61 protein-coding genes, 2 pseudogenes, 1 riboswitch and 2 other annotated features (2 of these 66 running past the window's edge) are annotated in these 57448 nt (G+C 36.3%); of the genes and pseudogenes, 40 read left to right on the top strand and 23 right to left on the bottom strand.

Annotated elements, in window-relative coordinates:
* The 9 genes from ACQKNZ_RS15600 to ACQKNZ_RS15640 all read left to right on the top strand — a co-directional run.
* On the top strand, positions 1 to 800 hold the 3' portion of the coding sequence (locus tag ACQKNZ_RS15600; RefSeq protein WP_427660597.1) for a hypothetical protein. 238 nt of this gene lie to the left of the window's left edge; 800 of the gene's 1038 nt are visible here — the last part of the coding sequence; the start codon falls outside the window, past its left edge; the stop codon is at positions 798 to 800.
* Between the two features lie 188 nt (positions 801 to 988).
* On the top strand, positions 989 to 1465 hold the full coding sequence (locus ACQKNZ_RS15605; protein WP_154312119.1) for a DUF2243 domain-containing protein: 477 nt from the start codon (positions 989 to 991) through the stop codon (positions 1463 to 1465).
* 12 nt (positions 1466 to 1477) lie between these two features.
* Entirely contained in the window at positions 1478 to 2290 is an 813-nt protein-coding gene (locus tag ACQKNZ_RS15610) for a cytochrome c oxidase assembly protein (protein WP_225216105.1), read from the top strand.
* The gene (locus tag ACQKNZ_RS15615) at positions 2287 to 2442 is read left to right on the top strand and encodes a hypothetical protein (RefSeq protein WP_186318199.1); all 156 of its coding nucleotides are present in this window, start codon (positions 2287 to 2289) and stop codon (positions 2440 to 2442) included. The genes ACQKNZ_RS15610 and ACQKNZ_RS15615 overlap by 4 nt, the downstream gene beginning before the upstream one ends.
* 19 nt (positions 2443 to 2461) lie before the next feature.
* Entirely contained in the window at positions 2462 to 2905 is a 444-nt protein-coding gene (locus ACQKNZ_RS15620; RefSeq protein WP_154312121.1) for a DUF2512 family protein, read from the top strand.
* 64 nt (positions 2906 to 2969) lie between these two features.
* Positions 2970 to 3176, top strand: a complete 207-nt coding sequence (locus tag ACQKNZ_RS15625; protein ID WP_191963809.1) for a hypothetical protein — start codon at positions 2970 to 2972, stop codon at positions 3174 to 3176.
* A 104-nt stretch (positions 3177 to 3280) separates the two neighbouring features.
* A complete protein-coding gene (locus ACQKNZ_RS15630; RefSeq protein WP_154312123.1) occupies positions 3281 to 4717 on the top strand; it encodes a hypothetical protein in 1437 nt (478 codons plus the stop codon).
* A gap of 199 nt (positions 4718 to 4916) precedes the next feature.
* Positions 4917 to 5822: a DMT family transporter gene (locus ACQKNZ_RS15635; RefSeq protein ID WP_144539256.1), complete on the top strand. Its 906-nt coding sequence runs from the start codon at positions 4917 to 4919 to the stop codon at positions 5820 to 5822.
* Between the two features lie 6 nt (positions 5823 to 5828).
* Entirely contained in the window at positions 5829 to 6716 is an 888-nt protein-coding gene (locus tag ACQKNZ_RS15640) for a DMT family transporter (RefSeq protein ID WP_427660601.1), read from the top strand.
* Positions 6717 to 7090: 374 nt separating this feature from the next.
* Here the strand turns inward: ACQKNZ_RS15640 and ACQKNZ_RS15645 are convergent, their stop codons facing one another.
* Positions 7091 to 8707: an MFS transporter gene (locus tag ACQKNZ_RS15645; protein WP_427660602.1), complete on the bottom strand. Its 1617-nt coding sequence runs from the start codon at positions 8705 to 8707 to the stop codon at positions 7091 to 7093.
* A gap of 168 nt (positions 8708 to 8875) precedes the next feature.
* Between ACQKNZ_RS15645 and ACQKNZ_RS15650 the strand changes: the two genes are divergently transcribed.
* The 4 genes from ACQKNZ_RS15650 to ACQKNZ_RS15665 all read left to right on the top strand — a co-directional run bounded on the left by ACQKNZ_RS15650 (position 8876) and on the right by ACQKNZ_RS15665 (position 10947).
* Positions 8876 to 9397 (top strand): tubby C-terminal domain-like protein, encoded by a 522-nt coding sequence (locus tag ACQKNZ_RS15650; RefSeq protein WP_144539262.1) that lies wholly within the window; start codon positions 8876 to 8878, stop codon positions 9395 to 9397.
* A gap of 166 nt (positions 9398 to 9563) precedes the next feature.
* The gene (locus ACQKNZ_RS15655) at positions 9564 to 10007 is read left to right on the top strand and encodes a MarR family winged helix-turn-helix transcriptional regulator (RefSeq protein WP_154312127.1); all 444 of its coding nucleotides are present in this window, start codon (positions 9564 to 9566) and stop codon (positions 10005 to 10007) included.
* 5 nt (positions 10008 to 10012) lie between these two features.
* A complete protein-coding gene (locus ACQKNZ_RS15660; protein ID WP_144539266.1) occupies positions 10013 to 10489 on the top strand; it encodes a glutathione peroxidase in 477 nt (158 codons plus the stop codon).
* Between the two features lie 98 nt (positions 10490 to 10587).
* Positions 10588 to 10947, top strand: coding sequence for a hypothetical protein (locus ACQKNZ_RS15665; RefSeq protein ID WP_154312128.1), 360 nt, complete (start codon positions 10588 to 10590; stop codon positions 10945 to 10947).
* Between the two features lie 55 nt (positions 10948 to 11002).
* Here the strand turns inward: ACQKNZ_RS15665 and ACQKNZ_RS15670 are convergent, their stop codons facing one another.
* Entirely contained in the window at positions 11003 to 11401 is a 399-nt protein-coding gene (locus ACQKNZ_RS15670; RefSeq protein WP_144539270.1) for a VOC family protein, read from the bottom strand.
* Positions 11402 to 11739: 338 nt separating this feature from the next.
* On the opposite strand from ACQKNZ_RS15670, the gene ACQKNZ_RS15675 reads away from it, so the two are divergent.
* The gene (locus ACQKNZ_RS15675) at positions 11740 to 13173 is read left to right on the top strand and encodes an MATE family efflux transporter (protein WP_427660779.1); all 1434 of its coding nucleotides are present in this window, start codon (positions 11740 to 11742) and stop codon (positions 13171 to 13173) included.
* A gap of 134 nt (positions 13174 to 13307) precedes the next feature.
* Positions 13308 to 14981 (top strand): diguanylate cyclase domain-containing protein, encoded by a 1674-nt coding sequence (locus ACQKNZ_RS15680; protein ID WP_427660606.1) that lies wholly within the window; start codon positions 13308 to 13310, stop codon positions 14979 to 14981.
* A 50-nt stretch (positions 14982 to 15031) separates the two neighbouring features.
* On the opposite strand, the gene ACQKNZ_RS15685 is transcribed toward ACQKNZ_RS15680, so the two are convergent.
* The 5 genes and pseudogenes from ACQKNZ_RS15685 to ACQKNZ_RS15705 form a co-directional block, all read right to left on the bottom strand.
* Positions 15032 to 16210 (bottom strand): aminotransferase class I/II-fold pyridoxal phosphate-dependent enzyme, encoded by a 1179-nt coding sequence (locus ACQKNZ_RS15685; RefSeq protein WP_144539274.1) that lies wholly within the window; start codon positions 16208 to 16210, stop codon positions 15032 to 15034.
* A 394-nt stretch (positions 16211 to 16604) separates the two neighbouring features.
* Positions 16605 to 17312 (bottom strand): ABC transporter ATP-binding protein, encoded by a 708-nt coding sequence (locus ACQKNZ_RS15690; protein ID WP_144539275.1) that lies wholly within the window; start codon positions 17310 to 17312, stop codon positions 16605 to 16607.
* Positions 17313 to 17316: 4 nt separating this feature from the next.
* Positions 17317 to 18387, bottom strand: coding sequence for an ABC transporter permease (locus ACQKNZ_RS15695; RefSeq protein ID WP_144539277.1), 1071 nt, complete (start codon positions 18385 to 18387; stop codon positions 17317 to 17319).
* 23 nt (positions 18388 to 18410) lie between these two features.
* Positions 18411 to 19199 carry a methyl-accepting chemotaxis protein gene (locus ACQKNZ_RS15700; protein ID WP_427660781.1) on the bottom strand — a complete coding sequence of 263 codons (789 nt, stop codon included), beginning with the start codon at positions 19197 to 19199 and terminating at the stop codon, positions 18411 to 18413.
* Positions 19176 to 19709: pseudogene (locus ACQKNZ_RS15705) on the bottom strand (protoglobin domain-containing protein); the annotation flags it as partial. The gene ACQKNZ_RS15700 and the pseudogene ACQKNZ_RS15705, both read right to left, overlap by 24 nt.
* Before the next feature lie 318 nt (positions 19710 to 20027).
* Here ACQKNZ_RS15705 and ACQKNZ_RS15710 point away from each other — a divergent pair.
* Positions 20028 to 20936, top strand: a complete 909-nt coding sequence (locus tag ACQKNZ_RS15710; RefSeq protein WP_427660609.1) for a MerR family transcriptional regulator — start codon at positions 20028 to 20030, stop codon at positions 20934 to 20936.
* 84 nt (positions 20937 to 21020) lie between these two features.
* Here the strand turns inward: ACQKNZ_RS15710 and ACQKNZ_RS15715 are convergent, their stop codons facing one another.
* From ACQKNZ_RS15715 to ACQKNZ_RS15750, 8 genes are all read right to left on the bottom strand, one after another.
* Positions 21021 to 22736, bottom strand: a complete 1716-nt coding sequence (locus ACQKNZ_RS15715; RefSeq protein WP_427660611.1) for a GMC family oxidoreductase — start codon at positions 22734 to 22736, stop codon at positions 21021 to 21023.
* A gap of 19 nt (positions 22737 to 22755) precedes the next feature.
* On the bottom strand, positions 22756 to 23526 hold the full coding sequence (locus ACQKNZ_RS15720; protein ID WP_427660613.1) for a gluconate 2-dehydrogenase subunit 3 family protein: 771 nt from the start codon (positions 23524 to 23526) through the stop codon (positions 22756 to 22758).
* Between the two features lie 90 nt (positions 23527 to 23616).
* On the bottom strand, positions 23617 to 23874 hold the full coding sequence (locus tag ACQKNZ_RS15725; RefSeq protein WP_144539283.1) for a hypothetical protein: 258 nt from the start codon (positions 23872 to 23874) through the stop codon (positions 23617 to 23619).
* 351 nt (positions 23875 to 24225) lie between these two features.
* On the bottom strand, positions 24226 to 26091 hold the full coding sequence (locus ACQKNZ_RS15730; RefSeq protein WP_427660616.1) for a CotH kinase family protein: 1866 nt from the start codon (positions 26089 to 26091) through the stop codon (positions 24226 to 24228).
* A gap of 15 nt (positions 26092 to 26106) precedes the next feature.
* A complete protein-coding gene (locus ACQKNZ_RS15735) occupies positions 26107 to 26796 on the bottom strand; it encodes a DUF4956 domain-containing protein (RefSeq protein WP_144539287.1) in 690 nt (229 codons plus the stop codon).
* Positions 26797 to 26825: 29 nt separating this feature from the next.
* Positions 26826 to 27503, bottom strand: a complete 678-nt coding sequence (locus tag ACQKNZ_RS15740; RefSeq protein ID WP_340863879.1) for a polyphosphate polymerase domain-containing protein — start codon at positions 27501 to 27503, stop codon at positions 26826 to 26828.
* A 134-nt stretch (positions 27504 to 27637) separates the two neighbouring features.
* Complete coding sequence (locus ACQKNZ_RS15745; RefSeq protein WP_427660618.1) at positions 27638 to 28825, bottom strand: sensor histidine kinase; 1188 nt, start codon at positions 28823 to 28825, stop codon at positions 27638 to 27640.
* Positions 28826 to 28859: 34 nt separating this feature from the next.
* Positions 28860 to 29543, bottom strand: coding sequence for a response regulator transcription factor (locus ACQKNZ_RS15750; protein ID WP_191697539.1), 684 nt, complete (start codon positions 29541 to 29543; stop codon positions 28860 to 28862).
* Positions 29544 to 29691: 148 nt separating this feature from the next.
* Here ACQKNZ_RS15750 and fabI point away from each other — a divergent pair, with 148 nt between their 5' ends.
* The 6 genes from fabI (at position 29692) to ACQKNZ_RS15780 (ending at position 37931) form a co-directional block, all read left to right on the top strand.
* The gene (gene fabI / locus ACQKNZ_RS15755) at positions 29692 to 30471 is read left to right on the top strand and encodes an enoyl-ACP reductase FabI (protein WP_144539295.1); all 780 of its coding nucleotides are present in this window, start codon (positions 29692 to 29694) and stop codon (positions 30469 to 30471) included.
* Positions 30472 to 30804: 333 nt separating this feature from the next.
* The gene (locus tag ACQKNZ_RS15760) at positions 30805 to 32838 is read left to right on the top strand and encodes a catalase (protein WP_225216102.1); all 2034 of its coding nucleotides are present in this window, start codon (positions 30805 to 30807) and stop codon (positions 32836 to 32838) included.
* A 213-nt stretch (positions 32839 to 33051) separates the two neighbouring features.
* A complete protein-coding gene (locus ACQKNZ_RS15765; protein WP_144539299.1) occupies positions 33052 to 34392 on the top strand; it encodes a CoA-disulfide reductase in 1341 nt (446 codons plus the stop codon).
* A gap of 20 nt (positions 34393 to 34412) precedes the next feature.
* On the top strand, positions 34413 to 34958 hold the full coding sequence (locus ACQKNZ_RS15770; protein WP_427660621.1) for an N-acetyltransferase family protein: 546 nt from the start codon (positions 34413 to 34415) through the stop codon (positions 34956 to 34958).
* A gap of 57 nt (positions 34959 to 35015) precedes the next feature.
* Positions 35016 to 35237: a binding site (T-box leader), on the top strand.
* Between the two features lie 37 nt (positions 35238 to 35274).
* Positions 35275 to 35503: a binding site (T-box leader), on the top strand.
* A gap of 53 nt (positions 35504 to 35556) precedes the next feature.
* The gene (gene thrS / locus ACQKNZ_RS15775) at positions 35557 to 36750 is read left to right on the top strand and encodes a threonine--tRNA ligase (RefSeq protein ID WP_427660623.1); all 1194 of its coding nucleotides are present in this window, start codon (positions 35557 to 35559) and stop codon (positions 36748 to 36750) included.
* Between the two features lie 434 nt (positions 36751 to 37184).
* Positions 37185 to 37931 carry a GNAT family N-acetyltransferase gene (locus ACQKNZ_RS15780; protein WP_427660625.1) on the top strand — a complete coding sequence of 249 codons (747 nt, stop codon included), beginning with the start codon at positions 37185 to 37187 and terminating at the stop codon, positions 37929 to 37931.
* A 23-nt stretch (positions 37932 to 37954) separates the two neighbouring features.
* On the opposite strand, the gene ACQKNZ_RS15785 is transcribed toward ACQKNZ_RS15780, so the two are convergent.
* Positions 37955 to 38803, bottom strand: a complete 849-nt coding sequence (locus tag ACQKNZ_RS15785) for a DegV family protein (protein WP_427660627.1) — start codon at positions 38801 to 38803, stop codon at positions 37955 to 37957.
* 146 nt (positions 38804 to 38949) lie between these two features.
* Here ACQKNZ_RS15785 and ACQKNZ_RS15790 point away from each other — a divergent pair, with 146 nt between their 5' ends.
* Genes ACQKNZ_RS15790 through ACQKNZ_RS15800 form a run of 3 tightly spaced genes read left to right on the top strand, consistent with a single transcriptional unit; the run spans position 38950 to position 40671 of the window.
* Complete coding sequence (locus tag ACQKNZ_RS15790) at positions 38950 to 39747, top strand: nucleotidyltransferase domain-containing protein (protein WP_427660629.1); 798 nt, start codon at positions 38950 to 38952, stop codon at positions 39745 to 39747.
* 2 nt (positions 39748 to 39749) lie between these two features.
* Positions 39750 to 40256 (top strand): GNAT family N-acetyltransferase, encoded by a 507-nt coding sequence (locus ACQKNZ_RS15795; protein WP_340863874.1) that lies wholly within the window; start codon positions 39750 to 39752, stop codon positions 40254 to 40256.
* A 13-nt stretch (positions 40257 to 40269) separates the two neighbouring features.
* Entirely contained in the window at positions 40270 to 40671 is a 402-nt protein-coding gene (locus ACQKNZ_RS15800; RefSeq protein ID WP_427660631.1) for a spore germination protein GerW family protein, read from the top strand.
* Between the two features lie 21 nt (positions 40672 to 40692).
* Here ACQKNZ_RS15800 and ACQKNZ_RS15805 read toward each other — a convergent pair whose 3' ends face one another.
* A complete protein-coding gene (locus ACQKNZ_RS15805) occupies positions 40693 to 41166 on the bottom strand; it encodes a VanZ family protein (RefSeq protein ID WP_191697534.1) in 474 nt (157 codons plus the stop codon).
* Between the two features lie 135 nt (positions 41167 to 41301).
* Positions 41302 to 41492: riboswitch (cobalamin riboswitch) on the top strand.
* Positions 41493 to 41663: 171 nt separating this feature from the next.
* Here ACQKNZ_RS15805 and ACQKNZ_RS15810 point away from each other — a divergent pair.
* From ACQKNZ_RS15810 to ACQKNZ_RS15820, 3 genes are all read left to right on the top strand, one after another.
* A complete protein-coding gene (locus tag ACQKNZ_RS15810; protein ID WP_427660633.1) occupies positions 41664 to 42203 on the top strand; it encodes a hypothetical protein in 540 nt (179 codons plus the stop codon).
* 3 nt (positions 42204 to 42206) lie between these two features.
* Positions 42207 to 43145, top strand: coding sequence for an ABC transporter substrate-binding protein (locus tag ACQKNZ_RS15815; RefSeq protein ID WP_427660635.1), 939 nt, complete (start codon positions 42207 to 42209; stop codon positions 43143 to 43145).
* Between the two features lie 122 nt (positions 43146 to 43267).
* Positions 43268 to 43513, top strand: coding sequence for an HAAS signaling domain-containing protein (locus tag ACQKNZ_RS15820; RefSeq protein ID WP_186318202.1), 246 nt, complete (start codon positions 43268 to 43270; stop codon positions 43511 to 43513).
* A gap of 78 nt (positions 43514 to 43591) precedes the next feature.
* Here the strand turns inward: ACQKNZ_RS15820 and ACQKNZ_RS15825 are convergent.
* Both ACQKNZ_RS15825 and tatA read right to left on the bottom strand, forming a co-directional pair.
* Positions 43592 to 43966, bottom strand: a pseudogene (locus ACQKNZ_RS15825) (GyrI-like domain-containing protein).
* 70 nt (positions 43967 to 44036) lie between these two features.
* A complete protein-coding gene (gene tatA, locus ACQKNZ_RS15830; RefSeq protein WP_093536286.1) occupies positions 44037 to 44243 on the bottom strand; it encodes a twin-arginine translocase TatA/TatE family subunit in 207 nt (68 codons plus the stop codon).
* 470 nt (positions 44244 to 44713) lie between these two features.
* On the opposite strand from tatA, the gene ACQKNZ_RS15835 reads away from it, so the two are divergent.
* From ACQKNZ_RS15835 to ACQKNZ_RS15850, 4 genes are all read left to right on the top strand, one after another.
* The gene (locus ACQKNZ_RS15835; protein ID WP_144539321.1) at positions 44714 to 44971 is read left to right on the top strand and encodes a hypothetical protein; all 258 of its coding nucleotides are present in this window, start codon (positions 44714 to 44716) and stop codon (positions 44969 to 44971) included.
* A 79-nt stretch (positions 44972 to 45050) separates the two neighbouring features.
* Entirely contained in the window at positions 45051 to 45830 is a 780-nt protein-coding gene (locus tag ACQKNZ_RS15840; protein ID WP_154312144.1) for a gluconate 2-dehydrogenase subunit 3 family protein, read from the top strand.
* Between the two features lie 28 nt (positions 45831 to 45858).
* Positions 45859 to 47574: a GMC family oxidoreductase gene (locus tag ACQKNZ_RS15845; protein ID WP_154312145.1), complete on the top strand. Its 1716-nt coding sequence runs from the start codon at positions 45859 to 45861 to the stop codon at positions 47572 to 47574.
* Between the two features lie 213 nt (positions 47575 to 47787).
* A complete protein-coding gene (locus ACQKNZ_RS15850) occupies positions 47788 to 47925 on the top strand; it encodes a hypothetical protein (protein ID WP_427660638.1) in 138 nt (45 codons plus the stop codon).
* 200 nt (positions 47926 to 48125) lie between these two features.
* Here ACQKNZ_RS15850 and ACQKNZ_RS15855 read toward each other — a convergent pair whose 3' ends face one another.
* Entirely contained in the window at positions 48126 to 48515 is a 390-nt protein-coding gene (locus ACQKNZ_RS15855) for an NUDIX hydrolase (RefSeq protein ID WP_144539327.1), read from the bottom strand.
* A gap of 152 nt (positions 48516 to 48667) precedes the next feature.
* Here ACQKNZ_RS15855 and ACQKNZ_RS15860 point away from each other — a divergent pair, with 152 nt between their 5' ends.
* The 8 genes from ACQKNZ_RS15860 to ACQKNZ_RS15895 all read left to right on the top strand — a co-directional run bounded on the left by ACQKNZ_RS15860 (position 48668) and on the right by ACQKNZ_RS15895 (position 52912).
* The gene (locus ACQKNZ_RS15860; RefSeq protein WP_144539329.1) at positions 48668 to 48892 is read left to right on the top strand and encodes a helix-turn-helix transcriptional regulator; all 225 of its coding nucleotides are present in this window, start codon (positions 48668 to 48670) and stop codon (positions 48890 to 48892) included.
* Positions 48876 to 49283, top strand: a complete 408-nt coding sequence (locus tag ACQKNZ_RS15865) for a hypothetical protein (protein WP_144539331.1) — start codon at positions 48876 to 48878, stop codon at positions 49281 to 49283. Before ACQKNZ_RS15860 ends, ACQKNZ_RS15865 begins: the two co-directional genes overlap by 17 nt.
* Positions 49284 to 49387: 104 nt before the next feature.
* On the top strand, positions 49388 to 49864 hold the full coding sequence (locus tag ACQKNZ_RS15870) for a low molecular weight protein-tyrosine-phosphatase (RefSeq protein WP_427660641.1): 477 nt from the start codon (positions 49388 to 49390) through the stop codon (positions 49862 to 49864).
* Between the two features lie 12 nt (positions 49865 to 49876).
* Complete coding sequence (locus ACQKNZ_RS15875) at positions 49877 to 50311, top strand: GNAT family N-acetyltransferase (protein WP_427660642.1); 435 nt, start codon at positions 49877 to 49879, stop codon at positions 50309 to 50311.
* Between the two features lie 12 nt (positions 50312 to 50323).
* Positions 50324 to 50758, top strand: coding sequence for an HIT family protein (locus ACQKNZ_RS15880; protein ID WP_144539337.1), 435 nt, complete (start codon positions 50324 to 50326; stop codon positions 50756 to 50758).
* 252 nt (positions 50759 to 51010) lie between these two features.
* Positions 51011 to 51442: a DUF1801 domain-containing protein gene (locus ACQKNZ_RS15885; RefSeq protein WP_427660645.1), complete on the top strand. Its 432-nt coding sequence runs from the start codon at positions 51011 to 51013 to the stop codon at positions 51440 to 51442.
* A gap of 107 nt (positions 51443 to 51549) precedes the next feature.
* On the top strand, positions 51550 to 52266 hold the full coding sequence (locus tag ACQKNZ_RS15890; RefSeq protein WP_427660647.1) for a YebC/PmpR family DNA-binding transcriptional regulator: 717 nt from the start codon (positions 51550 to 51552) through the stop codon (positions 52264 to 52266).
* A gap of 205 nt (positions 52267 to 52471) precedes the next feature.
* Positions 52472 to 52912, top strand: coding sequence for a hypothetical protein (locus ACQKNZ_RS15895; RefSeq protein ID WP_186318203.1), 441 nt, complete (start codon positions 52472 to 52474; stop codon positions 52910 to 52912).
* A 207-nt stretch (positions 52913 to 53119) separates the two neighbouring features.
* On the opposite strand, the gene ACQKNZ_RS15900 is transcribed toward ACQKNZ_RS15895, so the two are convergent.
* The 3 genes from ACQKNZ_RS15900 to ACQKNZ_RS15910 all read right to left on the bottom strand — a co-directional run.
* Positions 53120 to 53542, bottom strand: a complete 423-nt coding sequence (locus tag ACQKNZ_RS15900; RefSeq protein WP_154312147.1) for a DUF4395 domain-containing protein — start codon at positions 53540 to 53542, stop codon at positions 53120 to 53122.
* A 156-nt stretch (positions 53543 to 53698) separates the two neighbouring features.
* Positions 53699 to 55354, bottom strand: a complete 1656-nt coding sequence (gene abc-f, locus ACQKNZ_RS15905) for a ribosomal protection-like ABC-F family protein (protein ID WP_427660649.1) — start codon at positions 55352 to 55354, stop codon at positions 53699 to 53701.
* Positions 55355 to 55650: 296 nt separating this feature from the next.
* Positions 55651 to 57448 carry the 3' portion of a TRAP transporter permease gene (locus ACQKNZ_RS15910; protein WP_154312149.1) on the bottom strand. It continues 173 nt past the right edge of the window, so 1798 of the gene's 1971 nt are visible here — the last part of the coding sequence; its start codon lies beyond the right edge, outside the window; its stop codon occupies positions 55651 to 55653.

The following is a 57448-nucleotide window of genomic DNA, read 5'->3' on the forward strand; positions in this document are numbered from 1 at the left end:
CATTGGACTTTTTTGCACCACTAGTAAAGGAAGGGACAATTGGATTAGTGGCTAGACCGGGGATGGGACAGCTAGTAATACTAGCAGAGCTAATGCATCGTTTTAAGGAAAGTAATCACACTTCTGTGTTTTTATTGCCGCAAAAAGAGCATAGTGAGCTAGAAGGGACAAAAGAGCTAGCAGATTATATAACTACTTCTGTTGAAGATGCATATGAAAAACTTTCAGAGATAACTGGAGATATTATCTTTATCACAGATAGAAGCTATATTATCTCAGGAGAACTATTGGATTTACAGGAAAAAATTATTTCAGAGAATATAGATGGAATTACAACCATTTTAGTGGATTTATCAGGAGAAGTAGTAGATGAAGAGATGCCTTTTGGACCTTTGGAAACATTGTGGCAGCTAGATGCAGACCTTGCAACTCGTCATATGTATCCTGCTCTACACCCTATCTATTCGACCTCATCCTTAATGGAGGGGACAGATGTTGACCAACGTCATTTTGGTTTAAGACAGCGTGCACAAAAGCTACTGAGACGCTATAGAGAATTACGTTCTATTGTCGCTGTGCATGGAATTCAAAAGCTTCCAGAAGGTGAACTAGCAACATACGAACGCGGAGAAAGGTTAGAGGCATATTTTACTCAGCCATTCTATGTTGCCGAAAAATTCACGGGTCCAGGAAAAGCTGTTTCAATAGAACAAACTCTAAATGATGTCGAAGTGATTTTAGAAGGAAAACAAGATCAAGTAAGTGTGGAAGAGTTAAAGTTTGTTGGTAGTCTAAGTTAAATAAAAGCGGCAAAGATGTGAATGAAATAGTCATTCACATCTTTTTTTTGTGACAAAAAGGATGTGGCTTAATGATCAAAACACTTGAAGGGAAACTGATTGAGCCTTGACAAGCAGTCTGTTTAAGAACTACTTTTCAGGGAAAAACTTAAACTAAATTAGACTTTTCAAACTAAAAGGAGGACGCTATGACGACGCTAAAAAGTAATGCGCTTAATAAGGAAAATCAAAGGCATTTTTCTACCAAGAATATGTGGACGGGAATACTATTTGGATTAGGGGTAGTTGCCTTTATAGACGAAGTAATTTTCCATCAACTTTTACATTGGCATCACTTTTATGATAAATCTACCACAGACATTGGACTTGTCTCAGATGGCATATTTCACGCTTTTAGTTTCTTTGCTACCGTGGGCTCAGCTTTTCTTATGGCAGATCTTCATCGCCGCCAAGCATTTTGGCCAAAAAGATGGCTAGGAGGGATATTCTTGGGGGCAGGTGTTTTTCAACTGTATGATGGTACCATTCAACACAAGCTCATGGGCTTACATCAAATTCGATATAACGTGGATATTTTACCTTACGACTTAGTGTGGAATATAACGGCAGTTTTAATGATTGTAGTAGGTATAGTTCTGTTAAAGCAAACGAGTAAAAAAAAGTAGAGGTGAATAGTATTGCATGATCATCCTCATCAAACTAGTTTAGATTTTGCACAAATAATACTTGGGGCTCCTTTTGTACTTCTCCTGCTTTTATATTTAGTCGCTGTATATAAATCCAATAAAAGTAAAAAACGATGGCCGATACGTCGAACATTGTTATTGATCACGGGAATTATTCTTGCTCTTCTATCAGTAGCAGGGCCACTTGCAGAGCGGGCGCATACGGACTTTGAAGTGCATATGATAGGACATTTGTTTTTAGGGATGCTATCCCCGTTATTGATAGCATTATCAGCACCAATGACACTGTTCCTAAGAACCCTACCTGTAAAGGCTTCAAGAAAAATAACTTGCTTACTGCGAACGAAATTTGTTCACTTTTTTCAAAATCCTATTGTTACCTCTATATTAAATATTGGTGGGCTTTGGTTATTATACACTACACGTTTATTTGAACTGATGCATGAAAATATATTGTTCCATATCGTCATTCATATACACATTTTCCTAGCTGGATATCTTTTTACAATTTCTATCCTTTATATTGACCCAACACCGCATAGAAAAAGCTATATTTACCGTTCTGTAGTCTTTATATTTGCTCTAGCTGGTCATGCAATCCTGTCCAAATTTATATATGCAAATCCTCCGGTTGGTATTTCCAAAGTAGAAGCGGAAATAGGAGGCATGATTATGTATTACGGTGGGGACGCTATTGAGATAGGATTAATTATCATTCTTTATTACCATTGGTTTAATCAAACTCGTCCTAAAGTTGAGATAATTAATCCTACACCTATAAATGGAAAAGAGGAGCTAATATGAAGGGGAATAACGCAAAATATACGGTTGTTGGAACTGATATTGAAGAAGTAAAGAGGAAAAACGCCAATTCTGGTTTATCCTACAATGAGTTAAATGAATTGATAGCAAAACAAGCGAAGGATCCTAAAACATATAGTCAAAAATCTACTTAAGTGAAAGGCTGTGGAATAGTTGTATTTCAAAACGTTTCTCATTAAGTTAATTATGACGACTGCTATCATTTGGATCGTACTTGGCGGGTATTATGGGGCTAATCTATTGGGTGTCTTCATTATAAGCATCGTTTTGACGGTTTTAGGTTTTATAGGAGATATATTCTTAATGCCTAGGCTAGGTAATATATTAGCGACAATAGGTGACTTTATACTTGCACTTGGGTTAGTTTGGTTAATGGGCATTTACTTATTCGACCCTTCTGTGCCAGTTGGCAGAGCTGCCTTTATAATTTCTCTTCTATTGATGGTCGGTGAGATGTATTTACATCAATACATTAAGCTGCATATTTGGGAGCCTAGAATAATGAATCCAAGAGACAAAGCAGGATATTACCAACGAACAGATACACAATTGGAATTTGCAAGAGCGTTTAGTAAAGAGGATTTTCAGAAAAAGTAAAAGAAAAACGTATATTTCATCCCTACTTGCCCATTCTAAAAAGGTAAGAGGGGAGGTAAAGAAAATGGCAAACAACAACCGTAATAACAATAATCGTAATAACAACAATAACAATCAAAACAACGAATTCGGTGATGAATTCAACTTCGAAAATTTAAATAATAATAACAATAATAACAACAACGACAGAAACAACCGTAACAACAATCGTAATAACAATAATAACAACAATAACAACAACAATAATAACGAAAATAACAATAACTTTTAATTAAGTTAACAAAAGCAACTTTACCCTTTTTGGTAAAGTTGCTTTTTGGTTTAAATAAAGCAGTTGGTGGTATCTTAAGGTTAGGTATTGGAGGAGGATTAAGGATGAATAACATAAAGGAATTAGAGATAAACAAATCGTATGTTACCTATATGTTTCCTTTCTCCTTTCATGAGAAACAGAGACAGAAATTGATGGAAACTTTAGAAAGACATCACTTTAGATTTTTTGAGCTTAATAATAAGGAACTCCAAACAGGCTACTATGGAGAAGGAGTAAAGATTCGTCATGAACGTCTCAGTCAATTTTTCTTGCCTTATATTGAAGATAAACTGTTTCCAAAAACAACAAAGAATAGAGGGTTTTTGAGATATTCCAAAGAAATTAACGAGAAATTTGTTTGGAAGCTAAGAGGACAAAAAAGTAATTTTGCTATTAATAGTGTAGATATTACTCTTTGTCCATTTGGTATTGGAGTTATTACAATCCGTACTTTAGGGGAAGATCAAGAAACTCTTTCAGACTTTTTGCATTTCCTTTCTCATTTTAGGGTTTTGGAGCCTAAGCTGGAGGAGGAAAAGGGAGTTAAAATATCTAACGATTCTTATGTTTTTGAAACAACTAATCAATTAGTATTGGATTATTTATGTCCATCTGTTAAGCCATTTATCATAAGAAACGAGCATTTAGAAGGGTATTACGGAAGTCTTCCATTTTTTGAAGATGCAAGAATGATGTCCTCCATCTTTTTAGTTGTTAAAAAGGACGAAGAAATTTTACAGGAGCATTTATATCGTGTGGCTCAGGTTGATGGAAGAGTAGAGGGTGAGCCATATATTTCAAGTACTAACTCCGATTATATAGAACGTTTTGTAAAAGAGCGTCTATATGATCGTTATGCGCCTAATACATATACTATTACTTCTGAGAACGTACAGGCGACAGTAACAAATAACGAAGAACAAACTTATAGAAAAGATATGGAAGAATTTATGGGGACTATGTATTACAATTTATTGCTGCATTATTACTATAAAATTATGCTATTAAAGCTATCGTTCGAGCATAGTGAGGTCAGCTGGTCTAAGGACAAAGATTATGTAAAGGAGCTTATTGAGCTTATTTCAAAATTCTATTCAAGATATTACTTTGGACAGGTTTCAGCCAGGCAGGAGGGGAAGGAACTTACCCATTTACTCAGAGAAACCTTTAACTTGAATCATCTTTTTATAGAAGTTAAGAAGACGCTAGATGATTTATACCGTGCTCAGGAAAATCAAACAAACAATCGTCATAATATGTTATTGTTCATGCTAACTATCTATACAACTATTTCCGGAATTTATGGTATGAACTTAGTAATAGAGGACTGGAAGGGATTCACGGATTGGTCTAAAGTACCTGGATATTCGTTCTTTGAATGGATTTCTCTTGTTACTGCATTAAGTGGAATTGGTTTAGCTATTGCTTTACTTGTGAGCACTGGTGGGAAAGGCATGTTAAATAAATATAGAAAATGGAAAAGAGACAGGCTAGGATAATCCCCAGATAAGGGGATTATTTTTTTGCTTATTTATATGAAACAATTATATATATCCCGTAATAATAGGCCTGTACTAAAGTTTGCAGAAAATAAGCTGAATAGGCACTTATTTAAATGAATGTTTTTCTTTTATTGATAAAGTAATAAATTGTAGGATAATAAAGGATATAAGAAAAGAAAATAAATGGGGTAAGATTGTGAATCAAGAAAAAACATCTAAGTCGATTGTGTTACCGTTAATTGTTTCGATTGTAGCTATTTCGTTTGCTGCAATTTTTGTTAAATGGTCAAGCGCACCTGCAACTATTTTAAGTATGTACCGAATGATTCTGGCGAGCTTATTGCTGTTGCCTGTTGTCTGGTTAAAGAGAAATGAATTTAAGAAAATTTCTAAAAGAGAATGGTATTTGTTGTTTTTCTCTGGAATGTTTCTTGCATTGCATTTTGCCCTTTGGTTCGGTTCTTTGAAGCTAACTACTGTGGCTAGCTCTACTATTATCCTAGCGCTACAACCAATTATCGCCCTAATCGGTGGAATGATTCTTTTTAAAGAAAGAACAACCTCTAGTGCGTTGCTGACTATGGGTATTGCAGTTATAGGAGCTGTAATGGTAGGTTGGGGAGATTTCGGACTTAGTAAAAGTGCCATACTAGGAGACATTCTTTCGTTTTTAAGTGTCATTGCAGTAGTAGGATATTTGCTGATTGGACAAAGTGCTGTAAAAAAAGTCTCTCATTGGATTTATAGCTTCTGCGTGTTTAGCTTTGCAGCCGTTGCATTAGTTTTCTATAATGTCATCACTTCGGTTACATTCACAGGTTATGATGCAAAGGAGTGGGGGATTTTTGTTTTATTGGCCGTTGTTCCTACTATTTCGCATTTGATAAATAATTGGCTGTTAAACTATGTCAATGCAACTACTATATCGATGAGCATTCTTGGGGAGCCTGTTGGAGCAACTATTTTAGCTGTAATTATTTTAGGTGAACGTATAGTTGCATGGCAGATAATTGGCGGGTTAATAGTATTGGTTGGCGTATTTTTCTTCCTCATGCAACAAATAAGTGGATATAAGAAAGTAAATAAAGCAAGGAAAGGTTGATCTTGTATGAACAAAGCGGCAATGCTAAAAATGACATTGTCTATGGCCATTTTTGGTTCTATCGGTTTCTTTACAGGGAAGACCGGTATACCAGCCATAGAATTAGTATTTGTACGCTGCATCTGTGCCACTCTTTTTCTCGGGGCGTTATGGGTAATTACTGGTCAGCATAAGACGGAGATATGGGAAAAGAAAGAGATAGTGCAAATTCTTTTATGTGGGATTTTCTTAGTTTTAAATTGGGTGTTTCTTTTCAAAGCATTTGAGGTGACATCTATCACGATTGCTATTACTATATATAATTTGGCTCCCATCTTTGTATTGCTACTAGGAACATTATTTTTAAAAGAGAGGATGACTTGGAACTCTCTTATAGCTGTTCTGATTTGCTTCCTTGGAAGCATGCTGATTGTAGGGATTAATACGGTCCAATCTATTTCCGATTTTCTTGGGTCGGGCTTCATCTGGGCGCTTCTCTCTGCTTTTTGTTATGCTATGACGATGCTTCTAGGTAAGGGCGTTAATCAGTTAAGTGCCTATGCGATGACCTTTGTACAAACATCTATAGGTATACTAATCCTACTGCCTTTTCTGAATTTGACTCTATTTCAAGGATTAACGACAACCAACTGGCTATATATAATTGGCACTGGCCTGATACATACTGGATTTGTTTATTATTTATTTTTTGATAGCTTAAGAAAATTAACTACTGGTGTTATTTCAGCACTAGTCTTTATAGACCCTGTAGTGGCTATATTACTCGACACGCTAATCTTAGATTTCCGACCAACATTTCTACAGTCCCTAGGAATCCTACTAATTTTCGGAGGTATCATTTATACCTTAATAAAACCAAATAAGCAACAAGGACCAGGAGGAATAGAAGCTTAGTCAAACCTCGAGGTTATTCTGTTCAGCAAACTGAAGGACCTTCTAATTTAACGGAATCGAGCAAGTAGAATGGATTTCAGCTTTAGGCTGGCGCTTTCCGCGGGGGGAGCGATAAGCCATCCCCGTCGCTAACGAGCTCGTATGGGATGTCTTATCTGTCTCCCTCCCTCCTCCCGCTGGAGTCGCCGCCTGTCGCTACAATCAAAAAATAATAAACAATACGTGAGTTACAAACTACTATTTAATTAGGTTGAATTCTATTTTAAATAATCCATGTAACCTTTAATTCACTTTATTAGGAGAAACAAATCGGGGATTCGATCAGCTTCATTAAAAAAGGTGGCCATGTATAAGTCATGGCCATCTTTTTTTATTTATCCCTGTAAGCTACGTTTCCGGATGGGTATTAGTATAAGTGTAGTTATTATAATTAAACTCGCAATAACAACTGCGGAATAAAATAGTCCCCCGTAGCCATCCTGTGCAGCAACAGTGGTGACTTGATTGACGCTTGTTTGGATAACCTCTAAAAGTTCTTGGTCTTGTATCTGAGTTAAAGCCTGTGACATAGTTTCCTGGGAAATAATTTCCCCAGCAGATGTCACTTGAGCAGAAAGTGACTGAAATTCCATCAGACCTGCTTCACTAATATTTGCCTCTCGTATATTATCCTGCAAGATTTTTGGGAAGTCATTTTGAAAAATGGTTGGTATTTGATTGAAACCTCTAGCGATAAATCCCGCGTAAATAGTCGGAGCAATGGTCATCCCAATTTGTCTGCTTAAGGAAAGAGTGGCTAATGCAGTTCCCTTATCAGATTCTAGCTTCTCCGTTGCCAATATATTCAGTGGGGCTCCAAGAATAATTCCCATCCCAAATCCTGCTACAGAGGATGCGATGATGAATTGCCATTTTGCTTCAATCCACATAGGGAACAGTAGAAAGCCAATTGCTGATATAATACCTGATAATAATACAGCGAAAATAGGACCTTTTTTATCGACAAACATACCACCCATTGCTGCCCCCATACCAGCTGCAAGGGCAAGAGGGGTCATCCAATATCCAGCGTTTTCTTGGGCAATGCCAAGTACTTGCTCTGAAAAGGCAGGGATAAAAATCATGCCCGCCAAAAGAGCTCCTGAGAACGCGCCTATTAATAGAGTTAATAAGTAAGAAGATTTTGATAGTAAACGTATTGGAAGAATGGGATCACCACCACGTTTTTCTAATCGACTTTCGTGGATTATAAGTATCAGTAAGAGAATAATACCTGCTAGAAAATAACCATAAACATTTAACTCTAGTATACTTTCAAAGAAGTTGACTCCTTCAATATTCGTCAATCCATACATAATACCTAGGATTGCCATTGAAAGTAATATAGTTCCGAGTAAGTCTAATTTTCCTCCGGTTGCATCCTTTGTTTCCTCTAGTTTTAAAAAGCCAAGTATGACAAGGGCGATTGCAATGGGAACATTAATGAGGAATAAAAAATGCCAACTTCCTGTAAGGTCTAATAACACGCTACCTAGGTTTGGTCCCAATACGGCAGCGATACCGTTCATTCCACCTAGCATTCCCAAGGCTTTTCCTTGTTTTTCAACGGGAAGTGTACTTAAAATGTGAGAGCTTCCGATAATAAAGATACCACCGCCACCTAAGGCTTGAATGAAACGTGCTATTAAATAAAAGGTAAAGTTAGGACTTAATGCAACTAATAAGGACCCAATACCGAAAATAGCAATTTCTACAATGAAAAGACGCTTTCGCCCATAACGGTCAGAAAGCTTACCTACAATTGGTACGCTAACCGCTAAACCAAGAGTATAAAGAGTTATTCCCCAAGCCCCCCAGTTTGGAGTAACATCAAAAGAACTGTTGATGGTTGTCAAAGCAGCACTGATTATCCCATTGTCGAGGGCAGCCATAAAAACTCCAATAGAAAACAACAAGATTGCCCAAGTTTGAGTATTATTTTTTTCTGCCATACCTTTAATCCCCCCTAGTTTAAAACTTGATAGTTCACTTTTTAAAATAACAAAATTATACACTAATTTACATATAATAGTAATAAGCAGAAGCTTAAAATATTTTGATACAGTTTAAAAGATGATATATTAAAATTAATGCTTTAAAGCTTTAAAAGGAGAAAACAAATGCCCATTTATCACTACACACAACCATTAGCAATTGATATTACCCCTAAATCTATAGTCTATAAAACAAATGGAGAAAAAGTATGCACTTTTCAACGGTATTATTCTAATAATTTGAAGAGATTGCTGGATAGAGCTATGGAATATCGATATTTCCTTCGTTACGATATATATGATTTAAATGACCAAATCATTTTCACATGTAAGAAAGTATCGAAAAAGGGAAGAGTTTATTATCAGGCTTATGACTATGAAACAAAAGAGCATTACACGATTACATACGACAAATGGAAGGAGCTAGTCGCAGACCTTTTAATAATAGGGAAGGACCTAAATATAGTGATTGATAAGGAACTAGAAGATTGGACACGCTATCTTTGGGAGGGTAAGGAAATTGCTAGATGGAGAGCAAAGCTTGAAGAGGAGTTCTTGATTGAGCTTGAAATATCCGATGACTCTCCTATTCAAAATCCAGCTTTTTTTATTGCGATTAGCCAATGTACTTTATATATTGGCGGTTGATTTATTAAACTTTGCAGAGCTCTTTTTTTGAGCAATTGCAAAGTTTTTTTGATGAGGATTTTACTAATACGAACATTTAGAAATTAAATTCTTTTACTTTTTCTATAAAATGGGATATTATATAAATGCATCGTGTACGATGTATTTATTGTTAGGAGAGTAGGACATGGGTAAAGAAAAACCCTCTAAATTAGAGCAACAGCTGTGTTTTGAGGTATACAAGGCCTCTAGTAATTTTGCTAAGTTATATGCTAAAACCCTAGAACCTTATCAATTAACGTTTCCTCAATATTTAGTATTATTGGCTTTATGGGAAGAGGATCATTTGCAGTCGAAGGATATTGGAAATCGTTTAGAGCTTGGGATTGGTACGTTGAATCCTATCATCAATCGAATGATGGAACGCGGATGGTTAGAAAAGAAACAATCCATGGAGGACAAACGAGCTTCTATTATCTCTTTAACGGAGAAGGCTAAAAATGCAGAAAAAGAAATTGAGCTATCTATTATAAAGAAAATTACAAGCTGTAATATCTTAGACGTGAATGCTATTACACTCATGTCTCAATTAAAAGAACTAAATGCTTTTTTATCAAAAATGGAGGAATGATGAAAATGAGTATTTATGACATTAAAGTACAAAAAGCAGATGGAACAGAATACGATTTAAGTGAGTACAAGGGCAAACCCATGCTAATTGTTAACACTGCAACGAAGTGTGGACTTAGTAACCAATTTGATAGCTTAGAAAGTCTCTATAAAAAGTACAAAGATGAAGGACTGGTTGTACTCGGTTTTCCTTCCAATCAATTTTTTCAAGAACCAGGAAATGGAGCCGATGCAGAACAGGCTTGTCGCATGAGCTATGGGGTGACCTTTCCAATGCACGAGATGGTGAAAGTAAATGGCAGTGAAGCTCATCCATTATTTGATTACTTAACGACAAACAGCAAAGGATTACTTTCCAAAAAAATAAAATGGAATTTTACAAAGTTTTTAATCGACAAAGATGGTAACATTGTTAAAAGATATGCGCCAACTGACAATCCAACCGAATTTGATGAAGACATAAAAAAATTATTAAATGAATAAACATAAAGGACCTAATCATAAAAGATTTAGGTCCTTTATGTTTAAGGATAAGGAGAAAAAGGAATAAAAGATAAAAAGAGTCGAAATGGGGAAATAATATGGAGAGATTAACGGTAAAGGAACAGACATTACTGGCCTATTATGTATGTAATTTTCTTGAAAAAGGATCTGAGATTAGCTTAGCAAAAGTATTAAAAGATGGGTTGGGGGACCGTCTTTCCGTTGTGCAAGAAGAGCTTACAAAGAAAGGTCTATTAAGCAAAGAGGATAAAATGATTACAAATGAAGGAATATTGTATATCGACAATACACTACACATTCAATCATATGCTACTGAAAGAAATAAGCTTGCATACGTGAAGGATAGTTTACAAATCAACGAGATAGAGTTATCCGAGCCGGCTCTCAAGCAATATATCCACGAAAACATAGGTATCGAGCACCCATCTATCCATTAAGTATAATATACGTCTATCTCTGCGGAGTTAGACGTATTTTATATTATTATGGCGATTACTGACCAAAATGTTCAATATTGCTTGCACTTAAATTATTCCCATCAGGATCTTTAAAACCAAATCCTCCCAAGCCTTCCTCGTTAACATTCAGTGGACCAACCTCCACTTTATTTTTCTTTAGCCAATGATAAAAGTCTTTTAGCAAAGGCGTATAGAAATCAATTACGCTATGGACCACATTTGAGTGTGTATTAGTAAAAAACAAAGGTCTAACTTCCTTCGTTTCTACTAAATACATTGTAGGAACTCCTTTTGTATGAAAGGAAAGCATGGCGGCCTTGTCTCCTTTAGATTCAACATGAACTCCAAGAACAGACATATAAAAATCCATAGAGCGTTCTAAATTACTGACAGGAATTTCTACGGTGGCGATACGGGAGATAAAGTGAGACATTTGCAATAGACCTCCTATTTTAGATTTGCACGAGTATTATATTCTATTTCTACCCATACTTATCCTCTTTAATCTTGCATTTTTTGCAATAGTTTAATAAGTAAAATAATTTTATAATTCCAGTTTTATGAAAAATACAAACAATAAAGAAAGGTCCAATGAGTTGTGGTGTCTAATCTGGCTCAATTCTCCCACCGGAGTCGCCGCCTGCCATTACAATCAACAAAAAAGAGCTGCCTGTGCTTAATTGGTAAAAGTTGATTTGATAATTGAATGAATAAAAGAATCTATATGTTGTGAAAATTATCTTATAGTAGAATGGAAGTTTCTGTGGTAAGATTCTTTTGGTGAAAAAATGTATATGTAAAGAAGGAATAAAATTGGCGATTAGAAAGAAGAAGGATTTAGGAGAAAAGCTAAGCTTATTTCACTTAACTTGGCCGATCTTTTTAGAAGTATTTTTGTTTATGTTAATGGGTATAGCAGATACATTTATGCTTAGTGCTGTGTCTGATAATGCGGTTTCTGGTGTAGGAGCAGCCAATCAATATATCCATATTGCGATATTAATATTAGAGGTAGTAGGCAATGGTGCTGCTATCGTAGTCTCACAATATCTAGGATCCAAAAGATATGTGGAGGCATCTAAAATTTCAGGTCTAGCGGTAACTTTAAATTTAGGAGTAGGGATACTTTTAAGCATAGGATTTGTCATATTTTCAAAAAATATTATGGCTGCCATGAACCTAGATGGCGAGGTACTTGCTTTTGCTAATCAGTATTTAATGATTGTTGGTGGAGGTATTTTTCTTCAGGCACTTATTAATGCTTTAGCGGCCATTATTCGTGTACATGGTTATACAAAGCAAACTATGTTTGTATCGTTAGGGATGAATATCTTCCACGTAGTAGGTAATTATGCTTTAATCTTTGGTAAGTTTGGTTTTCCTGAGCTTGGAGTTCAGGGTGCAGCAATATCATCTGTTATAAGTCGGTTTATAGCACTAGTTGTTTTCTTTTGGCTATTATATCAAGTGATGGAATATCGTGTTCAAGTAAGTTATTACTTTACTATTTCGAAAGAATACATTAAGAAAATCCTCAAGATTGGACTCCCTTCTGCCTTTGAGCAAATTTTATACCAAGGATGTCAAATTATCTTCTTGTATTATGCAACTTATTTAGGGACTGAGTCTTTGGCTGCAAGGCAGTATGCCGTTAATATATCTATGTTCACTTATTTATTTGCTGTCGCAATTGGTATGGGAACTGCGATTATTGTTGGTCGATTTGTGGGTGCAGATGAGAAAGAGGAAGCCTATAAATCAGTTTGGTATAGTGTAAAAAGAGCATTCGTTTTTACGTTGGCGATGGTTGCCCTTGTAATCATATTCCGCTATCCACTAATGGGCTTATTTACGGATAATGAGCAAATTATTAAAATTGGAGCATCGGTTCTTGTATTAAGTATCATTCTCGAAACGGGTCGAACGTTAAATATCGTAATTATTAATTCATTGCGTGCAGCAGGAGACGCGACCTTCCCAGTAATCATGGGAGCCTTGTCTATGGTCATGATGAGTGTGCCGTTAGGATATTTATTTGTTTTTGTATTAGATTTAGGACTCCCAGGTATTTGGTTGGCTATAGCAGCAGATGAGTGGCTTCGTGGTATTATCATGTTCTTTAGATGGAAAAGTAGAAAATGGGAAAAGTATGCACTTGTTCATAAAAAAAAGGATAACTCCGATTTGGAAAGCCAAACAGTTTAATTGTTTGGCTTTTTAGCCTTTTTATATAGTACAAATTCTATGGATTGGTAGAAAGGTTAAAGGTTTAGGTTTCCAAGCACTTATATCTATGCTTAAATTAAGACAACCAATATTTTGTAATGGTGGTGTGGTAAATGTATGAATCTTCTAAGCTTTCTTTAGTAAAAGCATTAACAGAAGGGATTCAAGAAGTAGTTTTTATTATGCGGGTCGAGGAAGAACAAAGATTCCTTTATGAGTTTGTTAACAATGCAGCGAATAGCATTATAGGGAAATATGCTGTCGGAAAAAGTTTTCGCGAAGCTTTACCTGAAGAGATTGCAGAAATCTTAGAAAATCATTTTGCCGAAGCCTATACCACTAAAAAGATTATTAAATTTGAGATCAGAGTTCCTCATTTTTCTCCTGAAAATGGATATGCGGAGACAACACTCACTCCAATATTAAATTCTAATAATGAATGTACCCATATTGTTGCAATTGCAAAAAATATTACGGAAGAGAAAAGCGTAAAGATAGAGTTTGAAGAAAATCTACAATTATTAGAAGAAACAAAATCGGAATACCGTTCATTATTTGACTATAACGGAGATGCTATATTTTCTTTAGACCTTGAAGGAGTTATTCAAGATGGTAATCCAATGATTCAAGCTGTGAGTGGTAGAACTGTAAAAGAATTAAAAGGTGAAAATTTCACAGAGCTGTTGGATTACAAATACAGAGAAAAGATTTCTGATGCATTTAACCTGGCTTTTACAGGTGATTTAAAAAGCCATCGCATTCGCTTACTTCAACAAACGGGTGAAAAAATAAGCTGCTTAATCCATTTTGCACCGATTAAAAATAGAGAAGAAATATTAGGCATATTTGCAATCGTTAAAGACATGCGTGAAATAGACAAGCTATTAGGTCAGTACATCCAAAGTGAAAAGAATTTCCGAATAATAGCTGAAAATGTACAGGATGTTGTCATTTTGATGAATCATGACAAAGAGTATCTGTATGTTTCACCTTCCAGTAAAAAAGTCTTTGGATTTGATAATACAAAAATTAATAAAAAGGCACCGTTTTTTAATATTCATCCTGATTATGTTTCCTTACTAGAGCAGAAGTTTCAGCATTCAGTTTCAGAAGGAAGCTCTTTTACTATAGAGTTAAAGGGGATGCATGGGGAAAGAGGTTGGATATGGACTGAAATTAATGGTAATCCAGTCTACGATGCTTTTCATAACTTTCGACATATGGTGCTAATAGCTCGTGATATTTCTTTGCAAAAAGAGAATGAAAGTCAGTTAGAATACTTTGCGTACCATGATTCTTTAACAAGCCTACCCAACAGGAGATTCTTTAGGAATCAGTTATCTGAGGCGCTGGCTAAGATAAAAGCAGGATTAGAAGAGTTTGCGGTCGTCATGCTAGATATTGATAACTTTAAGTATATTAATGATACGTTTGGGCATGAGACAGGGGACGAAGTGATTCATGAATTTGCAAAACGTCTAAAATACTCCTTAGACGATTCAGACTTTGTTGCACGATTAGGGGGAGATGAGTTCATCATCTTGTTACCGAATATTAAGGAAATCCCACCCATTATAGAAAAGGTAATACGAATTCAAAAAGCTATAAAAGAACCCTGGTTAATAGAAGAGTCACTCATTTCTATAACGAGTAGCATTGGTGTGGTACATATTAAAGAAGCTACTTTTACAGCATCCTCTTTAATTAAAATGGTAGATGACGCAATGTACACAGCTAAAAAAGCAGGGAAAAATATGTATTATATTAACGAAAGTACTTCTTACTAAAAAACCATCGACAGCAAAGTGTCGATGGTTTTTTAGTAAGAATAAGAATGTTATCGAACTAATGAAGGAAAATGTAATTTCTTTAATTGTTCGACAGCTTTTTTAAGTATTTCTGTATCTTGTACTAATGCTACTCGAACGTAGCCTGCTCCAGCTGATCCAAAGACTGTCCCAGGTACCATTACTACCCCAGTTTGAGCGATGACTTCAAATACGAATTCCTTATCATCTATTTCGTAAGGGTACTTGGCCCAGACAAACATTCCACCATTAGAGGGAGCTACTGTCCAACCGAGATTCTTTAAACCATCCATTAGAACCTTGTGTCTCTCTGAAAATGTTTTTCGTAAAGCGTCGGTAATTTCCTCTGCGTGATCTAATGCCACAATTCCTGCTTCCTGAATTGGGCCGTAAATCCCAAAATCAAGATTAGATTTTAATTGCTTCATAATCTCAATCATCTTAGTATTTCCTGCTATATAAGCAATGCGAGTCCCTGCTAGACTAAAGCTTTTAGATAGGGAGTTAATCTCCATACCTACTTCAAGAGCTCCAGGTGTAGAAAGGAAGCTGCTAGGAGAGTCGCCAGTAAAGTAAAATTCAGAGTATGCTGCATCATGTAGAATAATGACATTATAGGTGTTAGCAAAAGCAACTACCTGGCGGAAAAATTCCTTGTTTGGCATAGCAGGGACTGGATTTCCAGGTAAATTTAATATCATAAGCTTGGCCTTTTGTGCAATTTCTGTAGGAATTGCTCCTAAATCAGGTAAATAGTCATTCTCTTCTAACAAATCCATATAGTAAGGCACTGCTCCTGCTAGTTTGATACCAGCGTCATATGCCACATAACCTGGGTTAGTCGTAAGAATAATATCTCCCTCATTGCAAAAGGCAAGCGGGAGGTGCACTAAACCTTCTTGAGAGCCCATTGTTTGAACAATATCTGTAGTTGGATCTAGTAAAACGTTATAGCGACGTTCATAGTAATTAGCTACTGCCTCATAAAAACGTTTAGTGCCACTTAATGTATATCCATAAGAATCAGCTGAGTAGCTCAAGTCAGACAATACTTTCCTAGCTGCCTCACTTGGTGGTATATCGGGACTTCCTAAGCTTAGGTCATATAACTCAAAGCCTGCATCTCTTTTCCTAGCTGCGGCTGCTTTTAACTCTCCAAAAATCGCGGGCTCAAATAAGGACATTTTAGTAGACGGTTGGATATTCATTAATAAGCGCACTCCCTTACAAACAATTAATAAATTTTTATGTATCATCATAACACAAATTATATTAATATTGTGAAAAAACATTGAAAAATTACTGTTACGGAATAAAGGTTTTTGCTTAAATAGGATGTGTTGTTACTCAATTAAGGTAGAATATAGTCGAATTAAGCAGTGTTATAACTAGACACTTAAAATTTAATGTTCTCCTAATAATCATTTTATACTAGAAGAAACCAAGGTTATTAGCTTCTATGTCTACCCATCCAAAATGCTACTCATTTTATTTATTTTATTTAGAGAGGAAGGATGTAAAGTTTTAAAAGAATATAGCACAATTTTTCTAAAAAGAGGACTGTGGTTTAACCACAGTCCTCTTTTTTCCATATCGGAGATGCTAGTGAGAAAGAGGATCTGTTTTTTCTACCTCTTTCTTGCTCTTTTCCTCTAATACACCATCTGTCATGACATATACTTTATCGCAGTATTCGATCAAACGAGTGTCATGGGTAACCACTATAGTAGTAGTACCATTGTTTTCTGTTTCTTTTTTTAATAGCTTCATGACTTCGTAGGCACGGTCAGAATCTAAAGAAGCTGTTGGTTCATCAGCTAATAGTATAGAAGGCTTGCTATAAAGCGCCTTGGCAATAGCAACTCGCTGACGTTCTCCCCCAGATAGATCTGAAGGATATTTTTTTCGTAATTCAGTAATTCCTAGGTTTTCATATAAAGCCTCTAGCTCTTCTTTTGTCATATTGTCCTTTTTAACATTATCGAGCAGCTTCATTTGTTTATCTACTGTAAGGAACGGGACTAGATTGGAGGCTTGGAGGATAAAGCCTATCTCCCTAAGTCGGACCTTGGAACGCTTTTTTTCATTTAGATTAGAAAGGTTTTGATTGTTTACTATAATTTCTCCGCTAGAAGGGGATTGCAGGCCCCCGGCAATTGTAAGGAAGGTACTCTTACCTGAACCTGAAGGACCTATAACTGCAATCAGTTCTCCTTTGTCTGCTACAAAATCTGTTTCCTTTAAAGCATCTACCTGTTTATGACCGGAACCAAATGTTTTCTTTACTTTGTCTAACTTTAAAATTGCCATTTTCTTATCCTCCAATCGCTTTTAGTGGATCTATTTTTACAATGGTTAACACTGAAAACACTGCACCTAAAATTGCAACAACAATTAATACTGCTCCGTAGATTAACATTGTTGTCAGATCAAAGGAAACAGGAACTGCACTTGGTAAAAACTGTCCTGTTAAAATTGTTAATCCAAACCCTACAAGAACCCCTATGAATGCTAGGAGGAAGGTTTGAGCAATTACTGATACAGATAGATAACCATTCGAAATTCCTTGTGCCTTCATTACACCAAACATACTTATTTTTTGTACTGTTAATACGTACAAGAAAATTGCAACGATTACAGAGGAAATACCAAATAGAAAATAAATCATAAAGTTTAAGGTAAGTGACTGCTCGGTATAACCAGGCAGATTCTCAATAAAGTTTTCAATTTCAGTAACTTGTAAATCTTTGTTGGAAGTTTCAATAGAGAATAGACTGTCGTCTGAAACAACTACCCCATTAATCTTATCTTCGTTGGCTTCAGCAGCTTCTCCAAATTTTACTTTATGAAAAGTTGCTAGCTCACCATAAAGTACGGGTGCTCCATTAAAGCGAGAGCTTTCTGTAAAGCCGACTATAGTTAATGTTTCATCAGAAGAGGACAGCTCTAGTTCATCCCCAATTTTAAATCCCTCATCTTTTAAATTGTCGCTTGCTACTACTTCATTTTCGCTGGAGAATTCTTCTCCTTCGCTAACGCTGGGCATTAGAAACTCTTCCTTATCTATGCCGAATATAGAGACATTTTGTTTAGTATCCCCATTTGTTGCGATAGCACTTATTTGTCCCAGAATTGCCTTATCTTTTGCTTCGATATTATCTAGCTCTTCAGTGCTAATAAATGATTGAGGAAGACTTTTATCCGATTCTTCGGTTAATACAATGGCTGTTGCATTCCATTTATCTACTGCCTCTCTATTCAGGTTTGCTAATCCAGTAGCGAGACCTGAAAGAAAAAACACAAGATATGCAACTAGCATTAGGACACCTACGATTAGGAAAAAGCGTAGTTTATTTTTTTTAATTTCATTCCATGCTAAAAACATTCTTTCACTTCCTATCTAAATTTTTAAAGCTGTACTGCTGTTTGATAGAGACTGTCGGCAGTAACGGCAACTGTCTTTGTATCGTTTGATATGTCTCTAATTACTTGTACGAGGTTAGAGACTTGTATTTCTACTTGGTCTATATGGTTATTATTTTCATCTATTGATAGAAGAATTTTGTTGAATTTACGGTTAGTATCCATTGAGCTTTCCAATCCTAATTCAACGCTCTTTTCCATATCAGAAATGGTAGAAACCGCTTTGTTTGTTAGCTTAGTCGAGGTTTGAACAAGGTATGTAATTTCTTCTACAGAACTTTTGGATTGCTCTGCTAGTTTTTTTACCTCTTGTGCTACAACGGCAAAACCTTTTCCATGCTCACCGGCACGTGCAGCCTCTATAGAGGCGTTTAATGCAAGAAGATTTGTTTGTTCAGCTATTTGCTTTACTAAGCCGACAATTTGAAAAATTTCATCGGAGGATTGTTTTAAATCTCCAATAATCATAGACATTTCTTCTGTATTACCAGTGACAAGCTCCATTTGAGTTTGAAGAAGCCCTATTAGCTTGTTGCCATCATTAGCGTCTGACTGAATTTGTTTTACGCTATCTATATTAGCCTGAACACTTTCACGAATTCTAGATGTATTCGATTCTACGTGTTCAATAGAAGTGGTGGTCTCCTCAGTTAAGTTTGCCAAGTCTTCACTTATAGAGGAAATTTTGCTTTTCAACTCTGTTTTAACAATGTCATACTGTTGCTGGCGCAGCTTCACATTTTCTTTTTCATATTCCTCTAGAACAATTTGCATTTCTAAGTTAATGAGTTTGGAAATAGTAAGCGAAGTTTTTTCTTTCTCATCAAGCGCTTTTATTTCCTCGTTAACTAAAGAAATGATAATAGATTGGATTTGGTGGAAGGTGCCCATGTACCATTTAGGCTCTAATCCAATTTTGAAGTGCATTTGAGCAAGTTTTCGTTTTCTCTCAATGGTATTCTCGGTGAATTCACCACTAAACATTTCAATAATATAACTACCAACGGTTTTCTTTAAACGATCAACTTGAGTTCTATCTTCAATAATTTTTCGTAAGGAGGGAACAGAAAGGACTTGCTCATAAAAAACAGAGACAATATCGTTAATACCCTTTTCCACATATGGCTGAAACGTACTAATTTGCCTTAAGTCCTCTGTCGTCAATCCAATAAGTTTCATTTGCTTCTGTAATTCTGGATAACGATCCAGTTGTATAACTGGTTCTTTTAAAGTTGTTTTATCCTCTGGTTCTTTAAATCGTTTTCTTGTAAAAGGTAATACCAATTCAATCTCTCCTTGTGAACAACTTTGATGTATGAGTGTAAGCGGGTTATCTTATACACCTATTATTAACAGGAAGTATACGCTTTGTCAAATGTTTGTATAATTTATTTTAATAAAAGTTATACAAAAAATAATTCTTGTAGGGGATAAAAGGCTTATATAAAAAGCTATTGTATAATGGTGTTTATACAATAAAGACTGAAGGAATTTTCTTTTTCGTAGAATTGTTGTATAATGTTAACGGTTGAATGTTATACTGTTGGTTAGCTATAATGAGCAATAGCAGCTTTTATAATGAGGCTGAAAGGATGAATATGAATGATGCAATCTCGCCCAAGTGGGAATTATAATATTCAGCAGGTGTCCAATGTAACAGGTTTGTCTAAGCAAGTTATCCGAAAATGGGAAGAGCGCTATGAACTTATACAGCCTGAACGATTAGACAACGGTTATCGGATTTACAGTGAAGAGGATGTAAAAAAACTATTAAAAGTTAAGACTTTGTCAGAAAAGGGATACTCATTAAAGCAAGCTGTGGCACAGGTTTTGGAGGAAGATGGGATAGTTCAAATGGAAAGTGAGCTACCCTTTGCACAGGAAGAATCATATCCGGAGTTTAATGATTTCGTTTTTAAGCTGTTAGAGCACGGGACTGCTTGTGACGAGATAGAACTTAATTATGCTTTACAGCAAGCGTACTTTCACTATGGATTAGATAATTTTTTGAATAAGGTCGTATTGCCCTTTCTCCATGAAGTGGGAAATCGTTGGGAAAAGGAAGAATGGGATGAATACCAGGAAGCTGTCTCTAGTATGATGGTCCGCGATTTTCTAGTACAAATTCGTCGTAATTTTCATTACAGGGATGATGCGCCTCTAGTGTTAGGATGCTGTCTTCCTCATGAAACACATGAAATACCCGTTCATATTCTGTTGTTGCAATTTATGATGAAGGGGTGGAAGTCGGTATTAATAGGCGCATCACCTGCACCTGGAGCAATTGAGTCGATGGTTGAGAAACTAAAGCCACAAAAAGTATTAATGTCTGCTTCGACAAGCATTCCCTTTGAACGTAATCCTAAATTACTAGCAAGTTTGGATCAGTTTGCTGAACAGCATAAGGAAACTAAATTTTATATAGGTGGTCCAGGCTCTATGCAATATTTTGCCTGCAAAAATCTTAAAAATATAAGCTTAGCAAATTCACTAGAAGAAGTGATTAATTAAAAAAGCTACTTGCTTTCCTATAAGGGAAAACAAGTAGCTTTTTAAGTTGTTGGCTAATTCTATTAAGAAAAAAATATTATATTATTAGACTAATAATCCGCCTGTTTTTAAATATTTTTCAATACCTTCTGCTGTACGGTAAGCTAATGCTCCGACTGTACCTGTAGGGTTCATTCCTGAGTTATGAGGGAATGCGGATGCCCCTGGTACAAAGACATTTTCACAATCCCACATTTGTAGATAGTTGTTTAGGGCACTTGTCTCAGGATTTGCGCCCATAATTACTCCACCAGTGTTATGCGTAGTTTGATATTTGGTAGTATCCCAATCTCCTTGATCTCCAGGAACTGAAATCATTTCTGCTCCCATTTCTTCAAGAATCTTAGCTGTTACTTCTTTAATATATTTTTGCTGATTTTTTTCATTATCATGATAGTTAAACGTCATACGAATAAGTGGATCACCAAATGCATCCTTATAAGTTGGGTCCAAGTCAATATAGTTATCTTTATGAGGCATTACAGAACCTTGGGAACCTACTGATAAACTGCGATTTGCCCAGAAAATACTCGCATCTTTATATTCTTTACCCCAGCCTGGAGTATCTTTTGGTACAGTATTATTTGAAATAGGACGTTTACCATAATGTCCTAGTGCAATGTTACCGCCATGAATGAAGTCCAAATCAGTGTGGTCAAAATTATCGCCATTGAAATCGTCTATTACTCCAGCAAGTGAACCTGTACCTGCATAAAGGTTAAATTCTCTATCTTTAAAGAAACCAGTAGAAGCAGCAGAAGTCATTTGGTATGCATAGTTTTTTCCTATAACTCCAGTACCAGTTTCAGGGTTGTAAGGACGACCAAGTTTTGAGTTCAATAAGATTTTAATGTTGTTTAGTGCATATGCAGAAACCACGACTACATCAGCCTCTTGTATATACTCTTCTCCAGTGCGGGTATCAACGTATAATACTCCAGTTGCTTTTCCGTTCGTATGAAGTACTCGACGAACAACAGAGAACGTACGGACTTCAAAATTCCCAGTTTCTTTTGCTACTGGTAACACTGTTACTACAGGAGATGCTTTAGATCCATACTCACATCCGAATCTTTCGCAGAAACCACAATATTGACAAGCGCCACGTGATATTCCATCAGGATTAGTATAGCTTTCAGAAAGAGTGGCAGCTGGTGCAATATAAGGATGATATCCTAATCCCTTTGCAGCATCTCTGAACATTTTCATAGATGGCGTTTCTTTTAATGGTACAGTTGGATATTTTACCTTTGGAACATCTGGATGTGGGTTTTCTTCACCTGAAATACCTGCCATTGCCTCGAACTTCTCAAAATAAGGTACTAGCTCATCATAAGTGATCCCCCAGTCTTGAAGTGGCATATCTGCAGGAATTTTATCTTTTCCGTAACGTTCTACCGTTTTTGTATATATTTCGAAGTCATATGGAAAGAAACGGTAAGTTAAACCATTCCAGTGTTCCCCGGAACCACCCACACCATCACCGATTAAAAACGAACCGTGTTGGCGATAAGGCAATGCTCTTTGTGAAGGATTATGACGTACTGTTACAGTTTCCTTCGAAAGGTCTTGCATCATTTCATTTCTTTGTTGATATCTTAACTCATCATGCACCATCATATAGTCTTCGGTAGAACGAGATTTTCCTCGTTCTAAACCTACTACCTTGTAACCTTTTTTAGTTAATTCGGCAGCGACTATACCTCCAGTCCAGCCGACTCCAACTAAAACTATATCTGTTTTTGGTAATTTTTTAGCCATAATTATTTGCTCCCTTAAATTAATGATTGTGTTGTGAATTTAAACTCTTAGGTTCGAAAGTGACGAACTCTTCTTTTTCAATAATGTCTGTATAGCTCATTTGATGGCCAGGGAAGTTTTTCATTTTCCAGCCTTGCATATCCTTGTTTCCGCCGTATAAAGGATCTGAATAAACACCCTCGATGGTTGCACTTTTCAGTAGTTTAAAGAAATAACTAGAACTAACTGCGCCATTTAAAGTAATTTCTCCAGCTTCCATAGCTGTTAGGATAATTATTTGCTCTTCATCACTAACCTCAGCAAATTTTTTATCATATTGTTTTTTTGCTTCTGCATTTAATGCTTCAATACCTAAGTCAAATATTTGTTGTCTGTTTAAGTGAGTTTGATGTCCAAATAAAGCTGTAGCCTCCGCAGGATAGAAAGGACCGCTCATGTATTCCTTAGCGTTAAGTCCCCAGTTTCCCGCCAACTGATGATCGATGTAGTAAGTAACCAGTAATTCTTTTGCTCCAGGGCCTGCATCCGTTTTTGGGAAGATTTGTTCTGTCGCCGCTTCGATTGTAGCGAATTGAGCTTGATCAAAATACATAAGTGCTTGATTGTAGTTTGTAGAGGTTTTAGATGCAACATGAGATTCTTTAGTTACTTCAGTTGAGTCTTTTCCTAATAGACTCCCAAGAGCACCACCTAAAACTACTCCACCTACTGTTAATCCTGAATTCTTTATAAATTTACGTCTAGAAGAACGTTTTTCTAGAAATTGATTATTTGTTTTCTGTTCTGACATATAAATACCTCCAACATAAAATGATTGAAAATTCATGTGACTATTTACTTAAGTAAATATGCGGATAAAAAAATTTGTTAACTACTTTCATTAGTGAATAAGATTACTCCAGTTGTATACTAACGAAAATAAAACTGTAAACACTAAAAGGGAACCTATAAAATATCCATGTTTTTTACCAGTCCAACAAAGAACTATAATTGCTAGCCCGACTCCAGAGCCTAGTAAAGCAAACCAAGGAAATGAAGAGTTATAGAAAAATAAAGCAAGTGCTAAATCTGCTACTATAAATAATGCAAAAAGTACTTGGTTTAACATTTTTAATTCTGCTAAATTGTAAGCTGACACATCTTTTCCTCTTTCTTTTATAAAAATTATCACTTAATAATCTAAAAAAATAACCGTCCTCAATTTTACTCTTATTTGTCATAAAATCTACTCATTTTAAAAAGTTTTTATATTCCGAAAAAATAATTAATTTGTTATATCGGCATAGTTATAGCGGTTTATAGAGGGGGACTAGTAATAAACAATCCTAATATTAAAATGTTATTGAATAGAGGAAAGATATTATTAATAGAGAGGAGGGCATGAATGCAAATATGAGTATTTACCTATTTTCATCGGTTTGTATGCTTTTTATTATTCTTATATAATAAATAAAGTTTCTCTCCAAATTCGAGAGAAACTTTAATTTAGTTATGATCTTCTACGTTTAAAGCGATTTACTATAAAGATTAAAGCTAAGAGTATAACAATTCCAGCTGCAGAAGTTATTACATATATTTTGGAGTAGCCTGTTGACTGGCTCTCCGAAGATCCTTCTCTACCAAATCCAGGCATGGCATCATTAGGAGGCTCCATCCCTACCGGTGCTTCAAAGCCTTCTGGCATTTGCCCACCATTAGGAGGCTCCATCCCTTCCGGTGCCTCAAAACCTTCTGGCATTTGCTCGCCATTAGGAGGCTCCATCCCTTCCGGCGCTTCAAAACCTTCTGGCATTTGCTCGCCATTAGGAGGCTCCATTCCTTCGGATGCTAGATTTCCTTCCTCGGAAGGATTAGCTTGTTCAAGGGAGGTGGTGTTATTTTGAACGACTAATTCACCTGATAGCTGAGCTAATATAGAATCACTTCTTTGGCTTGCAAATTCTATAATTCCTGTTTCACCATATACGTCTTCCTCGAATTCATCCACGCTGAAAAAAGCTGTAGGATCTTTCTCTACGTATGGTTTAATCATTGTATGAATTTCATCTACCATAGAAGTAAATGAATCCTTGTCTAAAAAGGTAGTTGCTATCTCATTTAAATAATCTTCATATATAGTAATGTTCTCTTCATCAGTTAGAAGCGCATTAACAAGAGGACGATCCTCCATTGTAACTCCGCTAACGGGCTCATAAATGCTTAAGTTAATGTTTTCTTCTGAAACAGCATTACCACCCATCATTCCCATGCCCATTTGTCCACGATTTTGTGGTCTATTCTCCAGGTTTGAGTTTGTGTCTTCTGCACCTTGTGGCAGAGTAGCTTCATTTGTTTCGGGGGCGACAGCAGGAGAGGAGTGGTTTTCGTCAGCTTCCGCTCGTTCATTTCCTTGACCCAGGAATCCAGTTTTTCCGCCACCACCAGGGGCTCCTCCAGCACCAAAGCCTCCAAAGGACATATTATAATCCCAAGGCAATATAGAGAAAATCCCTTCCTCTTCGTATAGATAGTAGTTGTGCTTCATATTTCCTTGGTAGCTATCCATATTAACAAGGGCTGTATTGGCAGCAAAGTATCGAAGCATCTCATCGATATCTAATACGGATCCTAAGTTGGAACCTTCCTCATTAATAGCACTGATAAATTTCAGAAACTCTTTCTCATCCTGATCGCTAATAGATGTCTTTGCCCCGATGCCAGAATAATCCTCATAGTTCTCCGAAATATACTGAAGGTCGCTTCCTGCACCATCAGGTTTATATAAGGAGTCTGAGCCTTTATCGAAATTACGTGCTAGGAATGTTTCTTCTATTGCTTCAACTCCGAGGTATAACCCTCGCTCTTCACCATTGATGGAGACGTACATGTAGGAGTAGCCTGGAGTGGCGATTCCAAATTGCTCCATTAATTTATAGGACATGTATTCACGCATTTGCGATGCGTCACTGTAATTATTATTTAAATTTAATTTTTTTAATCCGTCTAAGCTTTTCGTGCTGTCATAGTAATCGAAATCAATCTTAAAGCTATATCTTTCGGAATCATCCATTTGTACGACGGAACGAAGTGATAGATTTCCTTTCGTACGAATCCCTACGTTATTTACAGTAGTCCCATTAACAGTGACGTTTGCCTCGAATATTTCTTCATCCGATGCATTTTTAATCATTGAATCAAAATCACTGTCAGCCATTTCTATGTCAACGTTAGTGACTTGTTCCTGATTGAAAACTGTATTCATGTATTGATAACCTCTATCAGCAGACTCCAATCCTAATTTCGGATATAAATATAGAAAGCTTAGAAAGAGGCATATTAGGATGATAAACACTAAGAATACATGTGATTTCTTCATGTTGTATCCTCCTTTTTATGCTGTGAAATTGCCATCATAGCTAAGCATTACAGCCGAAGAAACTCCTTCTACATCTGCAATGATATTAACGATATTTTGTTCTTCTTTTTTCAACTGAACCTCATATGTTATTTCAAAGTATTGCTTTCCAACAGCTGACTTAGATTTTACAGAATGCTTTTTCGATAAATTGCCAACTAATTTTTCTAATGTCTTTTCTGTATGAATATTGTCGTACTTTACTACTAATAAGTATGGGTCTTCAATAGATATCTTATTGACAAACAATACTAACACGACTCCAATCAAGACAGAGCCTAAAATAACAAGTGGGATAAAGCCTGCACCACATAAAATTCCTACAACAATTGCCCAGAAAAGATATATTAAATCCATTGGGTCCTTAATTGGCGTACGAAAACGAACAATTGATAAAGCCCCAACCATACCAAGAGACAATAGGACATTTGTGGAAATACCCATAATGATAAGAGAAGTAATCATTGTGATGGCAATCAATGCAATATTAAAAGAGTGAGAGTAAATGACGCCTGAAAATGTTTTTTTGTAGATAACATATATAAACAATCCAATGACAAACGAAACGAGCAATCCTATCAAGGAATCGACAAGTGAAAAACTAGCAGTTTGGTCTAAAAAGCTAGACTTGAAAATATCTGAAAATGTAGTTGTATTATTATTCATTTCAATTTCCTCCATTATTAAATAATAAATTAGCCAAACATTCGGCCTAATTGGTATTTAGAAAAAGCACTAGCCTGTCTATCACTAACCTGTAGTAATTTTTTTATAACATCCGGCAAGAATCCATCATATTTAACCTCGACTATGACTGTTCCATAATCTAACACGTCTATCATTGGTGTATGGGGATTTAATAGGTCCGTGTTATGAAAACTTGTTTTTACATCACTGTCAAATGTAATACGGACGTTGCCTTCTTCTTTAATGAAGACTTCCCTCGTGTAATCAATGATACTGACTGGTCTTATTTGATAAAGCGTCATATGTAGATGAAGCTCGTTCAATAATTTTCGTTCATCTGCTTGCAACCAATCGATGTCACCAAGACGGATTCTTTCATACTCTTCAGGGGTGATTTGGCATTTTTCTTTATATGTCATGTTATTGATCTTCGATTTTTTTTCTAAATTTAAGTAATCGAATTTATGGTTGTACAACCTTACTCTGAATTTCTGTCTTCGGTAAAAGCCCTCCTTCTTCTCTGTAAGAATCTTATTTGAAAAATTATCAAAATAGATGCTTCGAATGAAGTACTTTCCATCTGGTCCCGCATGTGAATCCTTAGACATGACATGCTGGAGTTTATGTTTAAGGAGATAGCAATCTGCCTTTGTCATTTCATGCTTCAATTCATGTCTACCGTTCATATGTCATCCTCCTTTCCTATCTGTACAAAGTATAAAAAGCAAACCTTAAAGAAACCTTAAACTAGTTTTAAAATCTAAATAATTTCATATAAAAAAAAGCCTCAAATTCTTATTTTGAATTTGAGGCGTAAAAATTATTTATATGGAAGCTTTACTTGAAAGGTAGTTCCGCTAGATGGTTTGGAAGAAACTCTAATTGTACCGTTATGACTTTCTACTATCCATTGTGCGATAGATAATCCTAGTCCGGTGCCACCTGTTTCCTTAATTCTAGCTTTATCCTCTCTGTAAAACCGATCAAACACTCGCTTTATATTTTCTTCCCTTATACCAATACCCGTATCACTCACATCTATGGTTAGGTACTCTGGATCTTCTCTTAATACCACGTGAATCTTGTCTTGCGGTCTTGTGTACTTAAGGGCATTGTCTAAAAGAATGACAAGAAGTTGATGAATTCGGTTTTTATCAATAGAAATTGTTCGTTTGCTGTGTATTTGGGTAATAATTTCTTTTTGTTCTAGCTCTGCTAATTCGTAGAAGGGATGAATAACTTCATTAACTAAATTACCTAAGTTTACTGTCTCTTTTTGTAGTTGCTGCTCCAACGAATCTGCTCTAGCTAAAGTGAGGAGATGGGTGGTCATTATATTCATCCTGCGAATCTCCGATAAGCTTAGGCCAATACTTTCAAATTGATTCATAATTGTATCTTCAGGCTTAGTTAGCAGGTGCTCCAACTTGCTTTGTACAATAGTTAAAGGTGTACGAAGCTCATGGGAGGCATTCTCTACAAACTCAGATTGCTTGCCCCAAGAATTAATAATGGGGTTCATCGATCTTTTGGCTAAAAAATAACTTGCTGTTATCGAAAGTAAAACAAAAATGATTGTACAGATAAATAGAATCTTTATAAAGTTATTAACTATACTTTGTTCAGCTTCCACACTTATTAATAATTCAGTATAGCTTCCATTACTATTTGGATACATTAAGGAACGAAACACATAGTCATTTGCTAATTTTGTTGTCTGTATCGTCTCTATAGTCTCAAGAGAGAAAGGGAGGTCCTCAGAAAATTCATTGATAAACCTTGTCCCAATTTGTTCCTCATTTAATATTGCGCCTTCTGCATCTCGAAGCAGCACAATCATTCGTGGGTTGAATGGAACTGGCATTCTGTTGTTTGGACGTTCACTCATCTCTTTGGCTCGTAATAATTCATTGTCTACGGAGGAATACAATGTCTCTTCGACTAGCTGATAAATGATGAAAGAAAAAATGGAGAAGATTAGACTGAATGCAATAAAATTAAGTAACACTAATTTATTTTGTTGTTTCTTCAGTATGTTTTTTCTATACATTTTTTTCACCAATACTTAACATATATCCAAGGCCCCGAAAGGTTTTAAAGTATTGATCATAACCAAAAGGCTTAAGTTTTTTTCTAATGTGGCTAACATAAACCTCTACTACCGTTTGAGATGTCTCTGAATCGAAGCCCCACACTCGGTCGAATAATTGTTCCTTTGTCACAATGGTTCCCTGGTTCTTTACTAAAAACTCCAGTACATCAAATTGACGACCGTTTAGTTGCACAGACTCTCCATTAATGGAGGTCATCTTATTTATTAAATTTAATTGTAAATCCTGAAAAGAAAGGGTGTGGTCTCTGACTTGTTTATTAGATCTTCTAACAAGAGCATTCAGTCTGACCAGTAGTTCATCCCTATGAAAGGGTTTAACCAAATAATCATCTGCACCAAGATGAAAGCCCTTGACCTTATCGGAGATTCCATCCTTCGCAGTAAGCATAAGAACGGGAGTCAGAATGTTTTTTTCTCTCAGAGCTGCTAATACTTCATAGCCGTTCATATCGGGCATCATGATATCCAAAATAAGAACATCTTCGATTCCTTGCTCAGCCATGAACAAACCATCTTCACCGTTGTGAGCCATACGGACTTCAAAGGTGTCACTCACTAAGTCTCGAATACTTTCGGCCAAACGAATATCGTCCTCAATTATTAATAACTTCAAGTTATATCCTCCTACGTCCGATATCTTTATGAAAATAATAATAAACCACTCCGACAAAAAAACAAAATCCATAGTACAAAATTAGCTGCGTATGGTATGATTAAAGTTAGTAACAGGTACTAATAACAGGTGAAAACGGGAGGTTCTTATGAAGGACTTAATACAATTAAAAAATAAAAACATTGTCGTAATGGGTGTGGCAAATGAGCGAAGTCTCGCTTGGGGAGTTGCAAAATCCTTATATGAAGTAGGGGCTAATGTTATTTTTACTTATCGTAAAGAGAGATCGTTAGGTAAAATTCAAAAATTATTAAGTGCTAACGACTTGGAAGCTAAGCTAGTAGTAGAATGCGATGTTAATAGTGATGAAAGTGTTAAGTCAGCATTCGAAATGATAGGCAAGGAAGTAGGAGTCATTCATGGGGTTGTACACTCTGTTGCATTCGCCCATGCGGAAGATTTAAAGGATGATTTCATTAAAACGTCTAGAGAGGGTTATGCTTTTGCGCAAGACACTAGTGCGTATTCCTTAATAGCTGCAGCAAGAGAAGCAGCGCCTTTTATGACAGAGGGTGGATCAATTGTAACGATGACATACTTAGGAGCAGAACGTGTTTTAGAAGGATACAACGTTATGGGGATAGCTAAAGCATCATTAGAGGCTTCGGTAAAATATCTTGCACTAGATTTAGGTAAGCAAAATGTTCGAGTCAATGCGATTTCGGCAGGGGCAATTCGAACTTTAGCAGCAAAAGGTATATCTTCCTTCAACACAATTTTACACAAAATAGAAGAAACTGCTCCTTTACAAAGAAATGTAACACAAGAAGAAGTTGGCGATATGACAGTGGCTCTTCTTAGCAACCTATCTAGAGGTGTCACAGGGGAAATTGTGTACGTAGATTCTGGATATAATATTATGGGATAAATAATTTATTGAACTGTAGTTGGTATTATTCAACTACAGTTTTTTTATTTGTCCAGATTCTCTCACATTGCCCTCGATAAAAAAAGTAAACTCATAATAGCTGATTTCCGCTTTAGACGAACGCTTTTTAGCGGGTGAGCCATAAGCCGCCATCATTGCTAGAAATCGGGGAGAGAGAATAGCTTAAAAGTCGATGGCTAGCGAAATTTCATAAAAATTTAAAACTTATAAAGTTATTACTTATTAATAAAGATTATAAAAAAGAAGTTTTCTAACATACAATTTCGGGTATTTATACTAATAGAGTCGAATTAGATAAGAGGAGGAGTAAACTTGGACAAAAAGATAAATGAAAATAGTAAGAATGAACAATTAGAACAATTTCGTGTTGTAGATAAAGACAAAGCTATGACAACTAATCATGGTTTAAAAGTTTCAGAGGACGAATTTTCTTTAAAAGCTGGTGAGCGTGGTCCTACTCTTATGGAGGACTTTCATTTTAGAGAAAAAATGACACACTTTGATCATGAACGAATCCCAGAGCGAATTGTGCATGCAAGAGGGTACGGTGCTCATGGAGAATTTGAACTATATGAATCTATGAAGCCTTATACAAAAGCGAAGTTCTTACAAACACCTGGCTCTAAGACCCCTGTATTTGTAAGGTTTTCGACAGTAGCAGGATCCCGTGGCTCTGGTGAGCTAGCACGTGATGCTCGAGGGTTCTCAACCAAGTTCTATACTGAAGAAGGAAACTACGATTTAGTAGCCAATAATATTCCTGTCTTCTTCATCCAAGACGCTATTAAGTTCCCGGATCTAGTTCATGCCATGAAGCCAGAGCCTCATAACGAGATGCCTCAAGCGGCTACAGCACATGATACATTTTGGGATTTTATAGCGAACAATCAGGAATCTGCACATATGATTATGTGGGCAATGTCGGACCGAGCAATTCCACGTAGTTATCGTATGATGGAAGGTTTTGGCGTACATACTTTCCGATTCGTAAATGAAGAAGGAAAAGCTCATTTTGTAAAATTCCATTGGAAGCCATTGCTAGGAACTCACTCAGTAGTATGGGATGAAGCCCAAAAAATTAATGGTAAGGATCCGGATTTCCACCGCCGTGACCTATATCAATCTATAGAAATGGGTGACTATCCAGAATACGAGTTCGGTGTACAAATTATTGCAGAAGAGGACGAGTTTGCCTTTGATTTTGATATATTAGACCCTACTAAAATTTGGCCGGAGGAGGATGTGCCGGTTAAGAGAATTGGGAAAATGACATTAAATCGTAATGTAGATAATGTATTTGCAGAAACGGAACAGGTTGCATTCCACCCTGGTAATGTTGTGCCAGGAATTGATTTTACAAATGACCCTCTTTTACAAGGAAGATTGTTCTCTTACACAGATACACAGCTTATCAGACTAGGGGGACCTAATTTCCACGAGCTACCTATTAACCGTCCAGTTTGTCCGTTCCATAATAATCAGCGAGATGGATATGGTCGACAAACGATAAACGTAGGACAAGTTAGCTATCATAAAAACTCATTAGCTAACAATACTCCAACACCAGTTAGTGAGGCCGAAGGTGGATATACACACTATCAAGAAAAAATAGATGCACACAAAGTAAGAGCTCGTAGTGAAAGCTTTAAGGATCATTTCTCTCAGGCAACGATGTTCTGGAATAGTATGAGTCAACCTGAAAAGGAACACATCATTGATGCATTTAGCTTTGAACTTGGTAAATGTGTAGAGAAGTCTGTACGTGCGCAAGTATTAGAAATGTTTGCTCATGTAGATTTAGAAATGGCGAGCAAGGTAGCAGAAAATCTTGGTATGGTTGTTCAAGGGACAGCTGCCAATACAGTAACTAAATCCTCGCCAGCGTTAAGCCAGCTAAATACAGTGATGAAGCCAGATACTAGAAAAATAGCTATACTAGTAGGCGATGGCTTCGATGAGGAGCTATTGAGCATTATAGATGGCTTAAAAGCAAAAGGAGCTCTCCCGCTAATTGTTAGTGATCATCATGGCAGTGTGACGGGAGCAAATGGTACAAGCTTACCTGTCGATCATACATTCTTAACCGAGGATTCTGTTTTATTTGACGCAATTTATGTGGCTAGTGGAGATGGAAAAACTCCAACGTTTAAGAAGAATGCTATGTTGTTTGTACAAGAGGCATTTACACACTATAAACCTATTGGATCTACTTTTAGTGGAGACGAAATTTTAGAAGAGATGGGACTTGTAGGTCAAATTGGTGTATTTGCAAATGACAAAACACATTTTGTTGACACTTTCATTGATGCAGTGGCGAAACACCGCTTCTGGGATCGAGCTGTTTAATAAAGTTATAGTAACAATAGTAATTAATGAAAAGGTATGTCCGATGATAAAGGGCATACCTTTTTAAAATAAATTACATTTCACTTTACTAAAAAAAAGAGAAATACATAAAATTTTGTATTTAAATGGCGTATATAAGGGCATTGCTTACATAAGAAGGAATACCATTATTGAAAAGAGAAGTACTAGAGGTACTAAAAGGAGGAAAAGTGTATGCATTATGTAATCATTGGTGGGGATGCAGCGGGGATGAGTGCTGCTATGGAGATTGTCCGTAATGATCCAGACGCTCAAATTACCACACTTGAAAAAGGAAATATTTATTCGTACGGTCAATGTGGGTTACCTTACGTTGTTGGTAAAAAGGTGTTTTCAACAACAGATGTTATAGCACGCAGTGTGGAGATGTTCCGGACCAAATACAAGATAGATGCAAAAATTGGACATGAAGTGACCAAAGTAAACCCTGTAAACCAAACAGTTACTGGTAATGTCTTAGGAAGCGGAGAAAGCTTTGAGATTAAATATGATCGTCTATTAGTAGCTACAGGGGCTAGTTCAGTTGTACCTGACTGGGAGGGTACACAATTAGATGGGATACATACGTTTAAAACAATTCCTCAAACGGAGGCGTTAATAGCCGATTTAAAAGAAGTAGAACATGTAACCATCATAGGTGGGGGATATATCGGCTTAGAAATGGCAGAAAATATAAAGGAAATTGGTAAAGAGGTTCGAATTATCCAACGAGGAGAACAGTTAATGCCAATCCTTGATCCTGAGATGGCAGATATGCTACATCAAAAAGCAAAGGAAAAACAAGTGGAGCTTAAACTAAATGAGGAAGTTCGATCATTTACTGGGAAGGGACGAGTACAATCTGTAGTGACTGACAAAGGGACTTATTCGACAGATTTAGTGTTGATAGCAATTGGAATAAAACCTTCAACCTTTTTCCTAAAGAATACGGGAATAGAAACTCTTTCAAATGGAGCTATTATCGTAAACGAATATATGGAAACAAGCATCCCATATATATACGCTGCAGGTGATTGTGCTACACATTATAATCGTATCAAACAAAAAAACGATTATATCCCTTTGGGTACTACTGCCAATAAACAAGGCAGACTAGCTGGGTTCAATATGGTTGGTAATAAAATACCTTTTAAAGGTATTGTCGGCACCTCTATTATGAAGTTCTTCGAATTGTCAATTGGTAGAACAGGACTATCAGAAAAAGAAGTAAAGGAATTAGACATTCCCTTTGAAACAAGTACGCTGGAGGCAACAGATATTGCAGGGTATTATCCTGGTAAAGAGTTAATGACGATTAAATTGCTTTATCGTAAAGAAGATCAGTTGCTTCTAGGTGGACAGATCGTGGGTGGACATGGGGTAGATAAGCGTACCGATGTTTTAGCTACTGCGCTATACCATAGCATGAAGCTTCCTGACTTATTAGATTTGGACTTAGCGTATGCCCCTCCGTTTAACGGGGTTTGGGATCCTATACAGCAACTGGCTAAAAGGAATTTTGATAAGAATAAATAAAGAAAAGTGGGAAACAGGAAATGCTAATAGAGTCAAAGGGATTTAATATTAGGGGTATCTCCTATACAGTCAGATCTGCCAATCAATTAGATGCCGACCAACTGTCTAAGGTAAGGCTGCAAATAGATGGAGAAACACAAAACCTAGATAGAGAACAAGGGGAAGCGTTTATAGATAAAGAAGGATTTAAAGAATTAATAGAAAATGATTCCCAATCTGATAAAAATCTTTTTTTAGTAGCTGAAGTGAATCATCAGATTGTTGGATTCTCAAGGTGTGAGGGAAGCGATTTAAAACGATTTGCCCATAAAGTAGAGTTTGGGGTCTGCGTCTTGAAAGAATACTGGGGATTAAGAATTGGAACAAATTTTTTAAAGGAATCTATTGCTTGGGCAGATGCCAATGATATTAAAAAGATTGCGTTAAGCGTATTACATACGAACGAGAAGGCAATTGCCCTATATCAAAAATATGGTTTCGAAGTAGAAGGAATTTTAAAAAACGATAAAATGCTAGCTAAAGGGGAATATTATCATACCATTGTAATGGGTAGAAGTATGGTTTAAAAAAATAGTTGACTATTCAAAACTTGTTGAATATACTATTAAAAATCAATTTAACTTTTTTAGGCAAAGAAAAGGACATGAGTCATTTAGATAATTTCTTATTAGAGAGCAGGGTCGTCGGCTGAAATCCCTGTAGGAAAAACGAATGATTTACCACCTTGGAGCTATTATGGTGAACAGTAAGTATCCATAATCGGGGAACCGTTATCTTCATTTTGAGGCAATTCACTTTAAGAATTGCAAAATTAGGGTGGAACCACGACCACACTCGTCCCTTTACCAGGACGGGTGTGGTTTTTTGCATGAGTAATTTTATATTTGAGCTGTGAAAAGGACACGAATCATTCAATGTTTTCTGTTTAGAGAGCAGGGTCACCGGCTGAAAGCCCTGCGAGAAAGTAGAATGGTTTACCACCTTAGAGCTATTAGGGGGAACGCTATTACTGCTAGTATCCGTAATCGGGAAACCGTTATCTTTTATGAGAGTCGTATTTTTATTAAGTACGACAAAATAGGGTGGAACCACGACCACACTCGTCCCTTGACCGGGACGGGTGTGGTCTTTTTGATTTTATTTAAAAAATAGGAGGAATTTATTATGTCAGTAAAAGCAGAGGAAAGATTAAATCACCAAAAATTGGGTCAGCAATTAGAATTATTTATGTCCATGGAGGAAGCGCCGGGTATGCCATTTTATTTGCCGAAAGGAATGATTTTACGAAATGAGCTTGAAAAAATTTGGAGAGAGAAGCATCAGCGAGCAGGCTACCAGGAGATAAAAACTCCTATTATGATGAAGCAGGAACTCTGGGAAAAATCAGGTCACTGGGACCATTACCATGAAAATATGTATTTTGCAGATGTAGATGAACAAAAGTATGCTATAAAGCCAATGAATTGTCCTGGAGCAGTATTAATTTTTAATAGTAAAAGAAGAGGGTATCGAGAGCTGCCTATACGATATGCTGAGCTAGGATTAGTACATCGCCATGAGCTTTCGGGGTCACTGAATGGACTATTACGTGTTAGAGCATTTACTCAGGATGATGCACATTTATTTGTTCTGGAGGATCAGATTGAGAGTGAGCTTGCTAAGGTGTTAGATCTAGTAGATGAATTCTATAAGGAGTTTGGCTTTAGCTATAAGGTAGAGCTATCGACTCGTCCGGAAGATTTTATGGGCTCCGTAGAGGCATGGGATCAGGCAGAAGAAGCACTAGAATCTGTAATAAAAAGGAAACAAGTCGATTATCAAGTAAACGAAGGAGATGGAGCCTTTTATGGTCCTAAGATCGACTTTCATATACTTGATTCGCTTGGACGAAGTTGGCAGTGTGGAACAGTACAGCTTGATTTTCAAATGCCTGAAAAATTCAATTGTCAGTATGTCGATGAGAATAACCAATTGCGTCAGCCTATCATGATACATCGTGCCATCTATGGCTCTATAGAACGTTTTATGGCTATTTTATTAGAACACTTTCAAGGCAGTTTCCCGCTCTGGCTAGCACCAGTACAAGTAAAGGTTTTACCCATAGCAGATGCACATGTCGCTTATGCAGAAGATGTAAAGCAACAGCTAGAGCAGAAGAGATATCGAGTGGAGATAGATGACCGTGTAGAGAAAATAGGACTAAAAATAAGAGAGGCGGCAATGCAAAAGCATCCTTACATGCTAATTATCGGAGACCAAGAAATGGAGAAGCATATTGTCTCCGTTAGGAAGCATAAAGCTGGAAGTCTTGGTGAAATGAAAGTTGAAGCTTTTATTGAACAGCAGCTAGGACAATAAATCGCGAAGCTGGGCAAAGCGAGTAAGCTATGCCTGGATTGTAGTAAAATATGTCTAGATTGTAGTAATAATAGTGAGGATTGTCGTAAATCTGGTCAAAACGAGTAAGTAATGAGTGGATTGTAGTAAACTACCGCGCCATTGTCGTAAAGCATGGGCGGATTGTCGTAAAAACCGTGGGGATTGTCGTAAATCTGGTCAAAACGAGTGAATAATGCGTGGATTGTAGTAAACTACCGCGCCATTGTCGTAAAGCATGGGCGGATTGTCGTAAAAACCGTGGGGATTGTCGTAAATCTGGTCAAAATGAGTGAATAATGCCTGGATTGTCGTAAAAACGTGGTCACCTAGAGCAGTTAAGCTCCCAAGTTTCGCAGAGAAAAGGATTTTAAAGCTTCTATCTCGAATAAATGCTAAAGAGGGGGTATAGCAAGATGAAATGGCTTGTATTGTTTGCAGGAATTGTCTTATTAGGAGGTAATATTTATGGTGTATACGACATGTATCAGCCAAAAGTAGGGCCTCTTGGCGATGGGAAAGTTTCTGCATATGTTTGGATTAGCATCTTTGTTAGCGCATTAGTAGGAATCCTTGCGATTGCTCAATTCTTTGTATTATTGGCCTATGATCTACGTAAGAAGAGGTTTCCGAGGATGGAAACAGAACGATTTTTATTGCGCCAAATAGAAGCAAGCGATGCGCAAGAGGTATTCCATTATTTTTCACAGGACGAGGTCATGAAATATTATGATTTAGATGTCTTAAAGGATATTAGCGAAGCAAGAAAAATAATTGATAACTGGAAAAAAAGGTACCATAAAAATGAGGGGTTACGTTGGGGAATAGCAACTAAGAAAGACAATAAGATTATAGGAAGCTGCGGCTATCATAATTGGGAAAAAGAACATTTTAAGGCGGAAATCGGTTTTGAGGTTACGCCAGAGTTTTGGAGAACTGGAGTAATGACAGAGGTTTTAGAGCCAATTTTAAAACATGGTTTTGAAAAAATGGATTTGCATAGAATTGAAGCACTATATGACCCGGAGAATATTGCTTCGAGAAGAACTTTAGAAAAGGCAGGATTTGTATACGAGGGGACATTAAGAAAATCAGCATTTGAAAAAGGCCGGTTTTGTGATGCTGCTATTTGCTCCTTATTAAAAGAAGAGTTTGCGAAATAGCAGCAAACCCTCCACTTTATATATTAATATTTTACCCAGCTTAGTCCAGTTGTACCTTCCCCTGCGTGAACTCCTACACAGGCGCTCAACGGTATAACAATTACCTTTAGCTTAGGGAATTCCTGCAGAATTTCTTCTCTCCAGGTTTTAGCATCTTTTATATTGTTGCAATTAATCACTGCGACTTCTGGAATTTCAGCTTTTTTCATATCATTTCGAAGTAAGTCCATTACATAATTCTTAGCTCTTTTATCAGCACGTACTTTTGCTTTCATAACAACTTTTCCGTTATCAAAGGAAATGACCACTTTTATATTTAATAGATTACTCAGAAAGGCTTTAGTGCCAGATACACGGCCACTTTTATGGAGCTGAGTTAAGCTAGATGGAATAAAGGACAATTCGGAGTTTAATGTCATGTTTTCAATATGCTTCACGACTTCCGCTACGTCATGGCCTGCCTCTACCATGCTTTTTCCGACTTCGAGCATTTTGACCATCGGATAAGAGCCTATCTTAGAGTCTATTGAATACACTTTAAAATTTGCCATTTTAGAGGCGGTTTGTGAACTGTTGTAGGTTCCTGACAACTCACTGGAAGTGTGGACAGCAATAGCACATTCGTATCCTTGTGCTTTCAAGTCTTTATACAATTGTACCATCTCACCAATCGGAGGCTGAGATGTTTTAGGATGAACTTTGGCGGTTCTTAATTTGTCGTAGAATTCATCGTGTGTCATATCAATTGTTTCTTTGAATGCACCCTCTTCAAAAACAATATTTAATGGCAAGACATGTATATTATGTTTTTCTATAAATGATTGTTCCAATAAAGCAGCAGTATCAGTTATCCAAGCAACTTTTTTATTCACAGTTTGATAATCTCCTCACTAAAAATTAATTTGTTAGCGCTAATGTAACCTAGTCTTATTTATTGGAATAGTGTTACTTGTCATGTTTTGTCGAAATTTCGGAACCTGGGACATATTTTGAACATATTTAGAAGGAGGAAACAACAGTGGGATATGTATTGCCGCATCCTGTTCATGACATAATGCGAAAATATTTACAGGCATTAAATGCCTCCTTACCAAGTGCCTTTATTGAAGGTGTTTATATGTATGGTTCTATTGCGTTAGGAGCTTTTGATGAAAAGAAGAGTGATGTAGACTTTATCGTTTTATTAAAAAGATCGGCAAATGAACAAGAAGTAGAAATTATAAAAGAGATCCATTTTCAAATATCTAAAGAGAAATTAGGGGCTCGGATGGATGGAATGTATATTCAAACAGCTGACCTGGGTAAAACAAATGATATTCTCCTGCCGTATCCTTATTGCTCAGATGGTGAAGTAAAAATTGGTCATTGGGATATCAATCATATTACTTGGTGGATTTTAAAGAAACATGGGATTGCATTACAAGGAAGACCAATTCATGAGTTAAACATTTCTACTAAATGGGAGGATGTCTTAGGAACGTTAAAATATAACATCAACGAATATTGGTATAAGAAATCAAAAGAAATACCTAATTCAGTGCCTGATGATATGGTGGAGTTTGTTACAACTACTATTTGTAGAATTCTTTATTCTCTAAAGTTCCAACAAATCATTTCAAAAAAAGAAGCACTAGAAAAGGGATTAGTTATATTACCTTTTCGATGGCATACTTTACTAAAAGAAGGGATGAGGATTCGGTCATCAGAGCAGCTCCCCTCACTATTCGACACAGAAAGCTCTCGTGCAGAAACCTGCAAAGATTTTATATTATACACACACGAAATATGTAATGAAGGTTATTTTTTGGAGGTTTAGGAATGGATATTAGAAGATTAACAGATGTAGATGCCATTGCTTATTGGGAACTAAGGCTAGAGGCTCTGCAAAACAGTCCAGAAGCATTTGGAACAAGCTATGAAGAAGCTCTTCAAAGAGAAAATCCAATTGAACGAGTAAAAGGTAATTTTAAGGTAAATGGCAATTACACGTTCGGTGCGTTTGAAGAAGATAAATTAATTGGTATGGTTACTCTAGCACAAGAGAGTTCCTTAAAAATGAAGCATAGAGCAAATATTTTTGCAATGTATGTAAGCTCAAAGGGAAGAAGAAAAGGTGTAGGAAAGGCCCTAATGGAGCGAGCCATTAACCAGGCAATAGAAACTAATGAAATAGAAAAGATTAATCTATCTGTTGTGTCGAATAATGAATCCGCAAAAAATTTATATTTACAATTAGGTTTTAAGGTATTTGGAGTAGAAGAAATGGCTTTAAAGGATAGAGACGTCTATTACGAAGAACATCACATGACACTTATTCTAAATTAAAGGAGATAATTTAATGGAGGAAAAATCAAGTAACCTAGAAAAACAAGGGGGAAAGCTACCATTGTTTCAATCCCCAGTCCGTTCCATTTTCGAAAAGTTTTACAGAGAAAAAGATGTGTCTCTTATATACGGAGAACCAATTGTATTGGAGAACAAAAGGATCTTACCTGTTGCCAAAGTTAATTATTTTGTAGGTGGAGGCGGAGGTGGAGGTGACACGATTTCAGATGAAGAAAATTCTACAGGTCAAGGAGAAGGAGGCGGTGGTGCCTTTTCGATAAAACCGGTTGGAGTATATGAAATCACTGCGGAGGAAGTTAAATTCAAGCCTGTCCTTCCGTTTAGTCAAATACTTACTGTTTTTTCAGTAGTCACGCTAGGGATTGTTTTCTTGTTGAGAAAAAGATGTAAATAGATAGGGAAAGAACGCTTCCTTCTAAAGGTTAGCGTTTTTTCTATGCTTCAACCATTGAACAAACGTTAGCAGAAGCATGACAAAAATAGCCCCGCCTGTATCTAATAGAACATCCTGAAAAAGGGCAGATCGTCCACTCGTAAAGGATTGATGGAATTCATCTGCGACTGCTAGAAGAAAGGTAATCATTATTGCAGTAAGTTTTCGATACTTCCTCTTCGGCAAAGCAATATAAATAGCTAAACTAATCAAACCAAAATAAAAAAAGTGGACTCCTTTTCTTATTAAGAATTCGACAAATGCATAGTAGCCACGTTCCTCGACAGAGACATAGAATCCCCAATAAGGAATATGAAATAATGATAAAAAGGACTCCAATGGCTTGTTTGGAAGCCATTCTTTAAGCACGGCCTCCAAAGACTGTTGCTCGGAAGTCTGCCCGGAGGCTATAAATACAAAGACAAGTAAAAGTAAAAGTGGAATAAATTTTTTCATATAAAAACAGTAGCATAAATTGAATGAGAAACAAAATAATTGCAGACTTTATAGCTAATAAAAGAGTAAAAAGCTGGTTGTTTCACAAGCTTCTATCACCAATTGAAAGGCTATGGTACACTTACGATAAGTGAATAATTTTTGCAGGGAAAAGGTGCTGACTTGTCAGCTTAATTAGGGAATTCGGTGAAAAACCGAAGCTGTATCCGCAACTGTAAATGCTGATGAAATAAGAAAAATACCACTGTTGGCTAAAAGCCAATGGGAAGGTTCTTAGAGTAAAATGATGCATGAGCCAGGAGACCGGCCTTTTCTTGAACGTATAAATACTCTTCGGAAGTTAAGGGGTTGTACGGCACGTTTCTATTTTCGATTAAATTTCTAACGATAAATAGGTATTGCGCCGCCCTTTTTTAGGGTGGCGTTTTTTTGTGCTGTAAGAAGTCGAGTATTGTATTGCCGAAAATTCACAAATAACTTGGAAAGGGGGCAGAGCATTGAAAAAAGACATGCGATATATTTGTTATCCATTTATGAGAGAAAAGCCGTCTACAGTAGACTTTGAGATTCGAACAGACTCATTGACCACACGTATTGGATTGGCCGCATCTTTAACAAAAGATATTCCAAGAGTTTACGAGGATTTAATGTATCTGGCACCGATGGCATATCACGTAAATGGTTCTGTTAGAGGGAAGCTAGCAATCAATGAAGAGGATTTACAAATTCTAAGTGATATGTATGATTTCTACGTAAGTGAAGTGGAAGGAAGAGTAGATATATTCGTACTTCCACAAGGCTCAACAGCTGCATGTGAATTACACGTGTGTCGTAGTGAAGCAAAAAAATCTGTAAGGGCTTTACATAAAGTTTCATTAGAAAGAGAAGTACCAGAGATTTTGTTTGATTACACACAGCTATTAGCAAATGTATTGTTTGCAATGGCGGTATATGTAAATAAGCATCATGGAGTAGAAGAGATTCAATTTGTCAGTAAATCATATCCGATGAGAAAAAAGAAAAAAGTGGAGGATTAACAAATGAATAAACAATTAAGGAATTGGTTAGCGGTACTAATACTTTCTATCTTACTTGTAGGCTGCCAAGAGGCTGAAAAAAATACAGCTGTTGAAACAGATTCTGTACAAGAAGTAAAAGAATATACTGTAACGGATGATATGGGGAAAGAAGTTACATTCGAAGAAGTTCCGGAAACGATTGTGTCTCTACAACCAAGTAACACAGAAATCCTGTTTGCCCTTGGTGTAGGAGATAAAATTGTTGGAGCTACAGAATTCGATACCTATCCAGAAGAGGCACTAGAAATTGAACGAGTTTCCGATTCTATGAAGTTCAACGCAGAACGTATTTTAGAGATAAATCCAGATGTTGTAATTGCTTATACAACTGGGTCTGAGGAAGAGCTTAAAGTGTTGGAAGACGCGGGGTTAGATGTTTTTGTCATTCAATCGGCGCTATCATTTGAAGACGTCTATGGAGATATTGAACAGTTGGCCGCAGTAATGGGAGTAGAGGATAAAGGAACCGATCTTGTTGACTCTATTAAAACTACTATTCAAAGTGTTCAGGACAAAGTATCAGGTGTAAGCGATCAGAAACACGTCTACTTTGAAATAAGCCCATCTCCAGAAATTTTTACAACAGGAAAAAATACTTTCCAACAAGAAGTTTTGAGTAAAGCTACAGTTGTAAATATTTTTGGAGACCAAGAGGGATGGATTAAATTATCTGAGGAAGATGTCATTAAGAAAAATCCTCCGATTATCTTGACTACCGTAAATTATGTAGAAGATCCAATTGGTGAGATTAAGGCTCGTCCAGGCTGGAATCAGTTAGAGGCAGTGCAAAACAACGCCATTTTCCAATTAGATCAGGACATTATGTCTCGCCCAGGACCACGAATTGGTGAAGCTGTAGAACTAGTAGCTAAAACCGTTTATCCAGAGATATTTGAATAAAGTAGAAGTTGGTCTCGTTTTGAGGAGACCAACTTCTTTTGTTTTAAAACTGGTACCTTGCAATGAATAATAGTGTTATGGTATAGTACTATCTAATGAATAGTACCGAGGGAGAGAGAGACATGACAGCGAATATTTATATTGAGACATTAGAAAAAGAGCTTTATATGTTGAATACAAAGGAACGCCAAGCAATAGTTAGAGATTTCCAAAAGTATTTTTGTGATTTGTTAAGAGAGGGACAAACTGAGAAAGCAATAGTTGAATCATTAGGAGCACCATCGTATATAGCAAGGGAATTACTTAAGGCTTACTCAGAAGAGGAAATGATTGTAACAGAAGTGGAATATGAAGGCGCATATATATAAAATGCTACAAAGGCTAGTTACCCTTCGTAGCACGATTTCATTTACAATCGTTTAGTAAACTGAACTAGTTCAACTTTTTTATATTACAGGAATCCAAATTTCTGAATAACAGTTTGGATCAGATGGGTCATCATCTGTATACACTTCCATCTCTGGTGTTCCTGCCTGTTTGTAGGAGTGAGAGGGAAACCATTCTGAGTAAATTTGTTACCATGTATTTTGCATAGCATTGGGCATTGCTCCGTGAACCTCAAAGATTGCCCACTTTGATGCTGGTATTTCTAATGTCTCCAGATTTTCTGGTGTGTCGCCTATATAACTGACCCCTATCCAATAATCCATCATACTGTCGACTTTAAAATTTTCTCCCATCACACAAACACCAAGAGCACCTTTTATTTCTTCGTTATTTAAAGAAATAATGAAACAACAAGCTCTTGTATAGATTCTTATAGATTAATCTAGCAACGTATATTAACACATACAAAAAGCCACCAATTATAGAAACAGGTGGCTTTTTGCATTAGATATTTTTTTTAGTTTCTGTTTCTTTGTCTTCTATTCTAAATTCTTCTGCAACATCGTCTACTATATCTTTAGTTGAGTTTTTAAATTCTTTTAACGTCTCTCCAACTGCTCTACCCAATTGAGGTAATTTTTTAGGACCGAACACGATTAAAGCAATAATTAATATAATGATTAAACCCGGTATTCCAATATTCGGCATTATAATCTCTCCCATACTGTTTCTATATATTTTCACGTGGTTTTTGCAATAGTAGTTAATCTTAAAAAAATTGGTTGTTTTGTATCAATAACACATTATACTCCTACGTTTAAATTTGTAAATACTTTGGTATTAATAATGATCAAATTGTGTGAGCTGGAAAAGTCTCTTCGATATAAAACTCTCTTTTTCCCTTCTATAACTTTCTATAACTTTGTTTATACAACTAGTCCTTTAGCGTTTTTCAACCACAAAACACTAGTTACTTTATACCGATAATAGAAAAGTTTTTACTATTAATTTGCAATTTTTATGTGAATTTAATGTTTTTTCAGAATAAAATTATATTTTCTAATCCGAAATAAATATGTAGTATTGAAGAAATAAAAGGAGTAAACTGTTAAACGGTTGTTTTGTTATGTATAAAAATTACATTTTCATAGTTGAGTGAACTATGTTAAAGGAGAATAAAAGTGACGCAATATAACTTAGAAGAATTAAAACTGTTGAATCAAGTAATTTTCGCTTTATTTATAGTAGCAGATTTAGCTCTTGGCCTCTTTTACTATAATAATGAGTTTCCTTGGTTCGCGTTAATAGGTTCAAGTATTGGACTAGCTATTATTGTTCTTTGCTGGACTGGAAAAAAATATATATACTTTATCTCATTTTTATTGGTTTATACTATCCTATTCTCATTAGTTTATAACTGGCATGCAGTTTTTCATTAATCAGAATATTTTCGACTCATTGTTTACCTGAATAAACAATTTAAGCTATTTTTTACTAATTTACGTTGGAGGTTATATTATGTCAGAACAGGAAAAAAAGGCTCCATACTTAGATAAACGTTCATCTAGACGTACTTTTATCAAAAATTCTGGATTAACAGTTGGTGGAGTTGTACTAGGTGGAGCACTCGGTTCTTTACTAGGTAAAGACTCAACAACTAAAACTAACGAGACTGGGGTTCATTCAGCAGCTACTGGGGTTAACTTCAACCAGGCACTGATGTATTTTGACAAAGCACAATTTGATACGATAGATGCTGCAGCAGAGCAAATTTTCCCTAAAACTGAGGTAGGACCCGGTGCGAAAGAATTACTTGTTGCATATTATATCGATCACCAACTAGCAGGGAGCTTTGGCCTGAACTCAAAAGAATATATGACCGGTCCTTTCTTCCCAGCAGAAGCAGTTCCACAACAAGGGTACCAAACACATTTGAATCGTCAGCAAGTGTTTAATCTTGGAATTACAGCTTTAAATGCAGAGGCTGCAAAGAAATCTGATGATAAACCTAAATTCGCCAGTTTAACAGAAGAACAACAAATCGAAATCTTAAAAGATTTTGAAGCTGATAAAGTTAAATTAAATGGAGCTGTTAGTTCATCCTTTTTCTTCTCTTTACTTAGAAAAGTAACAATTGAAGGAGTATATGCTGACCCTATGTACGGCGGTAACAAAGATATGGCTGGTTGGAAAATGAAGAATTTCCCTGGACATCAATCGAGTTATACTAATGTACTAGAAAAAGATGAATTCGTGAAAATAGATCCTATGAGCTTAAACTCTCAGCATCAACACTAATATACACCAATAGAAAGGGTGAACAACTTTGGCAACTAAATTACCAAAAACAGATATAGTTTTAGTAGGGGTAGGTTGGGTAGGCGGTATTATCGCAGCAGAACTTACAAAAAAAGGATACAAAGTAGTAGGTATCGAACGTGGTAAAGAACGTTCAACTGAAGATTACTTTATGGCTCACGATGAACTACGTTACGCAGAGCGTAAAGAAATGATGCAAGATCTTTCTAAAGAAACAATTACATTCCGTCACAATATGACACAACGAGCATTACCTTACCGTGAATGGGGTAGCTTCCTGATAGGAGAAGGAACAGGTGGTTCAGGAGAGCATTGGAATGGTCAAACTTACCGCTTCCTGCCATACGATTTCGAGATCTATTCAGAAACTGTTAAACGTTACGGAAAAGGTAAAATCCCTAAAGGAATGATGCTTCAAGACTGGGGTATAACATACGAAGAGTTAGAACCATACTTCGATAAATTTGACGCTATGACTGGTATTAGCGGTGAGGCGAATCCACTACCTGGTTCTCCACAAATAAAATACCCTAACCCGCCGATGTTGGAAACACCTGCTATAAAATTATTCAAAAGTGCAGCGAAAGATCTTGGATATCATCCATACCATCTGCCTTCTAACAATCTATCGCAATCTTATACTAATCCAGATGGCATTTCTCGTGGCGCTTGTCAATATTGCGGTTTTTGTGAGCGTTTTGGTTGCGAATATGGAGCAAAAGCATCACCAGTAGTTACAGTATTACCTGTAGCTAAAGAAACTGGTAACTTCGAAGTACGTACTCATTCTGTTGTACGTAAAGTTCTACACACAAATGGAAAAGCTACTGGCGTATTATACGTAGATATACGTACTGGTGAAGAGTTTATCCAAGAGGCAGATGTAGTTGTAGTATCAGCCTATCAAATGAATAATATTAAACTTTTATTAAACTCTCAACTTGGCCGTCCATATGATCCAGTTACTGGTACAGGAGTCATTGGTAGAAACTATGCATACCAAACAATTCTGGGGACTGCTGTAGGTTTCTTCGATGAAGAGTTCAATTTATACGGTGGTGCAGGATCTCTAGGAGCCCAAATTGATGACTTCAACGGAGACTTCTTTGATCACACTGACTTAGATTTCTTACATGGTGCGACAATTCAAATTACCCAATTAGGGGATCGTCCTATTGCAAACAATCAGGTTCCAGCAGGCGTTCCAACTTGGGGGAAAGAATTTAAAGACGCTTCTGTTACAAACGCAAACCGTGCTCTTATTGTTAAAGCACAAGGGGCTTCCCTTCCTTGGCAAGATAATTACATCGATCTAGATCCAACTTATAAAGATGCATTCGGTGATCCATTACTCCGTATGACGTTTAATTGGAAAGATCAAGATCGTCAACTAATGAAATTTATGGGCGAAAAATCAGCTGAGATCATGAAAAAAATGGGTGCAAAAGATATCAAAATTAATGGTGGCGAAGTCGGAGATTACGATATTCGTAACTACCAATCTACTCACAATACTGGTGGAGTAATTATGGGCTCTGATCCAGAAACAAGTGCTTTAAACAGCTATCTACAAATGTGGGATTGTGAAAACGTATTTGTACCAGGTGCAAGTGCTTTTGCTCAAAACTCAGGTTACAACCCAACTGGCACAGTTGGAGCACTAGCATATCGCGCTGCAGAAGGTATTGAAAAATACTTAAAAACTGGCGGATCTTTAGTTTAAAAACGAGACGCTTCTAAATAAACAAATAATATCTGCTTAACTATAACAAATAATTTCTATTCATAGAATTAGCCAACAACTTAAAAACTGCTATCTTCTTTCCATCAAAAGAAGGTAGCAGTTTTTTAATATATGGATTCATCCTCAAATTTTCAACTATTCTTTTGGATTTCTAAGAAACTTGCACAGTCTTTATAAATACTTCTACCATCTTTGTGTGAATTTCAGGTTGTTCATCATGAACCGAATGCCCTGCAATCACCTACAAAAACGTATGAAATACATGCATTCAAGGTACAGTTTAAGCATCCTATTACAGGACAAATGATTATTGCTGAGGATAAACGATAAAAGATTATCCTCTTATACTAACTATGATACAAAAACATCCAATTGAAATAATTGGGTGTTTTTTTAGTTAAGAAATATATAGTTGAATAACTTTGCTTGTTGAATAGATTCTACCCATCCCAATGGTTAAACACTCCTTTCATTTATCCTAAAATATTTACGTTAAATACCCCTGTCTTTTTGTGCTTTCCTTGGACTGTTTAATCTGCCAAGATTGCTTCTACTATTTCTTTAGGACGAACATCTAACGAGGTTAGGTCCTTAAGGTTGATCCAAATGGGTTCATAGCTTCCTTTTTTTATAGAAGGGTTTTTATATTCATCCCCAGTACCTGCACCAAAGGTACCGCCTATAATTTCAGCTAAATAATAATATTGCTTTCCGCTATAGGGTAATACTTTTAAAAGACGTTGGATTTTAACATGCACGCCTATCTCCTCATATGTCTCTCTAATAGCAGCTTCCTCAGGGGTTTCCCCAGTCTCAATACCACCACCTGGAAATACATAATAGGTAGTATGTGGTTTTGTCCTTTTAATTAGTGCAACTCTATCCTTTTCTAAAATAATAGTGGCTCCTCTATTTCTCATTTGAACTCCCTTCCTGTACCTTTTTGAAAATTATAACAATAATTGACGTTCATAAGTTATTTAAATTTTATGTAAAGGTTTCTTTACATAAATATAGTTTTAGATTATCCTTATGTAAAGATATATTTACATTGGTTGCAAGGAGGAAACAGATGACAAAGGTCATTAATCATATAAGAGAGATACGTTTAAAAAAGGGAATCACACAGGTACAAATGGCTGGTGATTTACAAATTACCCGACAAACGATTACTGCGATTGAGAACAATAAATACAATCCCAGCTTAGAGCTGGCACTTAAACTAGTGCGTTACTTTGAAGTACCCATAGAAGAATTATTTTATCTTGAGGGGGATGAAAATGACAAAAAGCTATAGAATTTTACTGTACGGAATTATTAGTGGATGTATCATTGTTGGTGCCTTTTTAGGGGTGTATATTGCAGGTAAAGAGGAAGGCATTTTTGATTGGGGACTGTTTTTACCGATGGTAGTTGGATCATTAGGGGGCTTTATAGGCTTTTTTCTATTTGCATGGTTACGTCAAAAAAAGAATGGCAAAATTCCTGATATGGACGAGCGTACAGCTGTAATGATGAAAAATTATTTCTCTACTGTCCTGTATTTTGTCCTGTTTGGGAGTGGTGTTATATTGTTGATCTTATTTGCAATTGGTGTGGAGACAATTGAAACTGGAATGCTCATTGTTTACATGATGATTTTATTTATGTTAATTGGTATTGGTGCTTTTATAACAAAGAGAATCTGATTGATTTAGCAAGTGAATTAAACGGGTATTAAAAAAGTATGAAGAAATGTAGAGAAAGTAATTGAAGTATTTCAAAAACAGAAAGCTTAGAAAGGATGATAAAAATGGTTAATGTTTTGTTTGTCTGCCTTGGCAACATTTGTCGTTCTCCTATGGCAGAGGCTGTATTTAAGCATCTAATTCAAAATGAAAAATTAGAACAATATATACAAGTAGATTCAGCGGCAACAAGTGGATGGCATATTGGAAATCCACCACATAAAGGGACAATAGCTAAGCTAAAAGAATATAACATTTCAAAGAAGGGTATGGCTGGACGCCAACTTAAAGAGGAAGATTTTGAAGAATTTGACTATATCGTTGGGATGGATGAAAATAATATTAGAGATATACGTAAGATGCTTGGTCAACCGAATCATCCAAAAATTATTCGATTTTTAGATTTAACCATTCACAAAAAAGATGTGCCAGACCCTTATTTCACAGGTGATTTTCAGGAAACCTACGATTTAGTAATAGAAGGCTGTGAAGCACTACTAAACAAAGTAAAAAGTGATCATAAAGAGCTGCTTCAATCATAGGAGGAAATTGGAATGGATTATATGTATTTTCAAGGTGTTCCAGATACTCAAACACTTTCAGGAGTCTTGGAGCTTCATAAGCATGTATTCGAGGGTTCCGAGTTGGAAACTGAAAAGTTGAAAGAAAAAAGTAATTTGATAGTATTCGTAGCAAAAGATCATGAACGAGTAATTGGATTTAAAATTGGATATGATTACGGAAATCGTACATTCTATAGCTGGCTTGGTGGGGTTCACAAGGACTACCGAGGAAAAGGGATAGCAAAAGAGCTGATGAGTAGACAGCATGATCTAGTAAAATCCATGGGTTATACAAAGGCTCGTACTATTTCGCGCAATGAAAAAAGAGAGATGCTTATCTTAAATATAAAGTTTGGCTTTGATATAAAGGAAACTTTCACTAGTGATAAGGGGAAGCATAAAATCGTGTTAGAAAAAATGCTATAGGGAGGATTTTAAATGACTGAATGCTTAGGTTGTATGTTAGCTAATAAGGAACAAAATGTTTTCGTTATTTTTGAAAATGACCATATCACATGTTTTCTAGATCATGAACCTTTTAATAATGGGCACGTACTTATACTTCCAAAAAGACATTATGAGGATGTGGATGACTTAGATGTAGAGGTCGCCTATTCTATAATGGATGCTTCCCGACTTATCTCCAAGGCAATTAAACAATTATACACACCAGATGGGATTACGATTTGCCAAAATGGTGGAGTGTTTAGTGAATTGACTCATTATCATATGCACGTTGTCCCTAGATATGAGGGACAACAGTTTGCAGAGTTCTATCAAGAGCAACCTTTCGAACGAAATAATCTAGAAAGCTTGCAAACTGTTACAATAAACTTAAGGAATGCTGTTCGTAATATTATAGAAGAAGGATAACCAACTTATGATTGGAGTGGCAGGTTAGCGACTCCCGCGGGATGGCTTATCGCTCTCCCCGCGGAAAGCGTTCGACTAAAGCGGAAATCCCCCCTCTTGTTCCTGCTATTTATGAGAACTGAACTTTAGATATCTAGCTATAACGTGGGATTATACTCCACAATAAAATCTAATGATAAACAGAAATAAGGAAAGAGTCTTGTCCAATCATGGAGAGGCTTTTTTTCTAACTTGATATAAGGGAGAGTTTAAATGTCTAAATATAAACAGAAGACCTTAGAGACTGATCAGGATGTGGCAGAGTTTATAGAAGGAGTCGATAGCTTAAAGAAAAGGGAGGATGCATATAAACTTCTAGAGATTTTTGGAGAATCTACTGGCTATCAAGCGAAAATGTGGGGGCAAAGTATTATTGGATTTGGTTCTTACCATTACAAATATGCTTCCGGTCATGAAGGGGATGCTCCTCTTGTTGGGTTTTCACCAAGAAAGGCAAAGATTAGCTTGTATTTTGCTACCGGAGATTCAGATCGCGCGGAATTGTTAAGTAGATTAGGAAAACATACTTCAGGTAAGGCATGTGTTTATATCAATAAAGTAGAGGATATCAATATAGAAGTTCTTAAAGAAATAATTTCTCAATCTATCATTTTTTTACAAAAATTGTATCCGAGCGAGAATTGAATGGAAGTTAATGTATTTATTTTTGCTACTTATACTGGTTCTAATGTATAATAACACAGTAGAATTCTAGAGTACGAAAACAATATGTGAAAGAGAGTGGGACTTTTATGGGTCGTAAGTGGAATAATATTAAGGAAAAGAAAGCTTCTAAAGATGCTAATACTAGCCGTATCTATGCTAAATTTGGTCGTGAAATATATGTTGCAGCAAGACAAGGTGAGCCAGATCCTGTCTCTAACCAAGCTTTAAAGGTCGTATTAGAGCGTGCAAAAACTTACAGTGTGCCAAAGCATATTATTGATAAAGCGATTGAAAAAGCAAAAGGTGGATCAGAGGAAAGCTATGATGAGCTTCGCTATGAAGGATTTGGTCCAGGAGGATCAATGGTTATTGTAGATGCATTAACAAATAACGTAAACCGTACTGCTTCTGATGTTCGTGCTGCATTTGGTAAAAATGGCGGCAACATGGGAGTTAGTGGTTCTGTGTCTTATATGTTTGATGCAACAGCAGTTATAGGCTTAGAAGGCAAAACTGCCGATGAGGTGTTGGAAATCCTGATGGAAGCAGACGTAGATGCTCGTGACATTTTAGAAGAAGAAGATGCAGTCATCGTTTACGCTGAGCCTGACCAATTCCATGTGGTGCAAGAAGCTTTAAGAGCTGCGGGAGTTGAAGAATTTACAATTTCTGAGCTAACAATGCTTGCACAAAACGATATTGCGTTAGATGCAGATGCACAAGCCCAATTTGAAAAAATGATTGATGCTATTGAAGATTTAGAGGATGTTCAGCAGATTTATCATAATGTAGATTTAGCATAAATATAGGAAAGTAAAAGTCTCATTTACAGGAAGCTGTAGATGGGATTTTTTTTTGAGTAGAAAGTAATCTATCTACTTAAAAAACATGAATAATAGATGTTAGTTTTTTGCTATAGGCGAATTATAAACACTACTTTTATATATAAATTAGGACTCAAGAAACTGTTTATTTTGTGATGCGTCAAATGTAGAAAGGGGGAATAGGATGAGAAGTTTTTTTGCTACATGTTTAGTTATTTTATTCATAGCAAGCCCTATCAAAACAATGGCTGACTGGGCATATCCCTTCGTAGTGTGGGATGGATATGTTTATGTTCTGCAAGATGAAGAGGTCAATGAAATTGGTAAGGAAATTGGTCATGTTACAAAATACTCCGATCTAGAAGGGTCTTACTCAGGGAATTTTTCTAATGCTTACCCAAGAGGAACTAAATATTATGAAGTAAAGGAAGTTAGTAGTAAGGAGGCAATTGCAGTAGAAGTTTCCTCAGGGACTTATAGAGTGGCTGAGCGAGGAGGTCCATATGGGGGGAACAGATATGCATTTTGGGATCCCGATTCACCGTTTTTTATAATTGGAATTTTATTTGTAGCTGTATTTACAGTTGTAGTGTATTTTTCGGTAAGGGAGAGGAAGAACGATTAAATGAAGGAGAAACACCAGAACCTATTACGGTGACTAGTGCAATGGAGAAAACCTTATATAATGACTTAAGAATGGCCGCTCTAAATGATTTGAGCAGCCATATAATTACTTATTGCTATAGTTTAGAGCCTTAAAAAGAAAAGATTGAAAAAACAAGGGAGAACTATGATTACAAACAGTTCTTCTCTTTTCTAGTTGTAGAAAATCTTAATGTGTTGCAGAGTTATTTCTTCGATACTTCCATTGCTGGTATTGGAAACGAAAGAAGCAGCCTATACAAAATCCTAGTATAGCAATAAATGCAGCTAAACCGACCATAACAGTTGCAATATTAAATGAAATACTCCACTTCAAAAAGAAGCTAATACTAGCTATAAGTAAAAAGCCAACTGCCAACCATTGATTAAACCTTAGCTGAGCATAATCTTCTTGAATATATTCCTTACTAGGCTTCTTTAGAAATCTTTTGGCTACAACTAAAATGGGATGAAAACCAAATAATAAACTAGATAAATTGGCAATTAACGGAATGAGCAGAATCCATGCTGATTGAGTGATAAGCGCGATGACGACAGAGATTACAATTGTCCATTGATTGACCATAACGAGAGGCTTCGGAATTGTCTTCATGATAAAACCTACTTTTCTGATTGGATTTATTATATTATATGTTGATTCTAATAGAATGTAAAAAAATTGAATCCGTTGACCTATTTCCCGGGAAATCGACATTTTTATGCTCCTAACGACAAATGGCTGCTCTGGGATTTTGAGCAGCCATTTTGTTTACTTATTTTTTAGTTGATTTATCTTTTGGGTTAGCATTTTAAATTGTTCATCTAATTCCATGTACTTGGAATCTTTAGATGGAAGATAGCTTAATTGACCTAGTACAGCTTGTCGCTCTGTTTCTAGAGCTAGAAGTAACTTGTTATTGTCGTTTTCTTCGCTTCTACTAAGCCAATCAGTATAATTCATCTCAAGCTTTTGAATTCTATTTTTATCAAATATAAGAAGCTTGTTTGTTAGCCTTTCTAAAAAATAACGGTCATGGGTTACGAGTAAAATAGTACCGGGATACGTAGACAGTGTCCTTTCTAGCTGTTCTCGAGAAGGCAAATCGAGATGGTTCGTAGGCTCATCTAAAATGAGTACATCCTTTTGATCTACCATGAACTCCATTAACTTTAGTTTTACTCTTTCTCCCATACTCATTGTAGAAATTGGTCTTAACCAATGATCCTTAGAGAAGCCCAAATTGTTCATTAAGGTTTGAATTACACCCCTTGTATCATAATCGGTAGTTGTAAAAAAGTCAGAGGGGGTTTGATCTTCTGGAAGATCGAATACTGTTTGGCGTAAAAAGCCGATGTTCATTGATTCGGTTTTCCAAAGCTCACCTTCAAATGTTTCTTCTCCAGTCAGCATTCGGAAAAAGGTTGTTTTACCACTCCCATTTGATCCGAGGATTCCAACACGTTCTTTAGCTTGGATAGTAAAGGAAGCTTTTTGAAATAGAATTTCTTCGTTAAAAGATTTGCTTAAATTTTTAGCTTCTATGACGCGTTTCCCTTTTTTCTTATTACCTTCAATAGAGAAATTGATTTCCTTTTCCTCTACTGGACGTTCTACTTGATATTTGGAAAGCTCTAGCTCTAGTCGTTTTTGCTTGGAGCGAATTTGAACATCCTTTTTCTTAGCCTTCATACGAAAATACTCTTTTGCACCGTCTTTTTTTGTCGATTCTTCATGTGCTTTGTTGGACCAATTTTTCAATACTTCCATTTGCTTTTCAACTTGTCGGATTTTTGATTGTTGTGCATCATATTCTCTTTGATGAGTGATAAGTTTTTCTTCTTTTCTTTTACGATAGGTAGAATAATTTCCTGTATAGACGGTTAGGTTTTTATTTTCAATTTCCCAAATATAATTTGATACTTCGTCTAAAAAGTATCGATCATGTGATACTAATATAATCGTTCCAGAATAGGTAGCTATTTCTTCTTTTAAGAAGGATAGACTACTTTGATCTAAATGATTAGTAGGCTCATCAAGTAAAAGTAACTGAGAACTTTCTGCAAAAACCTTAGACAGTCTTTTTTTCATTTTTTCTCCGCCACTTAATGCATCGTAAGGACGATTATTAGGGACAGACCACTTACTGATATAAGTCCGTTCATCTTTTTCCTCTACATTTGAATGGAAATGCTCATCTTCTTGCTTGAAATAGCTGATGGTGGGAGTAGTCCCTATCCATTCGATTTGTCCGGAAGTGGGAGAGCTTTCACCTGAAAGAATGGAAAGAAGAGAAGATTTTCCTTCACCATTTCTACCGACAATTCCTATTACAGCCCCTAAATGTATATCGGTTTTTATATTGTTAATGATCTCTTTGTCACCATGGGTTATGCTGATGTTCGTTAATCTTCCTTGTAAAGTCATTGTATTACCTCCCTTGGAGAGATAAAAAAATCCCTCCGATTTAGACGGAAGGATTTTACTGGCCATTTAGTGTACGACAAAAAATAACTACAAATATATATGCCTGTAGTAATTTATTATCTCAATTTGAAAAATGGGCAGACTAATCCTATTTCCGTCAAAGCTAAAAATATTTTTCTGCATAAAGCAGTAATATTAAGCGAGAAATAAGATTATAAAATCATTGTCCACCCATCGTCCCTTCGATATTAGTTACTATATAATATAACATATTCTTCTGAAAATTAAAGAGGTAATTAATACAATGCTTGACTCGATCTACTGCCCTCTATTCCAAGCTCGTCGTCTGTTCTTCTTTTTTGTATGAACCAAATTCCTAGTATGAGTACAAGCCCAAGTACACTACTTAAAATTTCTGGAACAATAAGCATTAACCCAGCCACAAACAAGATGAATCGTTCCCAGACCTTAGAGTACCTTATAAAATAGCCAATCATGGAACTGCTGACAGCTACCATTCCTACTAAGGAAGCAGTAACAGAGACGATAAGCATTACTGGTTCTACATCTACCATTACTAAGATTGGATTATAGATAAAGATAAACGGAACGATAAAGGCCGCGATGGCTAGTTTGACGGCGTTCATACCTGTTTTAAAAGGGTTTGCTCCTGCAATACCTGCCCCGGCATAAGCTGCAAGACAGACAGGTGGAGTGATATCTGCGACTATACCAAAATAGAATACAAACATATGGGCAGCAATTGGAGCTACTCCGAATTCATTTATTAAAACTGGAGCAGCAATAGTAGCTGTGACTACATAGTTTGCTGTAGTGGGTAATCCCATCCCCAATACAATACAAGCAATCATGGTAAATATTAGAGCGAGAATGAGATATCCGTTTGATAGAGCTATAACTCCAGCAGCAAATTTGGAGCCAAGGCCAGTCATACTAACAATTCCAGCTATGACACCAGCTGTGGCAACGGCTGCTATAACCGGTAGAGCGACTCTTGTACCTTGTTCTAATACATTTATAGTTTGCTTAAAGGACATCCTTGTTTCTTTGCGTATTAAGCTTACTAAAAACGCAGCGACTATTCCAAAAAGAGCTGCACGTTGAGGGGTAAAACCATAAATTATCGTTCCAGTAATAACGAAGAGAGGTAAAAGCATATACCAATTTCGTTTCATAGTCTTTCTAAAAGAAGGTAATTGAGACTTTGGGAGCCCAAGTATTTTAAGTTTTTTTGCTTCAAAATGAGTGCCGATAAAGATACCTGTGAAATACAATATCGCTGGTATAATCGCCGCCATCATAATAGTTCCATACGATACACCCAAAATTTCCATCATGATAAAGGCCGCGGCGCCCATCATTGGAGGCATAATTTGTCCTCCAGTAGATGCAGCGGCTTCGGTAGCACCAGCAAATTCAGGCTTAAAACCTGCTTTTTTCATCATAGGGATAGTAAAGGACCCTGTTGCGACTGTATTACCAACGGAGCTACCTGATATAGTCCCTTGCAATGCACTTGCTACAACAGCTGTTTTTGCAGTACCTCCTGTATATCTTCCGGTTAAAGAAAAGGCTAAATCGTTGAAGAACTTCCCTACATTTGTTTGTACGAGCATTACGCCAAAGAATAGGAAGAGGAATATAAACTTTGCTGAAATTTGAACGGGGGTGCCGAATATTCCACTTTCTTTGTACCAAAGTGCAGTAGCGGTTCGCTCTAAAGAAAATCCAGGATGGGAAAGGATTTGAGTAGGGACAAAATTTCCGAAGATAGCATAAAGTATGGCTACTAAAGCCACTATGACGATTGGTAAGCCAACCGTTCTTCTGGTCGCTTCTAGGACAAGAAGAATCCCAAGGACGGAGATGATTATGTCAGGTATGCTATATCCGGAAATTCTGCTCTGTAGAATAGAATCAAAAAAGATTATTTTATGATAGGTTACATACATGGCGGTAAAGGCAAGCACGATGTCATACCAAGGTATTTTCTTTTGTGTTTTAAGTAGGTCTCTTTTTAATGGGTACAATAGAAAAATGACACCGAGAGCAGTTCCTACATGAACGGCACCT

The sequence above is a fragment of the Psychrobacillus sp. NPDC093200 genome (genome assembly GCF_050280345.1).
In the GTDB taxonomy this organism is placed as follows: domain Bacteria; phylum Bacillota; class Bacilli; order Bacillales_A; family Planococcaceae; genus Psychrobacillus; species Psychrobacillus faecigallinarum.

Excerpts from the sequence above, each read along its gene's own strand:
- ACQKNZ_RS15605 (WP_154312119.1), top strand. The coding sequence starts at position 989 with ATGACGACGCTAAAAAGTAATGCGCTTAATAAGGAAAATCAAAGGCAT.
- ACQKNZ_RS15615 (WP_186318199.1), top strand. The coding sequence starts at position 2,287 with ATGAAGGGGAATAACGCAAAATATACGGTTGTTGGAACTGATATTGAA.
- ACQKNZ_RS15625 (WP_191963809.1), top strand. The coding sequence starts at position 2,970 with ATGGCAAACAACAACCGTAATAACAATAATCGTAATAACAACAATAAC.
- ACQKNZ_RS15630 (WP_154312123.1), top strand. The coding sequence starts at position 3,281 with ATGAATAACATAAAGGAATTAGAGATAAACAAATCGTATGTTACCTAT.
- ACQKNZ_RS15640 (WP_427660601.1), top strand. The coding sequence starts at position 5,829 with ATGAACAAAGCGGCAATGCTAAAAATGACATTGTCTATGGCCATTTTT.
- ACQKNZ_RS15645 (WP_427660602.1), bottom strand. The coding sequence starts at position 8,707 with ATGGCAGAAAAAAATAATACTCAAACTTGGGCAATCTTGTTGTTTTCT.
- ACQKNZ_RS15650 (WP_144539262.1), top strand. The coding sequence starts at position 8,876 with ATGCCCATTTATCACTACACACAACCATTAGCAATTGATATTACCCCT.
- ACQKNZ_RS15655 (WP_154312127.1), top strand. The coding sequence starts at position 9,564 with ATGGGTAAAGAAAAACCCTCTAAATTAGAGCAACAGCTGTGTTTTGAG.
- ACQKNZ_RS15660 (WP_144539266.1), top strand. The coding sequence starts at position 10,013 with ATGAGTATTTATGACATTAAAGTACAAAAAGCAGATGGAACAGAATAC.
- ACQKNZ_RS15665 (WP_154312128.1), top strand. The coding sequence starts at position 10,588 with ATGGAGAGATTAACGGTAAAGGAACAGACATTACTGGCCTATTATGTA.
- ACQKNZ_RS15670 (WP_144539270.1), bottom strand. The coding sequence starts at position 11,401 with ATGTCTCACTTTATCTCCCGTATCGCCACCGTAGAAATTCCTGTCAGT.
- ACQKNZ_RS15680 (WP_427660606.1), top strand. The coding sequence starts at position 13,308 with ATGTATGAATCTTCTAAGCTTTCTTTAGTAAAAGCATTAACAGAAGGG.
- ACQKNZ_RS15685 (WP_144539274.1), bottom strand. The coding sequence starts at position 16,210 with ATGAATATCCAACCGTCTACTAAAATGTCCTTATTTGAGCCCGCGATT.
- ACQKNZ_RS15690 (WP_144539275.1), bottom strand. The coding sequence starts at position 17,312 with ATGGCAATTTTAAAGTTAGACAAAGTAAAGAAAACATTTGGTTCCGGT.
- ACQKNZ_RS15695 (WP_144539277.1), bottom strand. The coding sequence starts at position 18,387 with ATGTTTTTAGCATGGAATGAAATTAAAAAAAATAAACTACGCTTTTTC.
- ACQKNZ_RS15700 (WP_427660781.1), bottom strand. The coding sequence starts at position 19,199 with ATGCAAATTGTTCTAGAGGAATATGAAAAAGAAAATGTGAAGCTGCGC.
- ACQKNZ_RS15710 (WP_427660609.1), top strand. The coding sequence starts at position 20,028 with ATGATGCAATCTCGCCCAAGTGGGAATTATAATATTCAGCAGGTGTCC.
- ACQKNZ_RS15715 (WP_427660611.1), bottom strand. The coding sequence starts at position 22,736 with ATGGCTAAAAAATTACCAAAAACAGATATAGTTTTAGTTGGAGTCGGC.
- ACQKNZ_RS15720 (WP_427660613.1), bottom strand. The coding sequence starts at position 23,526 with ATGTCAGAACAGAAAACAAATAATCAATTTCTAGAAAAACGTTCTTCT.
- ACQKNZ_RS15730 (WP_427660616.1), bottom strand. The coding sequence starts at position 26,091 with ATGAAGAAATCACATGTATTCTTAGTGTTTATCATCCTAATATGCCTC.
- ACQKNZ_RS15735 (WP_144539287.1), bottom strand. The coding sequence starts at position 26,796 with ATGAATAATAATACAACTACATTTTCAGATATTTTCAAGTCTAGCTTT.
- ACQKNZ_RS15740 (WP_340863879.1), bottom strand. The coding sequence starts at position 27,503 with ATGAACGGTAGACATGAATTGAAGCATGAAATGACAAAGGCAGATTGC.
- fabI (WP_144539295.1), top strand. The coding sequence starts at position 29,692 with ATGAAGGACTTAATACAATTAAAAAATAAAAACATTGTCGTAATGGGT.
- ACQKNZ_RS15765 (WP_144539299.1), top strand. The coding sequence starts at position 33,052 with ATGCATTATGTAATCATTGGTGGGGATGCAGCGGGGATGAGTGCTGCT.
- ACQKNZ_RS15770 (WP_427660621.1), top strand. The coding sequence starts at position 34,413 with ATGCTAATAGAGTCAAAGGGATTTAATATTAGGGGTATCTCCTATACA.
- thrS (WP_427660623.1), top strand. The coding sequence starts at position 35,557 with ATGTCAGTAAAAGCAGAGGAAAGATTAAATCACCAAAAATTGGGTCAG.
- ACQKNZ_RS15780 (WP_427660625.1), top strand. The coding sequence starts at position 37,185 with ATGAAATGGCTTGTATTGTTTGCAGGAATTGTCTTATTAGGAGGTAAT.
- ACQKNZ_RS15795 (WP_340863874.1), top strand. The coding sequence starts at position 39,750 with ATGGATATTAGAAGATTAACAGATGTAGATGCCATTGCTTATTGGGAA.
- ACQKNZ_RS15800 (WP_427660631.1), top strand. The coding sequence starts at position 40,270 with ATGGAGGAAAAATCAAGTAACCTAGAAAAACAAGGGGGAAAGCTACCA.
- ACQKNZ_RS15805 (WP_191697534.1), bottom strand. The coding sequence starts at position 41,166 with ATGAAAAAATTTATTCCACTTTTACTTTTACTTGTCTTTGTATTTATA.
- ACQKNZ_RS15815 (WP_427660635.1), top strand. The coding sequence starts at position 42,207 with ATGAATAAACAATTAAGGAATTGGTTAGCGGTACTAATACTTTCTATC.
- ACQKNZ_RS15820 (WP_186318202.1), top strand. The coding sequence starts at position 43,268 with ATGACAGCGAATATTTATATTGAGACATTAGAAAAAGAGCTTTATATG.
- ACQKNZ_RS15840 (WP_154312144.1), top strand. The coding sequence starts at position 45,051 with ATGTCAGAACAGGAAAAAAAGGCTCCATACTTAGATAAACGTTCATCT.
- ACQKNZ_RS15855 (WP_144539327.1), bottom strand. The coding sequence starts at position 48,515 with ATGAGAAATAGAGGAGCCACTATTATTTTAGAAAAGGATAGAGTTGCA.
- ACQKNZ_RS15860 (WP_144539329.1), top strand. The coding sequence starts at position 48,668 with ATGACAAAGGTCATTAATCATATAAGAGAGATACGTTTAAAAAAGGGA.
- ACQKNZ_RS15865 (WP_144539331.1), top strand. The coding sequence starts at position 48,876 with ATGACAAAAAGCTATAGAATTTTACTGTACGGAATTATTAGTGGATGT.
- ACQKNZ_RS15870 (WP_427660641.1), top strand. The coding sequence starts at position 49,388 with ATGGTTAATGTTTTGTTTGTCTGCCTTGGCAACATTTGTCGTTCTCCT.
- ACQKNZ_RS15875 (WP_427660642.1), top strand. The coding sequence starts at position 49,877 with ATGGATTATATGTATTTTCAAGGTGTTCCAGATACTCAAACACTTTCA.
- ACQKNZ_RS15880 (WP_144539337.1), top strand. The coding sequence starts at position 50,324 with ATGACTGAATGCTTAGGTTGTATGTTAGCTAATAAGGAACAAAATGTT.
- ACQKNZ_RS15885 (WP_427660645.1), top strand. The coding sequence starts at position 51,011 with ATGTCTAAATATAAACAGAAGACCTTAGAGACTGATCAGGATGTGGCA.
- ACQKNZ_RS15890 (WP_427660647.1), top strand. The coding sequence starts at position 51,550 with ATGGGTCGTAAGTGGAATAATATTAAGGAAAAGAAAGCTTCTAAAGAT.
- ACQKNZ_RS15895 (WP_186318203.1), top strand. The coding sequence starts at position 52,472 with ATGAGAAGTTTTTTTGCTACATGTTTAGTTATTTTATTCATAGCAAGC.
- ACQKNZ_RS15900 (WP_154312147.1), bottom strand. The coding sequence starts at position 53,542 with ATGAAGACAATTCCGAAGCCTCTCGTTATGGTCAATCAATGGACAATT.
- abc-f (WP_427660649.1), bottom strand. The coding sequence starts at position 55,354 with ATGACTTTACAAGGAAGATTAACGAACATCAGCATAACCCATGGTGAC.